Origin of the sequence: Psychrobacter sp. G, assembly GCF_000418305.1 — a bacterium.
In the GTDB taxonomy this organism is placed as follows: Bacteria; Pseudomonadota; Gammaproteobacteria; order Pseudomonadales; family Moraxellaceae; genus Psychrobacter; species Psychrobacter cryohalolentis.
In genome coordinates, this window is sequence record NC_021661.1 from 2,997,643 (window position 1) to 3,055,313 (window position 57,671).

Here is a 57,671-nt window from a genome sequence, read left to right on the forward strand (position 1 = left end):
AGCCGCAGGTTCCCCTACGGCTACCTTGTTACGACTTCACCCCAGTCATCAACCACACCGTGGTGAACGCTCCCCCGAAGGTTAAGCTATCCACTTCTGGTGCAATCAACTCCCATGGTGTGACGGGCGGTGTGTACAAGGCCCGGGAACGTATTCACCGCGGCATTCTGATCCGCGATTACTAGCGATTCCTACTTCATGGAGTCGAGTTGCAGACTCCAATCTGGACTACGATAGGCTTTTTGAGATTCGCATCACATCGCTGTGTAGCTGCCCTCTGTACCTACCATTGTAGCACGTGTGTAGCCCTGGTCGTAAGGGCCATGATGACTTGACGTCGTCCCCGCCTTCCTCCAGTTTGTCACTGGCAGTATCCTTAGAGTTCCCGGCTTAACCCGCTGGTAACTAAGGACAAGGGTTGCGCTCGTTGCGGGACTTAACCCAACATCTCACGACACGAGCTGACGACAGCCATGCAGCACCTGTATTCTAATTCCCGAAGGCACTCCCGCATCTCTGCAGGATTCTAGATATGTCAAGACCAGGTAAGGTTCTTCGCGTTGCATCGAATTAAACCACATGCTCCACCGCTTGTGCGGGCCCCCGTCAATTCATTTGAGTTTTAACCTTGCGGCCGTACTCCCCAGGCGGTCTACTTATTGCGTTAGCTGCGTCACTAAGTCCTCAAGGGACCCAACGACTAGTAGACATCGTTTACGGCGTGGACTACCAGGGTATCTAATCCTGTTTGCTACCCACGCTTTCGAGCCTCAGTGTCAGTATTATGCCAGAAGGCTGCCTTCGCCATCGGTATTCCTCCAGATCTCTACGCATTTCACCGCTACACCTGGAATTCTACCTTCCTCTCACATACTCTAGCTCAACAGTATCAGATGCAGTTCCCAGGTTGAGCCCGGGGATTTCACATCTGACTTATCGAGCCACCTACGCTCCCTTTACGCCCAGTAATTCCGATTAACGCTTGCACCCTCTGTATTACCGCGGCTGCTGGCACAGAGTTAGCCGGTGCTTATTCTGCAGCTAATGTCATCGTCTCCGGGTATTAACCGAAGAGTCTTCTTCACTGCTTAAAGTGCTTTACAACCAAAAGGCCTTCTTCACACACGCGGCATGGCTGGATCAGGGTTTCCCCCATTGTCCAATATTCCCCACTGCTGCCTCCCGTAGGAGTCCGGGCCGTGTCTCAGTCCCGGTGTGGCTGATCATCCTCTCAGACCAGCTACAGATCGTCGCCATGGTAGGCCTTTACCCCACCATCTAGCTAATCCGACTTAGGCTCATCTAATAGCGAGAGCAGTAAACTGCCCCCTTTCTCCCGTAGGTCGTATGCGGTATTAATACGAGTTTCCCCGTGCTATCCCCCACTACTAGGTAGATTCCTAAGTATTACTCACCCGTCCGCCGCTCGACGCCTGATAGCAAGCTATCATCGTTTCCGCTCGACTTGCATGTGTTAAGCCTGCCGCCAGCGTTCAATCTGAGCCATGATCAAACTCTTCAGTTTAATCTTGCTATGAAGTCCTTTAAAGAGACTTCTAAACTTGGCTCATCTAATCTGGCAAAATCGCTAAAAATTATGTTCGTAATGAATTAACTTTGAGTTTTTTTACTGTCTTAAATGATAATTTTTATAGTTAGAATTCTATCGAAAAGATAGTCAACCAACTTTATTTTTTAGCATTCTGAATCAGCAAAAATCCACACAAGTTGTTCTTTAGTTATGCTTTTAAATAATGTCTCTACTGTCGTCCAGTAAGAGTATTCTTACTAAATATGCTAAACCAATCTGGCTTATCCTATTTAGCGAGCTGACCATCATATCATGTTTTAATAGTCTGTCAACTTCTTTTCTTAATTTGTTTCAACTCGGTAATCTAAGTGATAAGTTGGTTAACTTATTGCCTAGCTTCCTTTGCTGTGGGGCGTATTATATAGATTCTGACTGGAGTGTCAACTGCTTTATCAAAGGTTTTTAAACTAATTTAAGTAGGGTTTAAATAGTCGATATTTTTCAATGGGTTAGAGAAAATATTTATTTGGATGACTTTAGCTCTAACTGGTAAAGAACTATATAGATCGTCTATTTAGCTGAAATTGATCCGCTTTAAGACTGTTATGAGCTTGGATAGCACTTTAAATATCATGTCATGAAACTCATTTAACCAGCTAAATAACTCACGAGCTCTAAAAAACGAACTCAAAGAAGTCTCTAAATCTTCAAATCAAATGAGAAATCCTCTTATTTCCAAACCGCACACGAAAGAAAACCCCCTTTGCATAAGCAAAGGGGGTTTATCTAGGAATAGAGAGCTGACGATGACCTACTCTCACATGGGCAAACCACACTACCATTGGCGCGACGATGTTTCACTTCTGAGTTCGGGAAGGGATCAGGTGGTTCCATCGTGCTATTGTCGTCAGCAAAGGGGGTTAGATATGAGTCTGTTATTATTGTTTTGACGTCAAGATATTATCTATTGGTCGACCAACTTGTAACCTAACTGAATCAAGGTTAAAGGTGATATCGAAATTATATATATTCTATAGCCTAGGCTATACAAGATAGATTAATTAGAGCTTTCATACAAACCACTTGGGTGTTGTATGGTCAAGCCAAACGAGCAATTAGTACAGGTTAGCTACATGCATCGCTGCACTTCCACACCCTGCCTATCAACGTCGTAGTCTTCAACGGCTCTTTAGGGAAATCTAATCTTGAGGTGGGCTTCTCGCTTAGATGCTTTCAGCGATTATCCCATCCGAACGTAGCTACCGGGCAATGCCACTGGCGTGACAACCCGAACACCAGAGGTTCGTCCACTCTGGTCCTCTCGTACTAGGAGCAGATCCTCTCAAATTTCCAACGCCCACGGTAGATAGGGACCGAACTGTCTCACGACGTTCTAAACCCAGCTCGCGTACCTCTTTAAATGGCGAACAGCCATACCCTTAGGACCTGCTTCAGCCCTAGGATGAGATGAGCCGACATCGAGGTGCCAAACACCGCCGTCGATATGAACTCTTGGGCGGTATCAGCCTGTTATCCCCAGAGTACCTTTTATCCGTTGAGCGATGGCCCTTCCATACAGAACCACCGGATCACTAAGACCTACTTTCGTACCTGCTCGACTTGTGGGTCTCGCAGTTAAGCGCGCTTTTGCCTTTATACTCTACGACCGATTTCCGACCGGTCTGAGCGCACCTTCGTACTCCTCCGTTACTCTTTAGGAGGAGACCGCCCCAGTCAAACTACCCACCATACATTGTCCTCGGTATTGTTATACCTGAGTTAGAACCCCAACATGACCAGGGTGGTATTTCAAGATTGGCTCCACAAACACTAGCGTGTCTGCTTCAAAGCCTCCCACCTATCCTGCACAAGTCAGGTCAAAGTTCAATGTAAAGCTGTAGTAAAGGTTCACGGGGTCTTTCCGTCTAGCCGCGGGTACACAGCATCTTCACTGCGATTTCGATTTCACTGAGTCTCTGCTGGAGACAGCGCTGCCATCATTATGTCATTCGTGCAGGTCGGAACTTACCCGACAAGGAATTTCGCTACCTTAGGACCGTTATAGTTACGGCCGCCGTTTACTGGGGCTTCGATCAAGAGCTTCGCTTACGCTAACCCCATCAATTAACCTTCCAGCACCGGGCAGACATCACACCCTATACGTCCACTTTCGTGTTTGCAGAGTGCTGTGTTTTTAATAAACAGTTGCAGCAGCCTGGTATCTGCGACTGCCAACAGCTCAAGGAGCAAGTCCTATCACCATCGGCAGCGTACCTTCTCCCGAAGTTACGGTACCATTTTGCCTAGTTCCTTCAGCAGAGTTCTCTCAAGCGCCTTGGTATTCTCTACCTGATCACCTGTGTCGGTTTAGGGTACGATTCGTTTATAACTATTGCTTAGAAGCTTTTCCTGGAAGCATGGTATTTGCCACTTCGCTGTACAAGTACAGCTTGCTATCAGATCTCAGCATAGTGACAGTCCGGATTTGCCTAAACTGTCTGCCTACATCCTTTCACCTGGACAACCAACGCCAGGCTGACATAACCTACTCCGTCCCTCCATCGCATTATAAACAAGTATCGGAATATTAACCGATTTCCCATCGACTACGCCTTTCGGCCTCGCCTTAGGGGTCGACTCACCCAGCCCCGATTAACGTTGGACTGGAACCCTTGATCTTCCGGCGTGCGAGCTTTTCACTCGCATTATCGTTACTCACGTCAGCATTCGCTCTTGTGATACCTCCAGCATGCCTTACGACACACCTTCACAGGCTTACACAACGCTCCCCTACCACTTGAAAACAAATTCAAATCCGCAGCTTCGGCTCCTAGTTTGAGCCCCGTTACATCTTCCGCGCGGGCCGACTCGACTAGTGAGCTATTACGCTTTCTTTAAAGGATGGCTGCTTCTAAGCCAACCTCCTAGCTGTCTATGCCTTCCCACCTCGTTTCCCACTTAACTAGGAATTTGGGGCCTTAGCTGGCGGTCTGGGTTGTTTCCCTCTCCACAATGGACGTTAGCACCCACTGTGTGTCTCCCGGATATCACTCATCGGTATTCGGAGTTTGCATCGGTTTGGTAAGTCGGTATGACCCCCTAGCCGAAACAGTGCTCTACCCCCAATGGTGTTCGTCCGAGGCGCTACCTAAATAGCTTTCGGGGAGAACCAGCTATCACCGAGTTTGATTAGCCTTTCACCCCTATCCACAAGTCATCCCCTAGCTTTTCAACGATAGTGGGTTCGGTCCTCCGGTGCCTGTTACGGCACTTTCAACCTGCTCATGGATAGATCACTCGGTTTCGGGTCTATGCCCTGCAACTAAACGCCCTATTAAGACTCGGTTTCCCTACGGCTCCCCTAAACGGTTAACCTTGCTACAGAACATAAGTCGCTGACCCATTATACAAAAGGTACGCGGTCACCCTAATAAATTAAGGCTCCCACTGCTTGTACGCACACGGTTTCAGGTTCTATTTCACTCCCCTCACAGGGGTTCTTTTCGCCTTTCCCTCACGGTACTGGTTCACTATCGGTCAGTCAGGAGTATTTAGCCTTGGAGGATGGTCCCCCCATCTTCAAACAGGATTTCTCGTGTCCCGCCCTACTTAATATGTTAACGCTAATGTTTCGAATACAGGACTATCACCTACTACGGTCAGCTTTCCCACGCTGTTCTTCTACATTAGCATTAATCGGCTTCTCCCCGTTCGCTCGCCGCTACTTGGGGAATCTCATTTGATGTCTTTTCCTAAGGGTACTGAGATGTTTCACTTCCCCTCGTTTGCCTCTTGTACAAGTACAAGATACCTACCTTATGGTAGGTGGGTTTCCCCATTCAGAAATCTCCGGATCACAGGATATTGCCGCCTCCCCGAAGCTTATCGCAGGCTGTCACGTCTTTCATCGCCTCTGACTGCCAAGGCATCCACCATGTGCGCTTCATTACTTGACCATACAACCCCAAGTAGTCTTTCTCTATAAATAGAGTTAGATTTCTAAGTGCTATATAAGTCTAATTATGATAACGATATCACCTAATTTTATACGCTTGATTCAGTTCTCTTTACTTTTTTAATAACCCACCACTGGGATAACAACTGATGTCGTTAAGTAGTGAGTTATTAAGGTTAGAAACAACGCGTGAACACGTGTTCCTAACCCAGACTCATATCTATGTTTTTAAATAGTCTCTGTGCTCTCGTCGAGTCACAGATTCTGTATAAAACAGAAAGAAGTAATCTTGCCTTTACTAAGGCGAATCACTTGTTTCTATTTGATACCTATTTATTTATTAGCATCTAAAGATTCGTTTATTATGTGGTGGAGCCAAACGGAGTCGAACCGTTGACCTCCTGCGTGCAAGGCAGGCGCTCTACCAACTGAGCTATGGCCCCTAATAATGGTAGGCCTGGGCAGACTTGAACTGCCGACCCCCGCGTTATCAACACGGTGCTCTAACCAGCTGAGCTACAGGCCTGTACGAGGCATATACCTCTAGCTAATAAACTAGCTTAAACTAAAGAACAACTTGTTGTGAATTCTTGCTGACCGAATGCCATCTATAAGGAGGTGATCCAGCCGCAGGTTCCCCTACGGCTACCTTGTTACGACTTCACCCCAGTCATCAACCACACCGTGGTGAACGCTCCCCCGAAGGTTAAGCTATCCACTTCTGGTGCAATCAACTCCCATGGTGTGACGGGCGGTGTGTACAAGGCCCGGGAACGTATTCACCGCGGCATTCTGATCCGCGATTACTAGCGATTCCTACTTCATGGAGTCGAGTTGCAGACTCCAATCTGGACTACGATAGGCTTTTTGAGATTCGCATCACATCGCTGTGTAGCTGCCCTCTGTACCTACCATTGTAGCACGTGTGTAGCCCTGGTCGTAAGGGCCATGATGACTTGACGTCGTCCCCGCCTTCCTCCAGTTTGTCACTGGCAGTATCCTTAGAGTTCCCGGCTTAACCCGCTGGTAACTAAGGACAAGGGTTGCGCTCGTTGCGGGACTTAACCCAACATCTCACGACACGAGCTGACGACAGCCATGCAGCACCTGTATTCTAATTCCCGAAGGCACTCCCGCATCTCTGCAGGATTCTAGATATGTCAAGACCAGGTAAGGTTCTTCGCGTTGCATCGAATTAAACCACATGCTCCACCGCTTGTGCGGGCCCCCGTCAATTCATTTGAGTTTTAACCTTGCGGCCGTACTCCCCAGGCGGTCTACTTATTGCGTTAGCTGCGTCACTAAGTCCTCAAGGGACCCAACGACTAGTAGACATCGTTTACGGCGTGGACTACCAGGGTATCTAATCCTGTTTGCTACCCACGCTTTCGAGCCTCAGTGTCAGTATTATGCCAGAAGGCTGCCTTCGCCATCGGTATTCCTCCAGATCTCTACGCATTTCACCGCTACACCTGGAATTCTACCTTCCTCTCACATACTCTAGCTCAACAGTATCAGATGCAGTTCCCAGGTTGAGCCCGGGGATTTCACATCTGACTTATCGAGCCACCTACGCTCCCTTTACGCCCAGTAATTCCGATTAACGCTTGCACCCTCTGTATTACCGCGGCTGCTGGCACAGAGTTAGCCGGTGCTTATTCTGCAGCTAATGTCATCGTCTCCGGGTATTAACCGAAGAGTCTTCTTCACTGCTTAAAGTGCTTTACAACCAAAAGGCCTTCTTCACACACGCGGCATGGCTGGATCAGGGTTTCCCCCATTGTCCAATATTCCCCACTGCTGCCTCCCGTAGGAGTCCGGGCCGTGTCTCAGTCCCGGTGTGGCTGATCATCCTCTCAGACCAGCTACAGATCGTCGCCATGGTAGGCCTTTACCCCACCATCTAGCTAATCCGACTTAGGCTCATCTAATAGCGAGAGCAGTAAACTGCCCCCTTTCTCCCGTAGGTCGTATGCGGTATTAATACGAGTTTCCCCGTGCTATCCCCCACTACTAGGTAGATTCCTAAGTATTACTCACCCGTCCGCCGCTCGACGCCTGATAGCAAGCTATCATCGTTTCCGCTCGACTTGCATGTGTTAAGCCTGCCGCCAGCGTTCAATCTGAGCCATGATCAAACTCTTCAGTTTAATCTTGCTATGTAACCCTTTAAAGAGGCTACTAAACTTGGCTCATCTAATCTGGCAAAATCGCTAAAAATTATGTTCGTAATGAATTAACTTTGAGTTTTTTTACTGTCTTAAATGATAATTTTTATAGTTAGAATCCTATCGAAAAGATAGTCAACCAACTTTATTTTTTAGCATTCTGAATCAGCAAAAATCCACACAAGTTGTTCTTTAGTTATGCTTTTAAATAATGTCTCTACTGTCGTCCAGTAAGAGTATTCTAACTAAATATGCTAAACCAATCTGGCTTATCCTATTTAGCGAGCTGACCATCATATCATGTTTTAATAGTCTGTCAACTTCTTTTCTTAATTTGTTTCAACTCGGTAATCTAAGTGATAAGTTGGTTAACTTATTGCCTAGCTTCCTTTGCTGTGGGGCGTATTATATAGATTCTGACTGGGGTGTCAACTGCTTTATCAAAGGTTTTTAAACTAATTTAAGTAGGGTTTAAATAGTCGATTGTTTTCAAATACTTAAAGCATTAATTATCTTTACTGTCATTAAATAATCTTGTAAATGCACCTTTAGTCATAAATGACCCTATTTAATTGCATTACCACTGCCTACTATCAATCTATTTTGAGTAGCTGCTTTATCGCTAAAAAGCCTTTTATTTGAGTGTATTGATATTGGTATAGAAAGCACCTATATATGGAAACTTGATATGGAAACTTGTTAACGACCATATAGATGGGTATTCATAACTGCCCTTAGTCCCCATGTATCTAGTGTTAATAGACATTTTTTGCTATAATAGCTGACTTTATAATATTACTTAATGGCGCTTCTTATTATTATAAGACTTAGCTAAGAGGTTGCTAATTTGAGCCTTTGCCTTTAAGTAATATCTATCTCTTACAACATATCATAGTGATTAGATATAATTGACGCAGTCTTACGGTTATATGATTGATGGTTGCAATCATCACTGCCAACGGACGCAAAAAGGTGAATAGATTATGGTAGCGATTACTTTACCCGATGGTAGCGTAAAAAACTTCGAAGGTAATACAACGGTCATGGAAGTGGCGCAAAGTATTGGGACAGGGCTTGCTAAAGCGACTGTCGCTGGACGTGTGGATGGTCAATTGGTAGATGCGCATGACCCTATCGCCCATGATGCGAAAGTTGAAATCGTTACACCAAAAGATGATGACGGTGTCGATATCATTCGCCATTCTTGTGCTCACCTATTAGGCCATGCCGTTAAGCAGTTATATCCTGATGTGAAAATGGTGATTGGTCCCGTTATCGATGATGGTTTTTATTATGACATCTATAGCGAAATGCCTTTTACGCCTGAGCATATGGCAGCCATTGAAAAACGCATGATGGAGCTCATCAAGCAAGATTATGACGTTATCAAAAAAATAACGCCACGTGCTGAAGTCATTAGAATCTTTGAAGAACGTGGTGAAGAATATAAGCTTAAGCTGATTAATGATATGCCAGGCGAAGAAGCCTTTGGTCTATATCATCATCAAGAATATGTCGATATGTGCCGTGGTCCACACGTGCCAAATACCCGCTTCTTAAAAGTCTTTAAACTGACCAAAATGTCAGGTGCTTATTGGCGCGGTGATGCCAAAAATGAACAGCTTCAGCGTATTTATGGTACGGCTTGGGCGGATAAAAAAGATTTAAAAGCCTATATCCAGCGTATTGAAGAAGCCGAAAAACGTGACCATCGTAAAATTGGTAAAGCGTTAAATCTATTCCATATGCAAGAGCAAGCACCAGGTATGGTGTTTTGGCATGCCAATGGTTGGACGATTTATCAAGTACTTGAGCAATATATGCGTAAAGTGCAGCACGATAATGGTTATGAAGAGATTAAAACGCCGCAAATTGTCGATCGTAGCTTGTGGGAGCGTTCTGGACATTGGGGCAACTATGCCACCAATATGTTTACCACTTCGAGCGAAAATCGCGATTATGCGGTAAAACCGATGAATTGTCCTTGTCACGTGCAAGTCTTTAATCAAGGCTTAAAATCTTACCGTGACTTGCCATTACGTATGGCAGAGTTTGGTTCATGCCACCGTAACGAACCATCAGGTTCGCTCCATGGTTTGATGCGGGTTCGCGGTTTTACTCAAGATGATGCTCATATCTTTTGTACACAGTCGCAGATTCAACAAGAGGTCGCTGATTTTATTAAGCTGACCCTTGCTGTTTACGAAGATTTTGGTTTTGATAATATCATTATGAAACTATCGACTCGTCCTGAAAAACGTGTCGGTAGCGATGAATCTTGGGATTTTGCAGAAAAAGCATTAGCCGATGCATTGGATAGTTCCGGTCTTGACTGGGCTTATCTACCAGGTGAAGGCGCGTTTTATGGTCCGAAGATTGAATTTAGTCTGAAAGACTCATTAGGTCGCGTATGGCAGTGCGGTACTATTCAGGTTGACCCGAATATGCCTGAGCGTCTTGATGCCGAATTCGTCAATGAGCAAAACGAGCGCGAAGTACCGATTATGTTGCACCGTGCCATCTTAGGTTCATTTGAGCGCTTTATCGGTATCTTGATTGAGAACTATGCCGGTTGGATGCCAGTATGGCTAGCGCCGCAACAAGTAGTAGTCATGAATATCACAGATAAACAGGCAGATGCGTGTGAAAATGTGGTCAATGAGTTGAAACAAGCAGGCTTACGCGCCATTAGTGACTTGCGTAACGAAAAGATTGGATTTAAGATACGAGAGAAAACATTAGAACGTATTCCCTATATGCTAGTATTAGGGGATAAAGAAGTCGAATCAGGCAGCGTCAACGTTAGGACTCGCGAAGGCGAAAATCTGGGCGTGATGAGTGTCGCTGAATTTATCACATTAGTAGAAGCAGCTGTTGCCGAAAAGGGCCGACAGATCCCAAAAATAGATCAGGAGTAATACCTATTAAACAGTCAAACCGTTTGAACATTAATGAAGATATCAGTGCCAAAGAAGTCCGTCTGGTCAAAGAAGACGGTGAACAAATGGGCGTGGTCGATATCGACACCGCGATGAAAGCGGCACGTGAAGACAGTCTAGATTTAGTAGAGCTGGTTCCCGAAGCCAAACCGCCAGTATGTAAAATCATGGATTATAAACATTTCCTCTATGATCAGAAGCAAAAGGCGAAAGAAGCTAAAAAGAACCAAAAGCAGACTCAGCTAAAAGAGATGAAGCTACGTCCTAGCACTGAAGAAGCCGATTATCAGGTTAAACTGAGAAAAATCGTTAGCTTCTTAGAAGATCAGGATAAAGTTAAAATTAGCATCCGTTTCCGCGGACGTGAAATGGCGCACCAAGAAATTGGTCGCAAGCAACTTGATCGTATCATTGAAGATACGGCTGATATCTCAAACGTCGAACAGTATCCTAAGATGGAAGGTCGTCAAATGGGTATGCTGTTAGGACCTACTAAGAAGAAATAGACTTTTCAATCGTCTATTCTTAGTAGTGGCTGTGTTTATATAGATATTCATGATTTCCCACCACCAATATGCTACGGCATATTGGTGGTTTTTAGTATGTAGGGCTTAATAAGCATATTTATAGTTAATTATGACACTTGTACCTCTTTGACTATCGTTCACCTTAAATATATGAAGCCGACAGTGCTTTACAAAACCCATCTTCTCAACCTTTTCATTACACGGTAATCTAAAGACCTACTCTATCTTTATGAATCATAATTTCAATAAAAACAATTAAACTGATAAAAATAATCCATACCTCGACTACAAATGTCACTGATAAAAAATATAACCTCTTTTAGATATCATAGGAAGCCTTATGCAAGAATTAACCCCACCTGCTAACACCTCTACACCAACGATCACTCTAACCGCGCCAGAACCTGTTAAAGAGATACAAAAAAGTGAAGCAGATCAGATGGTCAAGTTAGATGACAGTGATATTCCAGAGCTTGATGCCAAAGTAGATGCTTTTGTCGATCATGTTATCAATAACTCTGTACACAGCTCTGAATTTCAACAAAACGTCCAATCTATTCATAATTTGGGTAATAAAGAAATCCGTGAATCGGCGCAAGTGTCTAACCGTATGTTAGAGCTACCCGCTAAAAGCCTGAATGACAGCTTATTTGATAACTCCCCTATTGCAAAATCATTGACGGAGCTGCGCGGTATCGTCGAAGATTTGGACCCCAGCAAAAAAGAGCTGACCAGCTCACGTAAGCTATTTGGCTTGATTCCATTTGGTAATAAAGTACAAGACTATTTCCGTCAGTATGAGTCAGCGCAATCTCATATTAATGCGGTAGTAACGAGTCTATATAATGGTAAAGATGAGCTGCTCAAAGACAATGCTATGATTGAGCAAGAAAAAATTAATATGTGGGAGCTGATGCAATCGATTCGCCAATATATCTATGTGGGTAAAAAAATCGATGAGCAGCTCGAGCAAAAAGTCTATGCGATAGAAGCGACTGACCCTGAGAAAGCACGTATTATTAAAGAAGAGATGCTGTTTTATGTTCGCCAAAAAAATACCGACTTTTTGACACAATTGGCGGTAAACGTTCAAGGTTATTTAGCATTGGATACTATCCGTAAAAACAATTTAGAGCTGATTAAAGGGGTAGATCGCGCCACTACTACCACTATCTCAGCCCTACGTACGGCAGTGGTTGTCGCACAAGCCATGACTAACCAAAAACTGGTGCTTGACCAAATTACTGCTTTGAATAAAACGACCAGTAGCTTGATTGAATCAACTTCGGCAATGCTCAAGCGTCAATCACTTGAGATTCATGAGCAAGCGACCAGCAGCACTATTGAGCTTGATAAATTGCAAAATGCCTTCAATAATGTCTATGACACCATGGATATGATTAGCAATTATAAAATTGAAGCGCTTGAGAATATGAAGCAAACGGTCAATACCTTGACCACTGAGGTTGATAAAGCCCAAAAATACCTTGATAAATCTAATCAGACCACGGTATTAGAAGTATCAAAAGAATTGAACATGGAAAAAATAACCAATAAATCAAATACGGTCGATATTGATATTTGATTTAGATAAGCATTCACTTTTAATAAAATTTGACCACTAACGACTACTCGCTATCAAATACAGATAAGACAATTGACCTAAGATATTGGGACGTTGTTCGTGTTAAGATAGTCATTATTAATAATTTAAAAATAGATACGGTAATTTATGAGTTGGAATGATCCAAACGCCTCAAGTGAGGCACAAAAATATGATAACCCGATTCCTAGTCGCGAGCTTATATTAAGCACGATTAATGAACACGGTGAAATCACCCATCAGCAATTGGCAAAAGCCTTTAATATTGCTGATCCTGACCAGTTTGACGCTTTGGGCAACCGCCTAAAAGCGATGACACGCGATGGACAAGTCAATCGTGACGGTCGCCCTTATCGCTATCGTACAGTCACTCAGCACGACATCGTCACCGGTACAGTAACAGCCCATCCAAAGGGCTTTGGCTTTGTATTATTAAGTGATATGCCTGACCTATTCTTGCATGAAAAACAAATGCGTTGGGTCTTTAATGGCGATACAGTAGAAGCCGTTGGCACGTCAACAGACAACCGCGGTCGTACTGAAGGTCGTATCGTTGATGTCGTTGAGCGTCGTCAAAATCATTTTATCGGTACGCTGGCTCATGATGAAGACGGTTACTGCGTTGAGCTTGGTAGCCCAAATAACCATCAGCCGATTACCGTTACAGAAGACAATGTACAGGCTTTCAATGCTAAGCAAGGCTCGCCGGTAAAAGTTGATATTATTGATTGGCCAAATCAGCATGAATTTGCCACGGGCAAAATTACTGAAGTCTTATCTGATGACAATGATCGCGAACTGATCATTGAGACTACGTTACTTAATTATGATATTCCATCAGAGTTCAGTGAAGCGGCGCTCAATCAAGCAAATGATTATAAAGAGCCGACTGAAAAAGATCTAAAAGGTCGTGTCGACTTACGTGAGTTGCCATTAGTGACGATCGATGGTGAAGATGCTCGTGATTTTGATGATGCTGTGTTTGCAGAAAAGCGTTCTGGTGGTAATTATCGCGTCTTGGTAGCGATTGCGGATGTCAGTTATTATGTGACACCGAACTCGCCACTTGATCAAAATGCCTACGAGCGTGGTACGTCAGTATATTTCCCGCATCAAGTGATTCCTATGTTGCCTGAAGTACTGTCTAATGGTCTCTGTTCGCTGAACCCTAATCTTGATCGCCTCTGTATGGTTGCCGATATTAAGATATCACGTGCTGGTAAAATCACCAGTTATGAGTTTTATCCTGGCGTCATGCACTCGCAAGCGCGCTTGACTTATAATCAAGTGAACGCTTATCTTGAGAATCCAAAAGACAGTAGCGTTCCAAAATCGTTGACAGAAAATAAAGAGGTCAAAAAATCTGTCGATACCTTACATCAATTGTATGAGCTACTCCTCAAAAAGCGTGAAGAGCGTCATGCGATGGAGTTTGAGACCGTTGAAACTTATATTAAGTTCAATGAAAAAGGTGGTATCGAAGCCATCTTGCCTCGTACGCGCGGTGATGCGCAAAAGCTTATCGAAGAATGCATGTTACTTGCCAATACCTGTGCAGCAAACTTTGCGCTAAAAAACGAGCTGCCTGTGTTATATCGTAATCATGATAAGCCTGATGGCGAAAAGTCGATGCGTATCCATGAATATGCCAAAAACTTTGGTCTAAGCTTCCCAGAAGAAAATCCTACTCAAGCGGATTATCAACGTATCATTGAAGCGACTAAAGAGCGTCCTGACGCTATCAGTATTCATAGCATGCTGTTACGTTCGATGATGCAAGCGAACTATTCACCTGACAATATCGGTCACTTTGGTTTGGCTTACGACGAGTATAGTCATTTTACCTCGCCGATTCGTCGTTATCCTGACTTAATGTTGCATCGTGCGATCAAGGCGAAAGTGACAAATGCCAAACAGCCTGTGATGGATTTTTCATTGGAAGGTGCTGGCATGCAAACCTCAGATACTGAGCGCCGTGCTGAAAAGGCTTCACGCTACGTAGAATCATGGCTCAAATGTCATTATATGAAAGATCATGTCGGCGAAGAGTTCGATGGTGTCGTAACTACCGTCACAAACTTTGGTTTATTTATTACTCTGACGGATTTGTATATTGATGGTTTGGTGCATATCTCAAACGTTGGTGACGATTTCTTTGTTTATGATGAGCAGCAGCAACAGCTTATCGGTAAAGATAGAGGCACAGTGTTTGGGCTGGGCGATTTGGTTAAAGTGAAAGTAGCTGGTGTTAATATGGATCTGCTACAAATTGACTTTGGTTTACAAGCAAAGCTGCACTCTAGTAAAATGAATCAAACTAAGAAAGATCATTCAAACGCTAGTCAGCCAAACCGCAGCTCCACAAGCAAAGATCAGCCAAAGAAATCACCTGCGAAGAGAAGCGGCAGTCGTGGTGGTAGAGGCAGTAGTAAAAAGAGCTAAACCAGCTTGAATCTATAAGTATTAAAAAAGGCTAACGTTATCGTTAGCCTTTTTTGTGTCTTCAGTTTTCTAATAATAGATCTATCACTACTCCGCAGGACTCATTTGCTCTAAGCGCGCAGCATCTGCTTGCTGTGCCTGATCGATCTTGGTAGTAGCATCATCTAGAATGGCTTTCGGCTGCTGACCTAAGGGCTTGCTTGCGATATCTGATGTATGGCTGTCATTAGCATTTCTCGTATCAGAACCATTATTTTCAGATACAGCTGCCTCACTACTCGCTGCTATAACTTCTCGGTTTTGTTCACGTTGACTGCCATTCATGACATTAAAACCCAATAACACAACCATACCAACGACCGCGAATATAATCAGATGTTTCATTTGCATAAAAATGTCTCGTCTAGTTCGATAAAATGTAGATAAACATTTCGCTGCATTTTCTATGCCGATTTTTATAGTTGGTATTCAACGCTACTCTTGCGGGCTACTATTACTTAATAAATCAGTTTCATCTGAATTTTCGGCAATTTCCTGTTCAACCTTTTCCATTAGCTTTTCGTCAGGGCGCGCATCAAGCACTTGATCGGCATTCCGACCTTGCAAGATATGCTTCGCCCGCGCCTTTGCTTGTTGCTTATCTTTATCTTCAATCGTAGTTTCAGCCGCTTGAGCGTCATTAGCTATTTTAGAATCATTAGAAGGCTTAACGATGATAGGCGTTACTGTTATGTCCTCTTGAGACTTATCACCATTTCGACTGCTTTGGAAATACTCAAACGCTTGTTCTAGTTTATGGTTAAAGCGTAACTGATAAATTGGCTCAGGTAAGCTAAAACCTTCATCTTCTAAAGCATGCTTGGTCTCGCGAATAGCTATACTGCGGGCTTTGGAAAAATCAGCTTCTGATTGATTGACCCATACTTGGAACTGCAAAATAATGTTTGAGTCGCCTACCTCCTTGATAATCGCAGTGACTTTTGGCTTATCTAAGGCAAAACCCAATTGAGCAATCGCATCGATACCCACTTTGATGGCAGCAAGCGGATCGTCATTGGCATCAACGCCTAATTCAAAGGTAAAGCGGCGCTCAGGATTTTTGGTATAATTTAAAATCGTGGCTTTAAATACTTCGGCATTAGGAATACGTAATTGATTGCCATCTAACGTCATTAAAATAGTCGCGCGCGACGTCAGGCGCACCACTATTCCCTCTTGAGCATTAATCAAAATATGATCGCGGGCGCGAAATGGCTGGCGAATACTGAGCATTAAAGAGGCAATATAATTTTCAATAGTATCCTTAACCGCGAAACCAACGGCAATACCGATGACCCCAGCGCCGCCAAGTAGCGTTCCCAAAATCGTCTCCGCGCCGATCAGGCTTAACGCTAATATAAGCCCCAGAATAATAAAGATGACTTTGACGGTCTGCGACAATAATTCTGCGACAAAAGGATTGGGCGTTAAGCGCTGCCACATTTTTTGCCGATTGGACAACCAACTACCAAACCAAGTTACTAAAGCAAATAAAATAATTCCGACCAATAATAACGGCACAGCTTTGATAAGGTTTTTGGCTTGAGCTTTGATGCTTTGATAAACCGTCGTGACATTATCCTGAACATCAAGCGTTCGGTTAATCTTATCTTCGACTGTGACAACATCTGTCAAACGATTGGTGAGATTAATGGCTTGTTGGGCTTTTTTCTCGTTGGGTGTTTCACCGGTTAAAGTAACAACGCCTTGAGTGACACCAACATTAATTGCTTGCAAGCCTTCAATTTCTGAGAATATCCCACTGATACGTTGGCGGATGTCATTATCATGTTGCACAGTTTGAGCGGTTTCAATTTGAGTGTTATTACTGCTCTCGCCATCGATAGAAGGTGCAGGTTCAATTGAAATAGGGGTTAGCGGAGGTGGTACAGCTGGCGCTTGAGCCGGCAAAGTGCCACTTTCAGGAGTATTACTAGGAAGAGGGGTGCTATTAATGTCATTAGCCGCATTAGGTAATGCGTTGCTATCAAGCGCAGGCTTGGCAGTATTACTGTCTAATACAATAGGATTAACAGTTTCACTTTCTTGAGCGGCATAAGCTGGTAAACTTAATAGGATGCTTAATGGCAACAGCCATTGACTCCACATTTTTTGGCACTTGCGTGATGTAATGCAGTCAAAATAAGTGGCCATAAGCATCCTTGATTACGCCTTATCTATTCAAAATCTGATAAGCGTATTTTTCAAATATTATTTACCGTCCAAATAAAGTTGTGCCTCGCCCAAATCTAACGTGCCCTCATAGATAGCACGACCAGTAATGATACCTTCAATGCAATCACCATAAGGTTTTAACAACTCAATATCTTTCATATCGGTGACGCCGCCTGATGCAATCACTGGTAAGCCACCTTCACGTGCTAAATTAACGGTTTGCTCGACATTAACGCCTTGCATCATGCCATCACGGGCGATATCGGTATAGACGATAGAAGACACGCCAACATCAGCAAAACGTTTGGCAAGCTCTGTGGCTTTGGTGTCAGTCACGTTTGCCCAACCATGGGTTGCAACCATGCCATCTTTGGCATCGATACCAACGATAATGTGTCCAGCAAACTCACGGCACGCCTCAGCAACAAAATCTGGATCTTCAACCGCTTTGGTACCGATAATAATATAGGTCAGACCAGCAGTAATATACTGCTCAATAGTTTGCATATTGCGCACACCGCCGCCCAATTGAATTGGCAGTTTAGGAAAAGCTTTTGCAATGTCATGCACCACTTGCTTATGCACTGGAATCCCATCAAATGCGCCATTTAGATCGACCAAATGCAGACGGCGCGCGCCTTCTTTTACCCAACGTGCCGCCATCGCCACAGGGTCATCAGAAAATACCGTATCATCTTCCATACGACCTTGTTTTAAGCGCACACACTTACCATCTTTGAGATCGATAGCAGGGATAATCACAGGGACAGCGCACATATAGGATTCCTTATAAAACGATATTAATAATCAAAACTTGGAGGTAGGTTAGCTTACAAGAGCCATTTAAACACAAACTTAATATAAAATGTCTAGAACTGCCAATTTAAACAGGTCACGGTAAAGTCAATTCACTACCAAAGATGTATAAGCCTGATAGTGATTTAAAAATGATGTAAGTACTCTAGTCATAAAATCAACTAAAGTTTTCTCTCTATTGCAGCAGAAAACAGACAGTCATAACCATAAGTTTTAGCACAAAGGATTACTAGCAACATTGGGTAAATTCGATTACCAACTGGCAATTTTAGGTCAGTTTAGCGTATAATCCTAGGTAAATTTGTATTTGTGCGATAAAGCCAGATCGTCTGCTACCTATAGATGGTTTCGATCATTGCAAGATAGATGATAATGCGGTATTGATACGCTATTAAACGTTTTGCTTAGCAACGGCTGTTACTCAGTCCTAATATTTACCCTATAATCATAGGTTATTCAATAGCGCTTAGATAGCTTCTACTCAGTATCATAAGTCATTTATCTCTCATTTGTATTTAAGCAAATGGGTGGTGGTGCTTAAATCTCACAAATAGTATGGATTTTAAGATTTTAATAAATCGTATGGTAAAACCGTATTTTGTCTAACACCATTTCTTTAAGAGATGAGAATTAGATTGCAGTGTTTTAGTATACACCTTGGTAGCCAGTCGCCACTTTGGTCATTCGAATAAGACATTAACGTGTTGTTAAGGAGTCTAAGGTCAGCGTTAATACTCTTACTAGTAGTCATGAAGTGTCATTATTAAAAACCTTATCGCTGTCTTTTTATAAGATATGATTGGGTTATTTTAGTGATGGCGTTACCATTCATGCTGCCGATATACCACACAGGACGTCTGGTATCGTTTTAGACTATGGACTAAGTTTTCGCTTATGATTACCATCAAGAAAGGTTTGGATTTACCCATCACTGGTGAACCCTCCCGCGAGATATCTGAGCACAGACCCGCCCATGTGGCACTTATTGGCTATGATTACGTTGGTATGAAGCCGACGATGAATGTCAAAGAAGGCGATATCGTAGCAAAAGGTCAACCCGTTTTTGAAGACAAAAAACGGGCTGGCGTTATCTACACTGCGCCTGCTGCTGGTAAAGTCATCGCCATTAAACGCGGTGAACGTCGTGTGTTTGAAAGTCTTGTAATTGCGGTCGACCCAAATGGTGCGGAAGTAGAATTTCAGCGCTACGACTCCCAGCAACTTGCTGACCTAGATTCTGAAGTCGTTGAAACCCAACTGCTTGCCTCTGGTGAATGGACGGCGTTCCGTACGCGCCCCTTTAGCCGTGCTCCTGAAATCGGTGCGCGTCCTCATGCTATCTTCGTCACAGCCATGGATACCAATCCATTGGCATTTGACCCGATGTTGCTGATCAATGAGCAATTGCAGGCGTTCAATGACGGTCTTGCTGTATTATCCACTTTGAGCCCAAAGACCTTTGTCTGCCATCATGGCAATAGTCAGTTGACGCCAGTTGCAAAAACTGCAGCTAATAATGTCACTGAGTATCATAGCTTTGCGGGCAAACATCCTGCTGGTCTTGCAGGCACGCACATTCATTTCTTGCACCCTATCATGCGCGGTACAAGCGTTTGGACGATTGGTTATCAAGATGTGATTGCGATTGGCAAGCTATTTACTAGCGGGCGTTTATATACTCGTCGCCTGTTGAGCTTAGCTGGTCCTGCTGTTAGCAATCCTCATATTATCGCCACCGAACGCGGTGCGGATATTGCTGCCTTGACCAAAGGTAATTTGACAGCTGGCGAGAACCGTGTGATTTCAGGTTCAGTGCTGTCTGGGCGTCAAGTATTTGGCAATATTGCCTATCTTGGTCGCTTTGATAATCAAGTCAGTGTGCTAGCAGAAGGTCGTGAGCGTCCAGCGTTCCACTTCTTTACGCCAGGCGCCAACCGCTTCTCTAAACTGCCTATCTATATTTCGCAGTTTTTTGGTGGCAAAAAATATAACTTCACTACCACAAGCAATGGCTCACCTAGAGCGATGGTGCCAATCGGTGTCTATGAAGAAGTCATGCCACAAGACTATCTGCCAACCCAGCTATTACGTGCTTTGATTGTCGAAGACATTATCACGGCTGTAGATTTGGGTGTACTTGAATTGGACGAAGAAGATTTAGCATTATGCACCTTCGTATCTCCTGGCAAATATGAATTCGGCGATATTTTGCGTGATAACTTAACGCGCATTGAGCTGGAGGGCTAACCACGATGAAATTTTTACACAATATGTTCGATCGTATGGAGCCGTCTTTCACCAAGGGTGGCAAACACACAAAATACTACGCCATCTTTGAGATGTTTGATACGTTTTTGCGTCAACCAAGCTCAACGACATACGCCTCATCACATGTACGCGACGGTATTGACCTTAAGCGTATTATGATTACCGTCTGGTTATGTACCTTCCCAGCCATGTTTTGGGGTATGTACAATATCGGTCATCAAGCATTAACTGCGATTGCAACCCTTGGCTTACAGCCTGAAGGCTGGCGCACCATTATCACCAGTATGGCAGGCTACAACCCAGACAGTATCTGGGCAAGCTTCGTCTACGGTGCTATGCAGTTCTTACCGATTTATCTTGTGACCTTTGGGGTTGGTATTCTCTGTGAGATTATCTTTGCCGTCGTCCGTGGTCATGAAGTCAACGAAGGCTTCTTTGTTACCTCTGTACTGTTTGCACTATGTCTGCCACCCGATATCCCATTATGGCAAGTTGCCTTAGGTATTATCTTTGGTGTGGTCGTGGCAAAAGAAGTATTCGGTGGTACAGGTAAAAACTTCCTTAACCCTGCCCTATCGGGTCGTGCGTTCTTATACTTTGCTTATCCGGCTTATATGTCAGGCGACTCAGTATGGACCGCGGTTGATGGTTTTTCAGGTGCAACGCCACTTGGTCTTGCTGCCCTTGGGGTTGTCCCACAAGACTTCGTTGATGTTTATGGCAATGCCATCACGTGGAGTGATGCATTCTTAGGCAACATGCAAGGCAGTATCGGTGAAGTATCGACGCTAGCTATCTTAATGGGTGCTGCTGTCCTACTTTGGACGCGCATTGCCTCATGGCGCATCATGGCAGGTTGTGTGGTGGGTCTGATTGCCACATCTCTTGTGTTTAATATGATTGGCTCTGAAGACAATATGATGATGAGCTTGCCGTTTTACTGGCACTTAGTGATCGGTGGTTTTGCTTTTGGTGCCGTGTTTATGGCAACTGATCCAGTATCTGCTGCGCATACCAATAAAGGGCGCTGGGCTTACGGTATCTTGATTGGTTTTATGACCGTATTGATTCGTGTCATTAATCCAGCTTTCCCAGAAGGCATCATGCTAGCCATTTTATTTGCTAACTTATTTGCGCCACTGTTTGACTATTTTGTCACTCAAGCAAATATCAAACGCCAAACTGCTCGGAGGGTTCGCTATGTCCAAGCCCAAAAGTAATAACGCAAAAACCATCAGTGTGGCGTTGACGCTATGCTTGGTGTGTTCGGTATTGGTCTCAGCTGCGGCTGTGGGTCTAAAGCCTGCGCAAGTAGAAAACGCGCGCTTAGACCGTAATAAAAACATCTTGGTTGCCGCTGGTATGTTTGACCCTGCGTCTGATACCAATGAAGATGTGGCGGAGCGCTTTAAAGATTTTGAGGTAAAAATCGTTGACCTAAATAAAGGCAACTACCTTGATGATGACGCGCTGACCGCTGCTGGCATCCCTGACCGTAATGCTTATGACGCCAGCCAAGCAACTAAGAATAAAGCACTGAGTGAAGATTTGGGTGGTAATGATCCTGCCGGTATCGGTCGTAAGCCTAAATATGCCAAAGTTTATGTCAAAAATGACGACGCTGGACAACCTGAAATAGTGGTACTACCGATCCAAGGCTACGGTCTTTGGGGTACTATCTATGGTTTCTTGACCCTTGAAAGCGACATGAATACCATCAAAGGTATCAGTTTCTATGACCATAAAGAAACTCCAGGTCTAGGCGCTCGTATCGAAGAGCCAGAATGGCGTGCGATGTGGAGTGGTATTCATTCTTATGATGACAAAGGTGCCGTTGCTACTGGCGTAACCAAAGCTGGTAACCCAAAAGAGAACTGGGTTGACGGTATCAGTGGTGCAACTTTGACCAGTCGCGGCGTCAGTAACATGATTCAGTTTTGGCTTGGCGAGCAAGGCTATAAGCCGTACTTAGATCAGCTGCGTAAAGAGAGTGGTGAAACACTGGTAGACGCTGAAGTAAAAGCAAGTCAAAGCCCTTATAAAAAACTGGGTCAAAACTTACATCAACAGCAGGCGCATTCTGTAACCGAACTGGTAGCAGTGATACCAGCAGCACACGGCAAGGAGGCATAACATGGCTGATACAAAAAGTATTTTAACCTCGCCCATTTTTGATAATAACCCTATTGCTCTACAGATATTAGGTATCTGTTCGGCATTGGCGGTAACGACCAGTGTAGCAAATGCACTAGTGATGAGCGTGGCATTGACCTTGGTCACAGCATTTTCAAGCTTTTTTATCTCTATTATCCGTAAGCAAATCCCATCGAGTATTCGTATTATCGTGCAGATGACGATTATTGCTTCATTGGTTATCTTGGTCGATCAGATACTAAAAGCGGTCGCTTATGATGTCAGTAAAGGCTTGTCGGTATTTGTTGGTTTGATTATCACCAACTGTATCGTCATGGGACGTGCTGAAGCATTTGCCATGAGCAATCCGCCTATTCCAAGTTTCTTGGATGGTATCGGTAACGGTTTGGGTTATTCAGCCGTATTATTATTTGTCGCCAGTATTCGTGAAATCTTGGGTGCAGGCAGCTGGTTTGGTATCACCATTTTACAAACTGCGACCGACGGTGGCTGGTATGTACCAAATGGTTTATTGCTACTACCGCCGTCAGCATTCTTCATTATCGCCCTGTTTATCGTGATTATCCGTACATGGAAACCTGATCAGGTCGAAGATGCTGAATTTGTAATGAAGCCGCAATCTAAAGGCATGGCTCAAGGGGGCGGTCACTAATGGGACATTATGTCAGTTTATTTATAACCTCGGTCTTTATCGAGAATATGGCGCTGGCCTACTTCTTAGGTATGTGTACCTTTTTAGCGGTATCAAAAAAGGTTTCAACCGCCATCGGTCTTGGGGTAGCAGTCGTTGTCGTGATGGCCATTACCGTACCGCTAAATAACCTACTGTTCCAGTTCATCCTAAAAGATGGTGCGCTGGCATGGGCAGGTTTCCCTGATATCGACTTAAGCTTCTTAGGCTTACTCAGTTATATCGGTTTGATTGCTGCCACTGTACAGATTCTAGAGATGTTCTTAGATAAGTTCGTCCCAAGTCTGTATAACGCACTCGGTGTGTTTTTGCCACTTATTACCGTTAACTGTGCCATCTTAGGTGGCGTACTGTTCATGGTAGAACGTGACTATAACTTTGGTGAATCAGTGGTGTACGGTGTCGGCGCAGGCTTTGGTTGGGCACTGGCGATTACCGCATTGGCAGGTATTCGTGAAAAATTGAAATACTCAGACATTCCAGCGCCGCTGCGCGGTCTTGGTATTACCTTTATCACGGTTGGTCTGATGTCACTTGGCTTTATGTCGTTTGGCGGTATGTCAATTTAAACCGCTGAGCTTAAAAGCTTATTTAGCGATTTGACCTATTTAATTCATTTATTCGGTAGGGGTTCAGAGAAAACGCAATGACGTCTTTTCGCTCCCCTACTCCATAGATTAAGGATACCTACCATGGATTACGCTACGGCGATTGGTGGCGTTGCTATGTTTACCTTGATCATCATGGGTCTCGTTGCCATTATTTTGGCAGCGCGCTCACGACTGGTCAGTTCAGGCGATGTTACTATCCATATTAATGATAATCCCGAGAATGACGTTGTAACACCTGCAGGCGGCAAACTGCTACAGACATTGGCAAGCGAAGGTATTTTCTTATCTTCAGCCTGTGGTGGCGGTGGTACTTGTGCCCAGTGTCGTTGCCGCGTGATTGAAGGAGGCGGATCTATTCTGCCTACCGAAGAAGGTTACTTTACCCAAGGTGAGATTCGCAATCATATGCGTCTTGCCTGTCAGGTAGCCGTCAAGCAAGATATGAAAATTGAGATCGATCCTGAATTCTTTGATGTGCAAAAGTGGGAATGTGAAGTTATCTCTAATGATAACGTTGCGACCTTTATTAAAGAATTGGTGCTGAAGATTCCAGATGGTGAAGAAGTGAACTTCCGCGCTGGTGGTTATGTACAGTTAGAAGCGCCACCGCATGAAGTGCATTATAAAGACTTTGATATTGCTGAAGAGTATCAAGACGATTGGAATAACTTTGGCATCTTTAAATACGTCTCAAAAGTTGATGAGCCTGTTATCCGTGCCTATTCAATGGCTAACTATCCGGATGAAAAAGGTTTAATCAAATTTAATATCCGTATTGCCAGTCCGCCGCCGCGCGGTCCTGATGGTATTCCACCGGGAAAAATGTCTTCTTGGACCTTTAGCCTAAAACCTGGCGATAAAGTCACAGTATCTGGTCCTTATGGTGAGTTCTTCGCCAAAAAGACCGAAGCTGAGATGATATTTGTCGGTGGTGGTGCTGGTATGGCACCGATGCGCTCGCACATTTTCGATCAGCTCAAACGCCTCAACTCTGATCGTAAGATTAGTTTCTGGTATGGCGCGCGTTCTATTCGTGAGATGTTCTACGTTGAAGATTATGATCAGCTAGAAGAAGAGTTTGCTAACTTTGAGTGGCATGTGGCATTGTCTGATCCATTACCAGAAGATAACTGGGATGGCTATACAGGCTTTATCCATAATGTCTTGTTAGAGGAATACCTCAAAGACCATCCAAATCCAGAAGATTGTGAATACTATATGTGTGGGCCACCGATGATGAATGCGGCGGTCATCGATATGCTGCACAGCATGGGTGTTGAAGATGAAAATATCATGCTTGATGACTTTGGTGGTTAATTGGGGTAGTTAAGCTTAATCGTTAAGCAACCACAATTAATAGAATAATATATGCTAAATTAAGAGTCTCAATTGAGGCTCTTTTTTTATGGGCGAAACGGAAAGGATTCCTATGAAAACCAACTATAAAGATTTGACCATTTGGATAACAGGCGCGTCAAGCGGTATCGGTGAAGCATTAACCATCGCCTTTGCCAAACGCGGCGCTCGTATTATTCTAAGTGGACGTGATGAAGAAAACCTAGCACTGGTAAAAAGCCGCTGTAAAAATAGTAAAAAACATATCGTTATCCCTTTTGATATAACCGATGTTGAGCAAGCAAAACTAGCATACGCTACCGCTAAAACTCAAGCAGGAAAAATCGATTGGCTGATTAATAATGCAGGTATCAGTCAACGCGCGCTTATCATGGATACCACTGAAGACGTCGAGCGACAAATTATGGACATAGATTACTTTGCGCAGACGCGTCTGAGCAGATTGGTATTGCCAGATATGCTCGAACAAGGTGGCGGCAAAATAGTGATGATATCAAGTGTTGCAGGGTTACTCGGTACACAATATCGCGGTGCTTATGGTGCTGCAAAAGCGGCTATTCATATGTGGGCGAACAGTCTGCGTGCTGAATTGCACGAGCAAGGGATAGAAGTAGCAACGATATTCCCAGGATTTATTCAAACCAATATCTCTATTAATGCCTTGACTGGCGACGGTAGTGCACAAGGGACGATGGATGCGGCAACCAATAAAGGACTAACTGCGACTAGCTTTGCCAAACAAGTCGTCAAAGCCCTTACTAAAGGGGAAGAGTATATTATCGTTGCTGGTCGCAAAGAAAAGCTCGCCACCAAGGTTAATCGCCTATCACCGCCAAAACTTTATAAGCTCATTCGTGAGTCGCAAGTCAAATAAATCTAGCATGTTAATTAACTATAGTTAGTGACATGTGATATCGCTACATCACGTAGGGCTGGTATTAATTTTTCTTGCTTGCTATGCCTACAGAGACCGCAAAAAATTCATACCAGCCCTACCGTAGCTTTTTTAGGTATTTTAGCTATATATATTACATAGCAATCAATATCTGAAAATGTTTTAAGCCGACAATTGGCGTTATGGATGACAAGGGGTGTAAAATAGGCAACGCTTAGCTTACTTAATAGCTAACACCTCATTTATCCCTTCGCTATATCAAGTTGTGATGACTCATATGAAAAACCCAAGCATGCAAAAATCAATACCACTCTCATTTTCTGTCAAATCGATGAATACTGCCCTACTACCTATCATCGTTATAAGCGCCGCACTAGGGATGAGCGCTTGCCAGCAAAAGACCGATTATAATAATCTGAGCGGTGAGACCATGGGCACCAGCTATCATATTAGCTATCAGCTGCCTAAGGGTGCTGATGAAGCGGCTATACAAGCAGCCATCGATAAGCGCCTGCAAGATATCAATGACAGTATGTCCACTTATCAAGCGGATTCTACCATCTCTACATTTAATCAATTAGGCAAAGATGAGCCTATTACCATCGATGAAGATTTTAATCATGTGTTGGTAGCTTCAAGACAAGTTTATGAGCTATCGGGTGGTGCCTTTGATCCTACAGTGATGCCATTAATAGACACTTGGGGCTTTGGTAGCACGATGACCGTTGAGCGTTTGCAAACCCCACCGACGGCGCTTGAGATTGCGCAAGCCAAAGCCTTGGTCGACTTTGAAAGTATCATTCAAAAAGATAAGACTATCTATAAAGCCAAAGATGGCATTGGGCTTGATTTTTCAGCAGTGGCTAAAGGCTATGGTGTCGATGTCATCGCTGATGTGCTAAAAAACAATTATCAAATTCGCAATTATATGGTTGAGATTGGTGGTGAGGTGGCAACCTCTGGTGTCAGTGCGCAACAACAACCTTGGCAAATTGCGATTGATGCACCGATTGAAGGTAGTACCGTCAGCGAGCGTCAAACTATGGCAGTGATTCGCCAACCGATAAATAATGGCAACACGATGCATCTGGCGACCTCTGGCAACTATCGCAATTCAGTCGTCTTTGATGGTAAGCACTACAGTCATACCATTGACCCGACCACAGGTGAGCCGATTGTAGGTGGTGCACCATCGGTAACCGTCGCGGCAGACACCGTCGCGCTGGCTGATGCTTGGGCAACCGCCTTAACTGCTATGCCTTACAAAAAAGCTTTGAGCGTCGCCAAGGAGCAAAACATAGCGGCATTGTTTGTCGTGTTGGCAGATGGTGTGAGCATAGAAGCAGCTGCGGACAGCATTGATGATTGGCAAGTGGTGCAAACACCTGCTATGCAAGCATTACGTGCTGATAAAAAGTCCAGCTAAATCTAAAAACACTAATAGAAGCTAATTCGGTATCTTTCTGAAATTGTCTTACTCAGCTGAGAAGCTCAAACGGACAAGATGAATTTTTGCTATACTATTAAGAGGTTATCACACAGATAACTGTCCTACTTTTAACACGAGGTCTCCTCTATGTTTAGCCAACTGCTTCCCATGCTTGCTATCACCTTTACCGTATTCATGCTGTTTTTTATCTTTATGGGTATCGGTTATATGGTCAATAAAAAGCCGCTTAGAGGGTCTTGTGGCGGTGTTGCCAAATTGATGGGCAATGAGAAATGCTCGTACTGCGGTGATGACCCTAATAAATGCGATTCTCTAATCGCCGAACAACAAGAGAACGCTTTAAAAGCGGCTCAATTGGGCAAATCGGTATAAATAGTCGGTTTGTTACCATACGCTGGTAGTATTTAGCCGTCATTTGTTCTTATAATAGCGCCAGACCTTATAAAAAAAGGGCTGGCGCTATTTTTTATGGTGCAGCGTTATTGTTCTACATCACTACTTATAGATATTCATATTGCCTTACCCGTTAAGGTAGCAAGTTCATATGAATTGCTTTCTGCCAATATTTCGACATTCTATTTTTTCGTCTCACTCATCTTCTTTGTGAGATTTTTTCGGTGTTATTTTGCAAGCGACGACTCTTCGGCGCTGTTTAATGACGTGTCCTTTTTCTTATTCTAATAATAGTCGTGCTGCCATGTCTACCTCTCCTAATGTGCAAAATGATTTGCCTTTACAGTCTCAGACGGATAAGCCTTTGCCGTTTCAGCTGCCCTCTTCGCGCTTTACGTTTTGGCTGGTGTTGTGTGCCATGATTCTATTGGCGACCAATATGCGCTCGCCGATTGTGGCACTAGGTTCTATAGCACCGGTGGTTCAAGGAGCGCTCAATATCTCCGAAACCCAAATTGGCTGGCTTGGCGCGGTGCCGATGCTGACTTTTGCACTTGGGGCTTTTATTTCGCCAGCGATTGGTAAGCGTTTTGGGCTTGAAAATACTTTAATTGCAATGATTAGCCTCCTAACAATAGGGATGATTATTCGCAGCCTTATTCCCACTTGGATGGGGTTTTTGGGCGGCACATTACTGTTGACGTTAGCGATTGGTTTTGCCAATACCCTTGCGGCGCCTGTTATCAAACAACGTACACCCAGTCATATTCCTTTAGTTACTGGATTATTCAGTCTCACTATGACCGTATCGGCAGGGATTGTCGCGGGCGTGGTCTTGCCATTATCTGAGCAAGTAGGCTGGCAATGGGCGCTTGGTGGTTGGTCGATTTTGGGCGCCTTTGCCTTAATAATATGGGTGCTGCTACGACTGCGTTTGGGTTCTTCAAACCATCAGCCCGTAGTACCGCTTGCTGAAGGCGTCCAAGCCCCATCGCCCATCTCTATGTGGCGCACACCCTTTGCTTGGCAAATTGCCATATTTATGGGCTTACAATCGTTGCTTTTTTATACAGCTGCCAGTTTTTTACCGTCGATTTGGCTCAGTAAAGGCTTGTCAGCGGTAAGCGCAGGACAGATGAACTCGGTATTCCAGTTTATGGCACCTGTGGCGATTTTAAGCTTAACGTGGTTGGTCAATCGTGGACGCCCTATTCAGGCACTGGCGGTATTTGCAGCGGTTTTAAATGTGATTGGTATCTTAGGAGTCAGCTATTTATCTGCTGATTTGGCATGGTTGTGGTCGGCGCTAATGGGCATTGGTTGTTCAGCGATTTTTACCTTAAGTATGATGCTGTTTTCGATGCGTACTTATACCGCCAATCAATCAAGTGAGCTGTCGGGTATGGCGCAAGCGGTCGGTTATTTGATTGCGTTTTTTGGTCCATTGGGGACTGGTTGGTTACATGAAGCAACGGATAGCTGGGATTTACCCTTATTGATTATGCTGATATTGATGGTGGTAAACGTAGGATTTGCGTGGCTGGTCAGCCGTCCGGTGATGGTCGATGGGAAGAAGGTTTAGTTTTTATCACTAATCGATTAACTTTTGCACCATATTGCTGTTTATCTGATTCTGCTAGACTGGCTCTATTGCCTATAGGACAGCAGAATTATGATGAACAGACCTTTCCGCTTACCGCAGCGCTTGCTCACGGTTGTAGCATTGACGATAACAATCGCAATCAGTGGTTGCCAAAAAACGCCTGATGCTAATGAAGCTCAGACGGGTACTGGCAGTCAAAACAGCAATAAAAATACCAGTCAAACCTCCGATACCCAACTGTCTCAAACCACATCTACAACGAACCCTGCTGAACAACAAGCGCCTTTGACCATATTGGCATTAGGTGATTCGTTAACAGAAGGGCTTGGGGTGGATAATAATGCCAATTACCCCGCCCAGCTACAAACACGCCTGCAGGAACTGGGTTATAAAGACATTAAAGTCATTAATTCAGGATTGAGTGGCGAAACCAGTACAGGCTTGGTCAATCGATTAGATTGGGTATTACAGACCAAACCTGATGTTACTATTTTGACCATTGGTGCCAATGATGCTATTCGTGGTATTGATGTCGCGACGGTTGAAGCCAATATTCGTACTGCCGTAAAGCGCTTACAGGACAATGATAGCGTGGTCATCCTAGGTGGTATGCAGATCTATGACAACCTTGGCTCTGATTATGTAAAATCCTTTGCAGCAATATATCCAAGAGTGGCGAAAGACCTGAACGTGACGCTTATTCCGTTCTTTTTAGACGGTGTTGGCGGCGACCCTAAGCTCAATCAAGCCGATGCCATTCATCCGACCAAAGAAGGTTATACGCTGATCGTTAATAACAATATTTTGCCGATATTACAGCCTGAGCTTAAAAAAATAAATCCGTCGAATGTGACCAATATGCCTACTGAGACTGCACAATGACATCCGCATTACCTACTTCGCAAGCAGCGCTGCTCACTGCCACTAAGCTAAATAAAACCGTACACGTTGGTGACCAGTCTTTATCTATTATTAAAGACGTCAACATTCACGTTAATGCTGGCGAGTTTGTGGTGATCATGGGTAAATCTGGCTCTGGCAAATCCACCTTGTTGGGTTTGTTAGCGGCATTAGATTATCCTGATAGCGGCGACGTTGAGCTGGCAGGTCAAACCTTAAGCCGATTAAATGAAGATGCCTTGGCGGTTATTCGTCAGCGCGATATGGGTTTTGTCTTTCAGTCTTTTCATCTGCTACCAACGTTAACCGTTGCTGAAAACATCGCTTTTCCATTGGACATCGCCCGTCGTCCAGATGCGGCGCGTGTCGATGAGTTGATTGAGGCGGTTGATTTGGGTCATAGGCGTCATAGCTTGCCAAACCAATTATCCGGTGGCGAGCAGCAGCGTACAGCAGTTGCACGCGCATTGGTATCACGCCCAAAGATTGTCTTTGCTGATGAGCCTACCGGCAACTTAGATGAACAAAATGCCAATCAAGTGATGCAGCTATTACTGGATTTGCGTCAGAAAACTGGCTCAGCGTTGGTGGTGGTCACCCATGATTCAGCACTTGCTGACATGGCAGATCGCGTTATCACCATGCATGATGGGCGGATTATATCTTGATGGATAATAAGAATATAGAAGACACTTTATCGACTGATAATACCGACAGCATGGCTAAAGAGTCAGACGCTAGTGGCGGTATCGTACGCCAGCTATTGACGAGTACCCTTGGTTTACAAAAACTAGGCTTACAAGGATTGGGCGCGCAAGCACTTAGTCGGAGCTGGTGGCAGCGCTGGATATATCCAGTATTATTTTTACTGACTTTGACGCTGTCACTTGCGACCTACCTCACACTTGACTCTATCCAGCAGTCAGTTGACACCTATATCAATGACAATCAGCGCGCTTTGGTCGGTGGCGATTTAATATTAAACAGTAAGCAAGACTGGCCAAGCGAAGTATTAACGCAGATTGATACCATTGCCGATACACAAACGGTTTTTGACTATCAGTTTAGCGCGATGGTCGTCACTGATGAGCAGACTTTGCTTGCCAGCATAAAAGCGGTTTCTCAATCCTATCCATTATATGGTGACGTCGAGCTGGCATCAGGACAGCCCTTATGGCAGCAGCTTACAGCCAATAATGTAGTTGTCGCTCCAGAAATACTCAAAAGCTTAGATGCCGATATTGGTGACCAAATTACTATTGGTGATGCGCAATTTATCATTAGTGATGTGCTGACAAAAGAGCCTGATCGTCCGCTAAGCGCCTTTGGCTTTGGTGGGCGTATTTTGATGCCCCAGCAGGCATTAGAGGCAACCAATCTATTGGGACAGCGTAGCCGTATTAATTACCGTATTGAGCTGGCAGGTAATGCAGAATTGATGGCGACCCAGCGCGATAAACTGACGCAAATACTGACCAATTATCCTGATATCGAGCTCTCTGATGCCGAGTCTGCAGACACCTCAGTGTCGCGTATCTCTGATAATGTCTTGATGTTTTTAAAGCTTTTGGTCATAGCCGTATTGTTATTGTCCGCAGTGGCTATGTATGGCGTCATCACGGCATTTGTGACCAAGCAGCAGTCGAGCAATGCGATACGTTTGGCACTGGGTGAACCGCTTAGCTCCCTTAAACGTAGCTACTATCAGCTCCTTATTATCACTGCCATCATCGCTTGTATCGCAGCGATTTTAGTCAGCTTTGGGTTACTCAAAGTCGGTCAGCCTTATCTTGTGGCTATCTTGCCAGCGGATGTCAGCTTGGCTATTAACCCTATCAGTGCCATCAAAACCACCGTCATAGCCTTGGTGCTCACGCTACTCATCGCCCAACGTGGCTTGAGCACATTGAACACCACAAAACCTGCTACCTTGCTCAATCAAGGTGCAAGCTCAGCTGTACGACACCTGCCTTGGTATCAACGCTTGCCGTTAGCTTGGTATGGGTTGATGCTCGCTGGTCTATATGTGTTTTTTGTTTATGAAGTAGGCGGATGGCTATTTGGCGCGCAGTTATTAATCGGTTTAATTGGCTTTGTGAGTATATTTTGGCTATTGGCACGCGGCTGGCTGTGGTTACTGGCACGTATCGCAAGTAACACTAAAATAGGCTGGATGCAGCGTATTGCGATTCATAACCTTGCGCGTAAGGGCAACCAATCGGCATTATTTTTTGTCACATTAGCATTATCGGTAGCCGTACTTACCCTTATTACAACGCTCAATCACAGTATCAACGCCCAGTTTATTAACGCTTATCCTGAAGATGCACCCAATTTGTTTTTGTTAGATATTCAGAGTAATCAGCATGATGAGATTGATAGCATTATTGGCGCACCAGTGAGCTATTACCCTGTTATACGCGCTCGAGTGGTGACTGCCGATAATATACCGGTACAGGATATCGAGCCTGCTGATGGCTTTGATGATCCTGCGCGGGTCTTTAATCTCAGCTATGCAGATACGGTGATGGACACTGAATTCATTACGGATGCTGTAGCAGACAATCAGCTGTATGCACCCATTAACACTGAGAATAAAGACCCAGCGTCAACCGTTGCGCCCTTATCTATTTTGGATACTGCTGCCAGCTTACTGAATGTCGGTATGGGTGATGAGGTACGTTTTAATATTCAAGGGATTGAAATCGTCGGGCAGATCACCAGTATCCGCTCACGTTACGAGCAAGGACCCAGTCCTTATTTCTACTTTTTATTTGAGCCAGCCGTTCTCTCTGCTGCCCCGCAGATTCAATTTGCCACCGCTCATGTAAACGCTGATGATATTCCAGACCTGCAAGGAAAAATGGTACGACAATTCCCTGCGGTGACGACGATAGACGGGACAGCTATCGCTCAGCAAATCCAAGAGTTGGTGGTGCAAATGAGCCGTTTGGTCTACGTTTTTACGCTACTTGCCTTACTGACTGGTGTGATGGTCTTGATTAGCTCGTTATTATCCACCTCACAAGACCGTCTGCAAGAAAGCGCCTCATTTAGGCTGCTAGGGATGCAAAAACACGACTTATATATGCTAAACATACTAGAGCTTGGGGTATTGGGAATTAGTGCCGCGACATTTGCGATCATTATCGCCAGCGTTGGCGCATGGGCTGCCCTCACCCAATGGTTTAATCTACAATTTAGTGTGCCGTGGACAAGTTTGGCTATCGGCGGTGCGGCGTTAATCGCATTGCTCTTTGCCATTGCCATTATTTATGTGAGATTGGTGATTGGACGCGGGATTATGGCGAGGGTAAGAGCGATGATATAAGAGTTACTTTTGCATATTTAGCAAAGGTTAATGAAGGGTTGGTTGTTGTAGCTGATCCTTCTATCCTCTATTATATATCCATTAAAAAAACATTTAATAAAAATTACTCGAAGCTCTTGCTTAGTATTTATTAAGTACTAATACATTTGATTAAATCAGCCATACGTTATTCTAAAGATTTAACCTACTCTTGTTGATAAGTATCTCTTAGTATATATTAAATTATTAGAATCATTTTCACATAGGTTACTTCATGATTGTACCCCCTAAAGAAGATATCATAGCTTTTGTGCACAGCACATATGGTCAAGATGCCTCTAAAAAGCTCCAAAATATTCATCAAGGTGGTCTCAATAATGAGAAAGGAAGGGATTATGAGAACCAATTTCTTCTTTATAAGACCTTCGAAATAGCTAATAAATATCCACATCAATGCAAGAATCAAGTCATTGCATCGCAAACTATTGGGTTTGTAGATGACCTATGTCATATAGACTATGAAAAAAATACAAAGTACAACTTTCAAGCAAAAAATTCATCAGGTGAGGCTTCGAAATGGACAGAAGATATTTCTGATAGATTTAGAAAACAAAGAGCAATTGATTCTAATATATTTAAAGTTAATTCTACTAAGAACTGCTTATTAGTTTCAGATAAAGCTCGTACTTTAGAAAATGAAGGGAAAATCCCCGATGATTTAAAGTCTAAGGATACTTGTGAATATTTCAAATTTCATTCTAATATCTATGAATTAGTTAATAATACTAACCTGTATCAGTACGTTGCTAACTTAATAGAGAATCCTTCTAGTAATGAGTGCGATTACGCTGTAACCCTAATAAATGGGTCTTTGCAAGCAGGTAAACATAAAACTGTAAGTGATATATTTAAGCAAGCTGAGTCCGATGCAAACCCAAATCCTTTCATAAAATTTCGTGCTTCTACACCTCAGCTGCCTAGTTGGGTACAACAAATATTGACAAGTAATTCACATTGTGTCATGTATAGTTTAAACTATGACAAATTGATCTTAATTATAAATCGAATGTTTGAAGTAACATGCAGTGTAAAATCTTTGAAAGAAACACCTAAATCCATAGTAGACGATATTAAGAATATCCAAGATTTAGTAAGTCTGATGCTCTCAGTTACTGGCGAAGATATTACACAATCTCTAAGCTCCTCTAAAATGGGAGAGGTAAAATGAGTAGAATTTATACACCTATTGCTACACCTGAAGCCCAAAAGCAGCTTAACCGCCTTTTGGAAAGTACAGGTATGCCTGAAGAATATAAATCAGCTATGACAGAGTTAGGTAAGCTCTTGGCCGAAACAGTTTTATCTAATTTTAGTGAAGATATTAACAAACATACTATAGTAGTATCTACTGCTGAAGACGCTGACTTCCTTCAATGCGGTGTATCAACAGCGTTAAAGACCCATAAAATAAATACAAAGTTAGCTGTGTTCTGGAACCATCATTATCATTTACCCAGTAAAGCTAGTGTAGCTCCGATTTTACATAGTTTCATTGAACCAAATTATGAAGATGTGCAAAATGTGATCATTGTTAAATCTGTTATGTCAGGTAGCTGCGTTGTTCGCACTAACCTTATTGCGATGTTAGATAAAATCGAGAATATTGAGAGTATATATATATTGTCTCCTGTCGCCCATAAAGATTCTAAGAAGAAGCTTATAAAAGAGTTTCCAAAAGAAATTTCTAACAAGTTTAAGTTTGTATTTTTTGCTGAAGATGACGTTAAAAATGAGGATGGTGAAGTTATACCAGGTATAGGTGGTCAAATTTACAATCTACTAGGTCTAGAAAACCAACCAGCACTCACAGGATATATGCCTAATGTAGTTAGAGAGCTTACCTTTAATAGTTTAGAGTTTTCTTAATGTTTTCGCTTAACTAATAATAGTCGCCTTGTAGAGCGGTTTAGCCTTGATAGTAGCGGATATACTTATGTGACCGCTGGCTTGTGGGGACTTGGCTAAGAGGGTCATCGGCACAACAGGAACGCTATCAGCCTTTAGTCACCGGGCCAGTGGGAATATAAGATATGAACGGATGGTGAGATTAGATCCAAAACTTAAGCTCCTAAACCTCAAACCAAAACGCCCACTATTAATTTAGTGGGCGATTTTTTATTGTTTTGTTGTATCAGCATATAAACCAATATCAGCCATGCAGTTTACTTATTTATTGGGGGGATTAGCTCGCCCTCATTTGCTATACTAGCCCAACTTTATCGGTTAAATACCAACTTATAACACCCTCTCAAACAGCATGGTAGTCTTATGAAATTCTCAAAATTTGGTCAAAAATTTACCCAGCCCACTGGCATCTCACAATTGATGGACGATCTGGGCGATGCGCTAAAAAGCGATCAGCCTGTCAACATGCTGGGCGGTGGTAATCCTGCCAAAATTGATGCCGTCAATGAGCTGTTTTTGGAGACGTATAAAGCGCTTGGTAATGATAACGATGCAGGTGAGGCCAATAGTAGCGCGATTATTAGTATGGCAAATTACTCCAATCCGCAAGGTGATTCTGCCTTTATCGATGCCTTGGTTGGCTTCTTTAACCGTCATTATGATTGGAATCTGACCTCAGAAAATATCGCTCTGACCAACGGCTCACAGAACGCGTTTTTCTATTTGTTTAATCTATTTGGCGGCGCTTTCGCTGATGAAAATAGCGAATCTATCGACAAATCCATTCTATTGCCATTGACCCCTGAGTATATTGGCTATAGCGACGTGCATGTGGAAGGTCAGCATTTCGCAGCCGTATTACCGCATATCGATGAAGTGACTCATGATGGCGAGGAAGGTTTCTTTAAATATCGCGTCGACTTTGACGCACTAGAAAACTTGCCAGCATTAAAGGAAGGTCGTATCGGTGCGATTTGCTGCTCACGTCCTACCAACCCGACGGGCAATGTCTTAACGGATGAGGAAATGGCACATTTGGCCAAGATTGCCAAACGCTATGACATACCGCTGATTATCGATAACGCCTACGGTATGCCCTTCCCTAACATCATCTACTCTGACGCGCATCTGAATTGGGATAACAATACGATTCTATGCTTTAGCCTGTCTAAAATTGGCCTGCCCGGTATGCGTACGGGGATTATCGTGGCCGATGCGACAGTGATCGAAGCTGTCAGCGCGATGAATGCGGTAGTAAACCTAGCGCCGACACGCTTTGGCGCAGCGATTGCCACGCCACTAGTAGAAAACGACCGTATCAAGCAGTTAGCCGATAATGAGATTAAACCGTTTTATCAAAAGCAGGCCACCCTTGCCGTGAAGCTGTTAAAAGAAGCGTTGGGCGATTATCCGTTAATGATTCATAAGCCTGAAGGCGCGATTTTCTTATGGTTATGGTTTAAAGACTTGCCGATTAGTACCCTTGAGCTGTACGAGCGCCTCAAAGAAAAAGGCACGCTTATTGTGCCAAGTAAGTACTTCTTCCCAGGTGTCGATGTTAGCGATTACCAGCATGCACACGAGTGTATCCGCATGAGTATCGCTGCGGATGAGCGGACACTTATTGATGGTATTAGAGTCATTGGTGAGGTGGTACGCGAGCTGTATGATGAAGCTAAAAATAACAAAGCATCATAACTTCAATGATAAAAATAGTTCAATAGTAAAAAACGGACTTATGAATAGTCCGTTTTTTTCTGTCGTTTGATCATAGGTTTGACTGTATTGATTGACTGAAAAATCTTCGTCCGCATGGTAAGTCCATAAAGCACATACGACAGCATACAAGTATTGATAATATCGTGGATACTTGCCATCAGCTCTGCGCTTTCTATCCCTGCGAGACCTAGCTCGGTAATGGTCTGACGGTTATCCAAATACTCGCCTAATAAAGCAATACAGGTCACCATAATTAAAGCGATAAACGCTCTGATACTGTATTTTTTGAAAATTGGACGCAGCAAAATAACGCTTAATAGATAAACACTGATGCCCACATAGATATGTAGGGCATCTTTTTCTAATCCTGTGGCACTCACGACGCCGTTTTTAAAGAGATAAAAGTCCACTATTTATTCCACATATAAGAGAGTAGGAAGTCATTAAGCTTAAAATAAGAATAAAAAAGAGTTTGCGACCATGCAAACTCCTTTGCGCGAGAGCAAAGCAGTACTGTGCTCCTTCCTCGCTCAGATTGTGCCTTTGCCAACCTGACTGCGCAACCAAATATGTCATACTTATTTTTAAATATCCCAGTCTACAAAATTCTTTAATAACTGCAAACCTGCGGTATGGCTTTTTTCTGGATGGAACTGGGTGGCAAATAAATTATCTTGCAAGATACTGGCACAAAACGGCTGACCATAATCACAAATAGCAGCCACTTGCGAGCTATCTGCTGGCTCACAGTAATAACTGTGCACAAAATAAAAGTGCGCCTTATCTTCGATACCGTTCCATAATGGATGAGTAAAATCCATACCACTAATAGTATTCCAGCCCATATGCGGTACTTTTATCTGTGCGCCTTTTTCATCTTTCCATGCCGGATCAAAAGCGGGTACTGTGCCATCTAAGATACTCAGACAGGGCGTGCCACCATTTTCAGCAGATTGCTCAAATAACGCCTGCATGCCAACACAGATAGCCATAACAGGCTTATTAAATATCGCCTGACGTATGACGTCATCAATACCTGCCTCATGCATGCCAGCGATACAATCACGCATAGCACCAACACCGGGGAAGAAAATCTTATCTGCTGCTGCAACGACTTTTGGGTCACTGGTGATAGAGACTTCTGCCCCTACTGCTGACAATGCTTTGCTGGCTGAGTGCAAGTTACCCATACCATAATCTAATAGTGCAATTTTTGTGGCACGACTCATCTAAAAAGCCTCTTTGGTCGATGGCAAGGTATTTAGCGCACGTTCATCGTATTCACACGCCATACGTAGCGCACGAGCAAAGGCTTTAAAGGTAGATTCGATTTGATGATGGCTATTTTTGCCTTTTAGATTATCTAAATGCACGGTCATCCACGAATGATTCACAAAACCATAGAAGAATTCGCTAAATAAATCGACATCAAAAGTGCCGACATGCGAGCGCGTAAAGGGAATATCCATATGCAGACCTGGACGACCGGATAAATCAACCACTGCACGCGTCAATGCTTCGTCTAGTGGCGCATAAAAATGCCCATAACGACGGATGCCTTTTTTATCACCTAATGCTTTGTTAAATGCTTGACCAAGCGTAATGCCTGTATCTTCAACACTGTGGTGATCATCAATAAAGGTATCACCGGTACATTTGATGTCTAAGTCAAACAAACCATGACGCTTGATTTGGTCAATCATATGATCCAAAAACGGGACGCCAGTGTCCACAGTACCTTGCCCTGTACCATCAAGATTGACCGTACAGGTCACTTGGGTCTCAGCAGTAATACGCTCAACAGTCGCGATACGTTCAGGGCGACCATGTAAATTTAGTTTTTGCGTAGGATCTTGCTCAGCTGTATTGGGTATATTGGCTGTCGTCATTAAATTGGCGGTCATGGCTACTCTCTATAAATGAAAAGCTGTCAATAAAATAGGGCGAAAAACGCCCAATATATTCTTACTAGTGTCTAAAATAGATAATAAAACAATCAGGCTAAAAATAAGTTCAATGCTTATTCAAAAAGCCTGTTCAACAAGCCAAAATATGAGGCTTGATGCACACAGAACCTTGTCTATCTTCATCATAGCAAACCCTACCATTTACTGCCATGACCAAGCAGTAAACCACGCACAAAATTCTCGTATTCTGCTAAAATAATAGCTTCAGTTTTATCAATCGTCACCTTTGCTGATTCTATTATGCCTTGCTGTATTAAATTATAGGAATTAAACATGCCTTTAGAAGCCATTGCCATCAATAGTTTGGATACGCCACTCATCAAAAAGCCTGCTCGTGAAAACGAATTAGCCGAGCGCTTAGAGGCGCTCTATGACACCGATGATAGCCAGCCTGATGGTGCTGACGTATTGGCTATTATTGAGCAAGGTTTTAAACGTGGTCAAACGCTGTATGTCGGTATGTTTAATGACAAGCCTATCGCCGCAGTTGCTTGCTTTGATGATGGGCAGACCGATGCTAAACGCTTGCAGTATCTCACCGTACATCTGCAAAATCGCGGTCGTGCGATTGATGCTAAGTTTATCAAACTGGTTTATGATGCTGAAGTCAAAAAAGGCGTGCGTGCATTTGTTCCGGTTGATGCCGACATTCATCGTATTATGACTGAATACGAGCTACTACGCGTCAAGGATTAATTTTAGCCTAAATAGGCTTATTTCGATGACTCGTTCATTATTTTTGCCCTTTTATTACATATAATGCAAAAACCTCTTGACAGTAAGCGCTATATTTAGTTTAATAGCGCCTCAACGAAGACGGCTCGATAGCTCAGTCGGTAGAGCAACGGATTGAAAATCCGTGTGTCGGCAGTTCGAACCTGCCTCGAGCCACCATTCGTTTAAAGCATTCTAAAAAGCCTCAAACATCACTGTTTGAGGCTTTTTTTATGTCTCATTAATAACTCACTTCTATTAATACTCACTTTCACCGATCTATAACATATCTATGCTACATTTAAATCGTCTCAGCTCTTTATACTAAGGCTATCTATGGATAGCCGATAGGTAAGATAATGAGAGAATTTGATTATGACTTGGATTATAAGAATCTAGATTTGCGTAAGCAGCCTGAGCTGTACCGTGTCGGTCGCGGTGAACAAGGTGTATTATTGGTAGAGCCTTATAAATCTGAGATACTGCCGCACTGGCGCTTTGCTACTCCAGAGATTGCGATTGAGAGTAGCGATACCATTTATCAGATGTTTTTGGATTATCTGGCAGCAGATGACTTTGTCGGCGCTGATATGGCACGCAAATTTATCCAGATGGGTTTTACCCGTGCCCGCCGCTATGCCAATCATAAAGGCGGTAAAAAATATAAAGGGGCGGTCCCTGATGATAAAAAAGGTCAAAGCGGTGCTCATGGACGTGAAGAGCTGCCTCGGCAAATCGAAGACCCTATCAAAGCAGAGTCAGCACGTATTTTTAAAGAAAAATGGGATTTATGCCGTGAAAATAAAGATTATTTAGCGATGAAAGCTGAGCACCGTGAGCGCTATAAAGATATTGAATAGGATAGCAAAATTAAGGCTTACTGTTTTCTTATGCTATGGTAATCACCACCAAACAAGTATGAATAAAAAATGCAGCACTTTTAACGGGTAGAAATAATGGATAAGCAACTTTTAATTTTTGATTTTGATGGCACCCTTATTGATAGCGTGCCAGATTTGGCGGATGCGACCAATGCGATGCTGACTACCCTTGGCAAAACGCCCTATCCTCTCAATAGTATTCGTAACTGGGTCGGTAATGGCTCAAGAATGCTTGTTGAGCGCGCCTTGGTTGGTAAGATAGAGGTGTTAGAGGGTGAATTAACTAAAGAAAGCGTCGACCATGCTGAGCAAGTGTTTTTTGACGCTTATAAAAATATCAGTGGCAGCAAAACTGTCGCTTATCCCGATGTTGATAGTGGGCTCAGAAAGCTACAAGCAGCAGGATATAAACTGGCATTGGTCACCAATAAGCCGATTCGTTTTGTACCAAAAATACTGCAATCCTTTGGCTGGCAAGACATCTTTAGCGAAGTGCTTGGCGGTGATAGCTTGCCTAGCAAAAAACCAGACCCTGCGCCACTGCTACATGTCTGTGAGGCGTTGAATGTTACTCCAAAACAAGCGGTCATGATTGGTGATTCAAGAAATGATATCTTAGCGGGACAAAATGCCAATATGGACACGCTCGCATTGTCTTATGGTTATAACTATGGGCAAGATATTCGTGAGCTTAATCCTACGGCAGCCTTCGATGATTTTAGCGCTTTGGTTGACTATTTATTAAAGATTTAGCCTGCAAATAATTAGAACCCAAAGCTATCATTTACTACGATAACTGAGCGCTTCTGATACATGGGCGCTCGTGATATCCGCGCTGTCCGCCAAATCAGCAATCGTTCGTGCAACGCGTAGTACCCGATGGTAGCCACGAGCAGATAAATTAAGGCGCTGCTGAGCAAGCTGTAATAGCTGCTGCTCGCCCGCACCTAGCTGAATATATTTATCAATCTCACTAGGACTCAGCTCATTGTTGACCTTGTTCTGTCGTATTAATTGGCGATTATGTGCTGCCGATACTCGAGTACGTACTTGCTCAGAGGTTTCTCCCGCTTGAGCATTTTGCAGATCCACAATCGGTAATGCCGGTACGGTGATATGCAAATCAATACGATCAAGTAGCGGACCTGATAGCTTATCTTGATAGCGCTTAATCTGCTCAGCTCTGCAACGACAACGCCCTGAGCCATCACCATCATAGCCACACGGGCACGGGTTCATCGCTGCCACCAGTTGAAAATTTGCTGGAAAGGTCATCTGTGAGTTGGCACGGCTAATAGTGATTTGTTTTGCCTCTAGTGGTTGGCGCAGTACCTCTAACACCGTACGATCAAACTCGGGTAATTCATCAAGGAATAATACGCCCTTATTGGCAAGGGTAATCTCACCCGGTTTGGGACGTGAACCGCCACCGACCAATGCCACTGCTGATATGGTGTGATGAACTTGTCTAAAAGGTCGTGTGCCATAATCATAATCACTATCGGCAACCGAATACGTACTGGCAACCTCTAGCGCATCTTCTGTACTCAAATCTGGCAAAATAGTTGGCAGGCGTGACGCCATCAAGGTTTTGCCTGAACCCGGTGGTCCTGTAAGTAACAATGAATGACCACCTGCTGCTGCAATCTCTAAGGCACGCCGTGCATGATGCTGTCCTTTTACGTCTGCCAAATCTACTTGATAGCCTATATGCTTCTGGATTTGATTCGGTTCTACTTCGGTTAAGCGTTCATCCAAAAAACTGCTATCGGTAAGTGATTGCAAATGATTACATACAGCCTTTAAATTTGGCGCTGCCAATACGGTTATTCCTTCCACACGGCTAGCCTCTGCCCCATTGATGGTTGGGACAATGAGTTGCCGTGTTGACGACATCATCTTCTCATCACCTTTTAACAGTTGCGTCGCCAATACTTCAGCTTTCATTGCTCGTGCAACCGCCAAACTACCGCTTATTTGCCGCAGCTCACCATTGAGCGCCAACTCCCCAATAAACTCAAACCCTGACAATACCGTTGGATCCAACTGATCACTGGCTGCCAAAATACCGATAGCAATCGGTAAATCAAGGCGAGCACCATCCTTTGGTAAATCGGCGGGTGCTAAATTAATCGTCAAACGTCTATTAGGAAACTGAAATCCAGAATTGAGTATCGCTGAGCGCACTCTATCCTTGCTCTCACGTACCGCCGCTTCAGGCAAACCAACAATGGTCAATGCTGGCAGTCCTTGCGACAAATGCACTTCAATGATGACCTCAGGTGCGTGCAGCCCGACTACCGAGCGGGTATAGACTTGAGCAAACGACATAAGCCTTTCCTATAGAGAGATTTATCGATCATAGAGGATTATTAATAAGTGCGCAAATGTTGCGTATTTATTTGTTTGGTTTATTCACTAGCGTAGACGTTTGAAATTGTTATATGATTGAGAAATGCTTTTTATTTATCTTATTCATCAAATTTCTATAGGTTTTAAGTACATTTTGATGTTTTAACTGACATCACGATTAACCATTGAAAAGCCTGACGGTTAATAAACCTAAACAATAAAAAAGCATGAGCAATAAAAGGAATTTATTGATCGTTTAAAGCATGTTGAATGATTTTCTGCTACAGCTTTAAATAACACCAATTAACCATGGATGGGTAAGCTTATGAGCATCAAAGTGCTTAATCGGCGTGTGTACACACTTACGCTATTAACGGCGGCAGTTTCGTTGGGATTGTCTGGTTGTTCGGATAGTGACAATCTTAGTAGCAATGGAAATACTAATGACACCTATGCAGTGGATATCCAGCGCACTGAGTTTGGTATCCCGCATATCACCGCTAAAGACTATAAGGGCTTGGGCTATGGTGTAGGTTATGCCTTTGCCGAAGATAATTTTTGTTCGCTAGCGCGTGAAGTTGTCGTTGCTAGAGGTGAAAGCCTGCTTTATTTAGGTGCTCAAGGTAACGAAGGAAGCGACGTTTTTTACACCTGGTATAACACTCCCGCTAGGCGTGCTGAATTTTTAGCAGCGCAAGACCCTGAAACTATCGATGCGGTCACAGGCTATGCTGCAGGCTTTAGCCGTTATCTACGTGATACAGGTGTGGCTAACATTGATCCTGCTTGTGCCAATGCCGAATGGGTACGTGAAATCACGCTAGATGATTTGTTGACGGTTTATGGCAAAGCCAACTTACGTGGCGGACTCTCTAACTTCGTCAGACAAATCGTAGACACAGCTCCCCCAGTGTCAGGTATCGTCATGGGTAGCTCTAGAATGAGTAGCCCTGAACCTACAGCAGAGTCGGATGAAAAATTCGATATGACGACTATCAATGTATTAGACGGCGGTAGTAACGCCTATGCTTTTGGTAGTGAAGTAACAGGTACTGATAGTGGCGTGATGTATGGCAATCCGCATGAACCATGGGAAGGCGTACAGCGTTTTTATGAGTTTCATACCACAATACCAGGTGAGCTTGACGTGATGGGTTCAGCTCAGCAAGGGCAACCTTTTATCAATATCGGCTTTAATAAAGACGTGGCTTGGAGCCATACGGTATCGACTGCTAAGCGCTTTACGCTTTATCAGCTTAGTCTAGTCAAGGGTAATCCTTTTAAATACAACTATGTCAACAGCGCAGGCATGGTTGAACAACGTGACATTGAAACGGTTCCAGTCACTATTAAGATGCCAAACAATCAAACAATGACTCGAAACATATATGTTTCACAATATGGACCAATATTAAACGCTAAACTACTTAATCCTAATTTACCAGCATGGGGTGATGCTAATAACGTCGTTTATACTATCCGTGACGCAGCTTCTGAAAATCCAAGAGCACTTAATCAGTGGCGTAGTATGAATATGGCCACTAGCGTTGAGGATCTCGTCGATAGAATGCAAAACATTCTAGGCCTAGGGTTTGTCAATACCATTGCTACTGATCGTAACGGTAAAGCGCTTTATGCTGATATTTCAACCGTACCTAATGTCACTAGAGAAAAGCTAGCAGCCTGTAGTGCTAACGCTGGAGCTGCTCTTCCTCTGCTGATTGCCTCAGACTTACCTGCACTTAATGGTAGTACTGCTGCCTGTGAATGGGGTAATGATGCTGACTCTCCGCAAGCAGGGATTTTTGGTGGTTCAAACTTACCATTCATAATACGTGATGATTATGCCCTTAATTCTAACGACAGTTATTGGCTCAGTAATGCAAAACAACCATTAACTGGATTCTCACCACTACTACAACGTAATTTAGTGTCTTTCGCTGGAGTATCAACTCCTGAAGCCACTCCATTGTCATTGCGGACTCGCATGGCGTTTACGCAAATCTTGGATCGATTAGATAATAAAGATGGTTTAGGTGGTACTACTTTTAACATAAAAAATATGGAAGAAGTTGTCTATGGTAATCGTAGTTATGCGGCTGAACTGGTACTCAATGATGTAATAGCTAATTGTAAAGAATTTCCTATATTACCTCTGACTGGCGGTAGTACTATCGATGCCACTCAAGCATGTAATGTCTTAACTACTTGGGATCGTCGTAATAATCTTGATAGCAAAGGCGCTCATATCTTTAGAAAATTTTGGACCAACCTTCGTGTTAGTGGACTTACTAATGCAGGATTCAGAACTCCTTTTAACGAAGCCGATCCAGTGAATACACCACGTGATCTAATCATTAATGAGAACACGCGTAGAGCATTAGGTGACTCAATTGCTTACTTTAACAGTAAAAATATCGCGCTTGATGCCCCATTAGGCAGCTTGCAATTCGTTATTGCTGCAGGCAAAAACGGTGAGAAAATTCCTATGCATGGTGGCTTTGGTCCTGAAGGCGTCTTCAACGTCGCAAGCTCAAGTCAAAACAGTGATGGCACTTATGGTCCAGTGACCAATGGTCCAACTTATATGCAATCAGTAACGTTTGATAGTAAAGGCCCTGTCGTTGAAGCGCTGTTAGCCTTCTCGCAAGCTGGTGATACGACTCGTCCTTTCCATCGTGATCAGACCCGTCGTTATTCTGCTAAAGACTGGATTCGTCTGCCTTTTAGCGCTGGTGAAATATCTAAGCAAGCCATTGGCAATAAGATTCAATTAAGAGAATAAAATTAGCGTAATATTTGATAGTAATAGAAAAGACTTTAGGACAATCCTAGAGTCTTTTTTTCATCACCTAACTATACAACTTTATAGCTATGTGATTAGCGTCGCTGTATAACTAACCTCGCTGTCCATGCCACTATAAGCTATGATTTGTTATACTAGTCATTACTTATTTCAATCGTTTTTTATTAGCTTTCGTAAGAAATACAGCTATTAGCAAAGCCATAAATGTCTTATTCAAAATAGCGATCGATACAGTCAAACGAGGAATCTCGCATGTCAGAACAACTTGATATCAATAGCACACCTGAACACGCCATCAATGCGAGCGATCAGCCCACTACAGTGCGTCCTGTTATGCAACCGGACAATCCATATGCCAGTACTCGTGGCAGCATCACCAGCAAACAGCTGCCAGCATTCGATCAAAATATCATTAATAAGTATAATCGTTCGGGACCACGCTATACCTCTTACCCAACTGCTTTAGAGTTTTCATCGATACCAGAAGGGCTTGAGACAAAAATTCTGCAAGCGCGCGAAGCTCATGCACCGCTATCACTTTATTTCCATATCCCGTTTTGTCGCCATCTTTGCTATTACTGTGCTTGCAATAAAATTATCACTAAAAAGAATAGCGATGCAGGCGATTATTTAGAGTATCTAATTGCTGAAATTAAATACAAACGTAGCTTATTAATGCCACCAGAAGACGGTAAAAAACCACTGGTTAAACAGCTGCATTTCGGTGGTGGTACGCCAACGTTTTTACAAGACAATGAGTTGATACAACTGTGGGAGTTTTTGCAGACCCAGTTTGAGTTTTTACCAGAAGATCAAGGTGATTACTCTATCGAAATTGACCCGCGCGAGCTCAGTAGCGAGACCTTAAAAGTATTGCGTACTCTTGGTTTTAACCGCGTCAGCTTAGGCGTACAGGATTTAGACGAGACCGTACAAATTGCGGTCAATCGTGTGCATTCAGCAGAGCTTATTGAAAATGTATTAAATGAGGCGCGCGAATTAGGCTTTCATTCTATCAATGTCGATTTGATTTATGGCTTACCACATCAAACGCCTGAAACCTTTGATAAAACCATACGCCGTATTATCGAGATGTCGCCAGATCGCTTGTCGGTATTTAATTATGCTCATTTGCCTGAACGCTTTAAGGCGCAGCGTCAAGTCAAAGAGGACGATTTACCTACTCCATCTGATAAGTTCACGATGCTCGGTAATACCATCAATACTTTAACTGAAGCCGGTTATCAATATATTGGCATTGACCATTTTGCCAAACCTGATGATGAGCTTGCCGTCGCCCAGCGTGAGGGCAAGTTGCATCGTAATTTTCAGGGCTATACCATCATGGGCGATTGTGATTTACTGGGCTTTGGCGTGTCTTCAATCAGTCAAATTTCCAATGCCAATAGCAGTTATATCCTACAAAACCATACTGATTTGCAAGTATATAAAGACAGTATCGATGCAGCACGTAATAACCCTACCATCATGCCAGCGGTTAACGTGATTAAAACCTCTATCAAAGATCGCTTACGTGAATACGTGATTATGAATTTACTATGTCACGATTATATGGATTTTAGAGACATCAATCAGAAATTTGGCATCGATGCTATTACCTACTTTATTAATGAGATTCAACAGCTTGGTGAAATGCAAGAAGACCGCTTGATTGATATGGATGCTGCTGGCATTCGCGTATTACCAAGAGGTCGCTTATTGGGTCGTAATGTAGCCATGGTATTCGATGAATATCTGGATAAAAAACATAAAGACCGCTTCTCAAAAGTTATTTAACCAAAAACAGACCTCGATTGAGGTCTGTTTTTGATTAGCGATAAATATTATAACTTATAAATAATTATCCATATTCATTCACTCGGCATCACAAGATATAATCGATTGGCATCCTCTATGGTTTTTTCTTTATCTAGGTATTTTTGCTCGACGGTGCTTGTTGCATGAACTATCTCTGTATCTGTCAGCGCAAAATCATCATCATTGAGTAAACCTAATGAGCCGTCTTGCCTTAACCATAAGCCTTCAAGCTTATCATGCGGATAATCTAGAGTAGCAAGCACATCGACGACCAAAGTTTTTTTAACAGGCTTGATAGTTAGCTTTTCGAGTAGTTGCCAGCTTGCTTCGTTTTCTGCTATCAATTGCTCGAGCGTTTGACCGTCAATAGTCAAACCTAACATCTCATCTTGTTTGATACTTTCAGCAGTTATCACTTCTTCAATATCTGTTGCCTGAGAGATATCAACTTTATAAATAAGTTTTTTTGCCGATTTATCTTGTAAAGGAAACTTGCGGTCATGTTCAATGAGATAAAATTCATGTTCATTGATAGCGACTATCCCTGACGCTACATGCTCTGCAATATCAAGACGATATAAATATTGTGCTATCTGACCTGAGATTAGGTTAATAGCAACGATACGAACCAAACTAGAGCCACGACCCGATTTATCAGGATTGTCCATAGAGGACTCCATGATACCTACAAGCGTAGTCTGGTCTGGTGTAATGGTTAATGCTTCCATACCACGATTGGCGCGGCGCTTGGTAAACTCCGTCGGTAATAATACCTGCTTACCATCAATAATCACATTATTGCGTTCGTCATGCGCAAAAGGATTGATACGGGCAATTTCCACCCCATTCGCGTCATAGTGGACGAGATGTGGACCATATTCATCGCTGATCCAAAAACTGCCATCTTTGAGCGCGGCAAGTCCTTCGGGATCTAAGCCATTGATATCACTTTTAATAGGGTTGGTCACTTCATCAAACGGTAAATCTGGATTCACCGTCATCGGCTGACCATTGATATCGTAAGGTACTTCATTGGTACCGCCAAAGGCTTTTGGATTCGGTAGTCCAGAGATAGGATTGCCATTGCTATCTTTAAGCACAATGTCTTTTATCTTGATGATTTTGCCATCAGCTTGTAACTCAAACAATCCAATAGACGGCGTATAATTGGGCACTAAAAACTGCTTACCTTTACCAGCAATACCATCAAAGTCGGCATTGGGACCTCGATCGGTAAGTACATAGAATTGATTGGCATTGCTTGGATGTGCCGCCGCATCTGAACCATAACCGCCACCGCGTATTTCTAAATTTTTCTCAGGATAGGCAGCATTAGTATGCGTTGCGTCAAGCACGCTATAAGGTAATGGACTGCCTTGCGGAAAATCCACAATTGAGATTATTTCTATATTTACCTTCTGCTCAGTCATTATCGTTTTCCTTATCTCAATATTCTTAGTATTCAAAAACGGTATTTCATAAAAAATGATAGATAAATTAAAGGCAAAAAAATAACCAGTGCTTAGCATACTCACTGGCTATTTTTATACGTTGTGCTTATAGCATGTGGTCAAAGCACAGCTGCTTAAACCTTAAGCTTATCACCGACCATGCCTTTTACAGTACTTAGAATGTCAGCAGGTAACACCACCATTTTTGAGTTGTCAGACTCAGCCAGCTGACGAATCGCTTTAATATACTGCTCGCCAAGTAAGTAGACAATCGGCATCTCTTCAGTACCCATTGCCGCAGTGATTAGACGGATAGACTCCTCTGAGCCTTTCGCCAGTACCACCTGCGCCTCAGCGTCACGGCGTGAGGCCTCTAAACGCCCATCTGCTTCTAAGATAGCCGCTTGCTTTTGACCATCAGCACGGGTTACTGTCGCTCGGCGTAGACGCTCTGCCGCTGCCTGCTCTTCCATTGAAGCCTGCATGGTTTGCGATGGATTAATATCTTGAATCTCTACTGTCTTTAACGTGATACCCCAATCTGCAATATCTTCTGAGATGGCATGCTTTAGCTTCATTTTTATTTCATCACGGCTAGATAAGGCACTATCAAGATCCATCTCACCGATGATTGAACGTAAAGACGTTTGTACCAGATTACGGATACCATACTCATAATCTTCGATGCCATAGACCGCTTTATCAGGGCGAATAATATTAATGTAAGCCACAGCATTAGCGATAATCACTACGTTATCGCGGGTAATCACTTCTTGTGACGGAATATCAAGGACGATATCTTTGGTCGTTACTTTGTAAGAAACATCATCGACATAAGGGATAATAAGGTTTAGACCTGGCTCTAACGTTTGGCTATATTTCCCTAAGCGCTGTACCACCCATTTATACCCTTGTGGTACGATTCGCACACCTTTAAACACGGTAAAGACTACCAGTGCAACCAAAACCACCATAACAATGTTAAAGCTTTCCATAATTTATCCTTATTATTATACGTGCATATTTTGGTTCACAGCTGCCTTCGATATCATGCTACTCACAATCAGCTCGTTACCAACGATATCTGTTACCACTACTCGATCACCGACTGCCACTTGCTCACCTCGGGTACGGCACATCCACTCAGTAGCACCCACAATAGGCACATTAAAACGCACCATACCAGCTCTATCTGGCTGCGGCTGCACAATAATCATGCCTGTTTCACCGACAATCACACTGCCGCCAAGTCCTGCTTTTGTACGATCAACCGCTAAAGGTTTGATAAACTTAAACCATGCCAGCAAAAAGATAGCGGAGAGGAGTAACCAGATAATGATTTGTACGGATACCGAAACAGGCAGAAGCCATGCAAGCGCAGCCACTATGATAGCAGCAGCACCAAACCAAAGACTGGCAAAGGTTGGCACAAACATCTCGACAATCAGCAGCGAAAAGCCTAATACCAGCCAATGCCAAGGTTCAATCATCCAAAGAGTCTCCATCATTGCTTTATTCCCTATCTTTGTTATCCTAGCTTTCAATGTAGCACATTTCCTCATCCAAGGACGTTTTAAAAGCGCTATAAAAACAATGTCTTAATCCTGTTAACCTTTCTTAGTATTAAAGCGCATCCATATTTGCCTTAAACTAAGACTAGTTATATTATGCTTAAAAAAAGCAAAAAAAACGACCGCCGAAGCGATCGTTTTTTATTTTGGGCGTTCTTATTAATACTTTAATATAAAGAGATTAAGTATCAAGAAATTAGAACTTTAGCTGTGCACCGACAGTCATAAGATCTGCGTCACTACCTAGCTTGTCATATTCAGCTTCAACACTGAAGTTAGGGTTCACTGAGTAGCCAAGACCTACACCACCAGCTAAGCTAGTATCTTTGTTTGAACCGTTATAAAAACCTGCTGGAGAAGTACCAGTCGCTTCTATTTCAGTTCTTGCAACACCTAGCTTACCTTTAGCATATAAACCGGTATTTGGAAAAGCATAACGGTAGGTACCATAAGCGCCATAAGTTTTTGCGTCGATGTCACCGCCTCTGTAATCTGCGTCATCTGAGCCTACAAATTCAGCTTCCATACCAAAGTTAGGATCGAAATTATAGCCTGCATATACGCCATATGCGGTTGGATCATCAGCGCCATCAACGTCTAAATCAAACTGACCGACTTTAGCACCAACGTATGGTTGACCAGTGTAGCCGTTGCCATAAGAAACGGCAGCTTGTGCACCCATGCTTAGTAATGAACCGGCTGCTAATGCAATTAGAGTTTTCTGTAGAGTTTTCATGTGTATCTCCTTAAAATCACTGTGGACAAACAAGTTATTTATTTATGTGTACTTTTTAGTCATATCGCCTTGTTTGCTAACGATGTATACATAGTAACAAACCATGTCAGAAACTCTGTCAGTGTTTAATGGTAAGAAAGTTAAGTTTTGCAAGTGTTTATCAGTGTTCAAGTTACAAAGGCCGATATATGAAATCTTTTGTTACAACCACTTAGTTTGTGCAATAATCCCTACTTATTCTTGAGACGATTTATTCAGAAACTGATTTTAATAAGTAAAAACGATCAAATAAAAGCGATTAAATAAAAAAAGGGACCTCAATGACTGCTCTTATTATCAATCGTCTGCAAGAATCGCTTAACGCGCTAAAAGCAGCGAATCAATACCGTCAGATACCTAACTTACAACACCACGAGCAATATGTGATTAGCGAAGGCAAGCGATTACTCAATATCGCTAGCAACGATTATCTTGGCTTGGGCAGTAATAAGCAACTCCAGAGCGATTTCCTTAATCAACTCAATCAATTTCCAGTCGATAGTATGCCTAGGATGAGTGCCACCTCCTCTAGGCTCTTGACAGGTAACGATGAACATCTGCAAGCATTGGAGTCTGAACTACAAGACTGGTATCAAAACGCTGTAGACAAGAAAAACCTATCCTCATCAAAATCGGTACTGGTATTCAACAGCGGCTACCATGCCAATATAGGTATTTTGCCTGCACTGACGACATTGCCAATCAAAACGCTCATTTTGGCAGATAAACTGGTGCATGCTAGTATTATCGATGGCATACGCCTCAGCCAAAGTAAGCTGGTTAGCTATCGTCGTTACCGTCACAACGACTATGAGCATTTAGCCAAATTTATTGAGCAAGCAGATTCAAGTGTTGAGCGCATTATTATTGTCACGGAGAGTATTTTTAGTATGGATGGTGACCGCGCTGACTTGGCGCGATTGGTACAACTAAAATCAAAAGATGCTCGTATTGAGCTGTATATCGATGAAGCCCATGCTATCGGTATATTAGGTGATTCAGGTTTAGGATTGGCAGAAGAAACCCAAACACTGGCTGATATTAATTATCTGGTGGGAACGTTTGGTAAAGCGTTTGCCTCTATTGGCGCTTATATCATGTGTGATGATGTCGTCAAACACTGGCTAATTAATCAGATGCGCCCCCTCATTTTTAGCACCGCATTACCACCCATTAACCACGCATGGACACGTTTTATTTTAGCAAAAATGCCAAGCTTAACGGAGCAGCGCCTTCATTTGGCACGGTTATCCGCCACGCTTAGTGACGCTATTCCCGAACGATATCGCGTGTCGTTAATTCATCAAGATGCAGGCTATGCCTCCCCTATCGTGCCTTATATACTAGGCGATAATGCACTCACTGTCGAAAAAGCAAAGCAGCTACAAGCAGCAGGATTTTATGCCTTACCTGTCAGACCACCTACCGTTCCTGCCAATACTGCTCGTATTCGCTTAGTGATGAATACAGCGCTTAGCCATGAGGACTGTCAGCGGCTGATAGCGCATTTATAATGCGATTATTTTTTAGTAACTACTTTCTTTTGGCGTTAAGCGAATTATTTGGATGCAACAAACAACATGAAACCTCCTGCTACACCTGACATCCTCAGCACAAGAAAACAAACCATCGCGCGTCATTTTGCCACTGCTAGCGATTATGACCAGCATGCCCATATTCAAGCGCAAATCTGTCAGCATCTCCTTGCCCTTATCGCTTGTACTAAGCAAGATAGCGTATTTGAAATCGGTGCAGGCACAGGTCAAATGACACGTTTGTTGTCAGAGAGCGTTCAAAGTCAGCACTGGTTTATCAATGAGCTGTGTTCTGAAAGGGCAGCGATATTGCAATCGATAGTACCAACAGCCAACATAATAATTGGCGATGCTGAAACCATTGAATTATCCAAAGTCTCTAACTCAATAAACCCTAGTTTGATAGAGCACAGCCTAATAGTCAGTGCAAATGCGGTACAGTGGTTTGATAACCCATTGAGCTTTATAAAACAATCTGCCCAGCGTTTGCGAGCAGGAGGGCAATTAGTCTTTAATACTTTTACGCCAGATAACTTTTTGCAAATTAAGCAACTAACAGGTCAAGGGCTGCATTATCCAGCTATCAGTGAGTGGCAATCAGCATTAGAAGTCGCAGGTTTTGAGAATATCAAACTATTAACTCAGCGCTTTGATGTACCTTTTGCCAATCCCTACGCTGTTCTTAAACATATGAAGCTAACAGGGGTTTCGACTAATCGAACGCAAGATCAGTCAAGTAGTGGTCAGCCATTTACATGGACCAAGTCCCGTCTAAAACAATTTGAGCAAGATTATTGGCAACAGTTTTCTGAATTAAATAAAGATGGTCAACCTCATGTGAATTTGACTTATGATGTACTGATGATAAGCGCTTTTAAAGCGTGACATGTGAATTGCAATCTTATTAATGAAATAAAAAAACGCACCCCGAAGGATGCGTTTTTTATTTAACTACTTATTAGCCGTATAATTATTTTTTGTCGTCTTCTACTTCAGTGAACTCAGCATCGACCACATCGTCGTCTGCTTGGTTGCTCTCGCCAGCATTATCCGCACCTTGTTGGAACTGGTTTGGATCCATACCTTCGGTGCTAGCGCCTGCATCAGCATAAATCTTCTGGCTAACTGGTAAGAAGGCATTGTCTAATGCTTCAAGCTTGGCTTTGATCTCTTCATGGTCATCTTCTTTCGCCACTGCTTCAAGCTCAGAGATAGCCGCTTCTACTGATGATTTTTCATCGTCAGATACTTTATCAGCCGCATCTTTTAGCGCTTTTTGTACCGCATGGATACGACCGTCCGCTTCGTTACGCACTTGCGCAAGATTGGCGAATTTCTCGTCTTCAGCAGCATTGGCTTCAGCATCACGAATCATTTGTTCAACTTCTTCGTCCGATAAACCAGAGTCCGCTTTGATTTGGATACTTTGTGCTTTACCAGTACCTTTATCAGTCGCTGAAATATTCATGATACCGTCAGCGTTGATGTCAAAGCTTACTTCGATTTGTGGCAAACCACGTGGTGCTGGTGGAATATCAGTTAAGTCAAAACGACCAAGCTGTTTATTTTGGTTCGCAATTTTACGCTCGCCTTGATAAACCTGAATGCTAACCGCTGGCTGGTTGTCTTCAGCCGTTGAGAATACCTGTGATTTCTTAGTCGGAATCATGGTATTTTTCTCAATGATTGGCGTCAAGATGCCACCCATGGTTTCGATACCAAGCGTCAATGGTGTCACATCAAGTAGCAATACGTCGGTTTTTTCACCAGACAATACCGCACCTTGAATAGCTGCACCAGCTGCTACTGCTTCATCAGGGTTCACGTCTTTACGTGGCTCTTGACCGAAGAATTCTTGCACTTTTTGCTGTACCAAAGGCATACGAGTCTGACCACCAACCAAGATGACATCATCAATATCGCCGATTTTTATACCTGCATCTTCCAAGGCAATCTTACAAGGACCCATGGTACGTTGTACTAATTCTTCAGTTAAGCTCTCAAGTTTTGAGCGACTGATAGTCACAACCAAATGCTTAGGACCACTGCTATCAGCAGTGATATACGGCAAGTTTACTTCAGTACTTTGGGCACTTGATAGCTCAATTTTTGCTTTTTCTGCCGCTTCTTTGAGACGCTGCATCGCAAGAGAGTCACCTTTTAGGTTGACGTCTTGGTCTTTTTTGAATTCAGCGACTAAGAAGTCAATCAATGCTGAGTCAAAATCTTCACCACCAAGGAAAGTGTCACCATTGGTCGCTAATACTTCAAACTGCTGCTCGCCATCAACATCAGCGATTTCGATGATTGATACGTCAAAGGTACCACCACCTAAGTCATAAACGGCAACAGTGCTATCGCCTTGCTTTTTGTCCATGCCATAAGCAAGAGCAGCAGCAGTTGGTTCGTTGATGATACGTTTTACATCAAGACCCGCAATTTTACCAGCATCTTTAGTTGCTTGGCGCTGTGAATCATTAAAGTAAGCAGGTACAGTAACGACTGCTTCCGTAACGGCTTCACCAAGATAATCTTCGGCTGTTTTTTTCATTTTTTTCAAGATTTCCGCAGAAACCTGTGGTGGTGCTAGTTTTTTGCCGTTGATTTCAACCCATGCATCACCGTTATCGGCTTTGGCGATTTTGTAAGGCACCATACCAATGTCTTTTTGCACGACTTTGTCATCAAAACGACGACCAATCAAACGCTTGATAGCAAAAAGCGTGTTGTTTGGGTTGGTAACCGCTTGACGCTTGGCTGACTGACCAACAAGGATCTCGTCATCTTTATAAGCGACAATCGATGGGGTGGTACGAGTACCTTCAGCATTTTCGATGATTTTAACTTTATCACCTTCCATTACTGCGACACATGAGTTGGTTGTACCTAAATCAATACCAATGACTTTACCCATAATGAATTGCTCCTAATTTATTTTTAAATAAAATTTTATTTCATCAGACCGTCGATCACTAGATCGTAGTCGATCACTAGATCGTAGTCGATCACTAGATCGTAGTCGATCACTAGATCGTAGTCGGTCACTTGTTGCTTTATATCGGTTTGCTTATGTATTTTTTCAAGTCGATAGCCATGCAAATAATGCCTTTTGTGTGATTTTTTGTGAAAACCCTCACTAATAATAAGGTTTAGCACAGTTAAAGACTGAATATCTTTTGCCTATATACTCTATAAGCATCTAGGACTACATTGGCGACGTTATATGCTTAGCATACTACCGCTTTAGCGCCTGTCCTACTTACTACTGACCGACACGTACCATCGCCGGACGTAATAAACGGCCATTTAAACTATAGCCTTTTTGCAAGACTGTACCAACAGTATCGGCTGGCGCATCAGCGTCGATACCGACCGCTTCATGAAAATCAGCGTTGAATTTTTCGCCTTGTGGCTCGACCACTTCGACGCCATTTTTGTTCAGCACATCTAGCAATGCTTTATGTGTCAGTCTCACGCCTTCAGTAACAGGATCGTCTGCATTGGCGTTTTCAATCGCACGCTCCAAGTTATCCACCACTTCCAAAAGCTCTTTGGCAAATTTCTGTAGTGCAAAACGTTTGCTCTTATCCGCCTCTTGCTCCATACGCTTTTGCGCATTGTAAGTTTCGGCATTGGCACGAGCGGTACTTTCTTTAGCTTGTTTAACTTCGCCTTCTAGCTCAGCGATACGGGCTTTAAAAGTATCAAGATCAATATCATTTTCGATGACACTTTCTTCACTAGCATTATTTTGTGGGTCAAATTCTTTTAAAGTCTCTTCTAAGATGCTCTCATCGTGTGCCACGTTGTCATGTGAGACATTGTCATGTGAAACATTTTGATCGATCGATTCGTGGTGGTTATTTTGCTCGCTCATGATAACTCCTTGATAGTGTCATAATTTAATAGCGTCATAATTCAATAGTGTCATTATTTAATAGTGTCGTAATAATGATGCAATGTAGCACACAAAAAATTGGCGCAGCGCTCGCCACTTTGTGGTTATTACTAATGCATTTACTCATAATTCATAGGCTTATACTGCCTACTTAACCTTTATTACTGGTTCTTTATATAACTATATGTAATCACCTTTCAATAGCTGCTTGATAAAGGTTGTAGAGGCAAATTTCAAGCCCAATGCAAGGAATTTTTCTCACCAATAAAAAACCCTATGCAAATAAAGAAAAAACAGTCGGATATCTATCAATTTCGCATACACATTGCTGATCTTTATTAACCATAAATATGTAGTTACGCCAACAAAAGGTACAAAAAGTCGTCATTTATT

The 57,671-nt window shown here is 43.2% G+C and carries 41 protein-coding genes, 3 tRNA genes and 4 rRNA genes (1 of these 48 running past the window's edge); 28 read left to right on the forward strand and 20 right to left on the reverse strand.

Annotated features, from left to right (window positions below):
• From PSYCG_RS12570 to PSYCG_RS12595, 6 genes are all read right to left on the reverse strand, one after another.
• Positions 1-1,525, reverse strand: a 16S ribosomal RNA gene (locus PSYCG_RS12570); it reaches 14 nt to the left of the window's first position.
• Positions 1,526-2,329: 804 nt separating this feature from the next.
• A 5S ribosomal RNA gene (gene rrf / locus PSYCG_RS12575) occupies positions 2,330-2,443 on the reverse strand.
• Between the two features lie 182 nt (positions 2,444-2,625).
• Positions 2,626-5,487, reverse strand: a 23S ribosomal RNA gene (locus PSYCG_RS12580).
• A gap of 366 nt (positions 5,488-5,853) precedes the next feature.
• Positions 5,854-5,929 (reverse strand) — tRNA-Ala (locus PSYCG_RS12585).
• Positions 5,930-5,935: 6 nt separating this feature from the next.
• Positions 5,936-6,012: transfer RNA gene (locus PSYCG_RS12590), tRNA-Ile, on the reverse strand.
• Between the two features lie 85 nt (positions 6,013-6,097).
• Positions 6,098-7,636: ribosomal RNA gene (locus tag PSYCG_RS12595) — 16S ribosomal RNA — on the reverse strand.
• Together the 16S, 23S and 5S rRNA genes with 2 tRNA genes alongside form the textbook arrangement of a ribosomal RNA operon.
• Positions 7,637-8,637: 1,001 nt before the next feature.
• Here PSYCG_RS12595 and thrS point away from each other — a divergent pair.
• From thrS to rnr, 4 genes are all read left to right on the forward strand, one after another.
• On the forward strand, positions 8,638-10,572 hold the full coding sequence (thrS, locus tag PSYCG_RS12600; protein ID WP_020444510.1) for a threonine--tRNA ligase: 1,935 nt from the start codon (positions 8,638-8,640) through the stop codon (positions 10,570-10,572).
• A 23-nt stretch (positions 10,573-10,595) separates the two neighbouring features.
• Complete coding sequence (infC, locus tag PSYCG_RS12605) at positions 10,596-11,099, forward strand: translation initiation factor IF-3 (protein WP_011281352.1); 504 nt, start codon at positions 10,596-10,598, stop codon at positions 11,097-11,099.
• 361 nt (positions 11,100-11,460) lie between these two features.
• Positions 11,461-12,705 (forward strand): toxic anion resistance protein, encoded by a 1,245-nt coding sequence (locus PSYCG_RS12610; protein WP_020444511.1) that lies wholly within the window; start codon positions 11,461-11,463, stop codon positions 12,703-12,705.
• 147 nt (positions 12,706-12,852) lie between these two features.
• Complete coding sequence (rnr, locus tag PSYCG_RS12615; protein WP_020444512.1) at positions 12,853-15,165, forward strand: ribonuclease R; 2,313 nt, start codon at positions 12,853-12,855, stop codon at positions 15,163-15,165.
• A gap of 87 nt (positions 15,166-15,252) precedes the next feature.
• On the opposite strand, the gene PSYCG_RS12620 is transcribed toward rnr, so the two are convergent.
• The 3 genes from PSYCG_RS12620 to hisA form a co-directional block, all read right to left on the reverse strand.
• Complete coding sequence (locus tag PSYCG_RS12620; protein ID WP_020444513.1) at positions 15,253-15,555, reverse strand: hypothetical protein; 303 nt, start codon at positions 15,553-15,555, stop codon at positions 15,253-15,255.
• Between the two features lie 84 nt (positions 15,556-15,639).
• Positions 15,640-17,358, reverse strand: coding sequence for a mechanosensitive ion channel family protein (locus PSYCG_RS12625; RefSeq protein WP_020444514.1), 1,719 nt, complete (start codon positions 17,356-17,358; stop codon positions 15,640-15,642).
• Positions 17,359-17,415: 57 nt separating this feature from the next.
• On the reverse strand, positions 17,416-18,156 hold the full coding sequence (hisA, locus tag PSYCG_RS12630; protein ID WP_011514724.1) for a 1-(5-phosphoribosyl)-5-[(5-phosphoribosylamino)methylideneamino]imidazole-4-carboxamide isomerase: 741 nt from the start codon (positions 18,154-18,156) through the stop codon (positions 17,416-17,418).
• A 933-nt stretch (positions 18,157-19,089) separates the two neighbouring features.
• On the opposite strand from hisA, the gene PSYCG_RS12635 reads away from it, so the two are divergent.
• From PSYCG_RS12635 to PSYCG_RS12710, 16 genes are all read left to right on the forward strand, one after another.
• Entirely contained in the window at positions 19,090-20,442 is a 1,353-nt protein-coding gene (locus PSYCG_RS12635; protein ID WP_011514725.1) for a Na(+)-translocating NADH-quinone reductase subunit A, read from the forward strand.
• A gap of 5 nt (positions 20,443-20,447) precedes the next feature.
• On the forward strand, positions 20,448-21,683 hold the full coding sequence (locus tag PSYCG_RS12640; protein ID WP_011514726.1) for an NADH:ubiquinone reductase (Na(+)-transporting) subunit B: 1,236 nt from the start codon (positions 20,448-20,450) through the stop codon (positions 21,681-21,683).
• Positions 21,664-22,596, forward strand: coding sequence for a Na(+)-translocating NADH-quinone reductase subunit C (locus tag PSYCG_RS12645; protein ID WP_011514727.1), 933 nt, complete (start codon positions 21,664-21,666; stop codon positions 22,594-22,596). Before PSYCG_RS12640 ends, PSYCG_RS12645 begins: the two co-directional genes overlap by 20 nt.
• A 1-nt stretch (position 22,597) precedes the next feature.
• On the forward strand, positions 22,598-23,269 hold the full coding sequence (locus PSYCG_RS12650) for an NADH:ubiquinone reductase (Na(+)-transporting) subunit D (RefSeq protein WP_011514728.1): 672 nt from the start codon (positions 22,598-22,600) through the stop codon (positions 23,267-23,269).
• Complete coding sequence (gene nqrE, locus PSYCG_RS12655; RefSeq protein WP_011281361.1) at positions 23,269-23,877, forward strand: NADH:ubiquinone reductase (Na(+)-transporting) subunit E; 609 nt, start codon at positions 23,269-23,271, stop codon at positions 23,875-23,877. The genes PSYCG_RS12650 and nqrE overlap by 1 nt, the downstream gene beginning before the upstream one ends.
• Before the next feature lie 123 nt (positions 23,878-24,000).
• Positions 24,001-25,236, forward strand: coding sequence for an NADH:ubiquinone reductase (Na(+)-transporting) subunit F (gene nqrF, locus PSYCG_RS12660; RefSeq protein ID WP_011514729.1), 1,236 nt, complete (start codon positions 24,001-24,003; stop codon positions 25,234-25,236).
• A gap of 112 nt (positions 25,237-25,348) precedes the next feature.
• A complete protein-coding gene (locus tag PSYCG_RS12665) occupies positions 25,349-26,149 on the forward strand; it encodes an SDR family NAD(P)-dependent oxidoreductase (RefSeq protein WP_020444515.1) in 801 nt (266 codons plus the stop codon).
• A gap of 298 nt (positions 26,150-26,447) precedes the next feature.
• Positions 26,448-27,596 carry an FAD:protein FMN transferase gene (locus tag PSYCG_RS12670; protein WP_041772341.1) on the forward strand — a complete coding sequence of 383 codons (1,149 nt, stop codon included), beginning with the start codon at positions 26,448-26,450 and terminating at the stop codon, positions 27,594-27,596.
• Positions 27,597-27,746: 150 nt separating this feature from the next.
• A complete protein-coding gene (gene nqrM / locus PSYCG_RS12675) occupies positions 27,747-27,992 on the forward strand; it encodes a (Na+)-NQR maturation NqrM (RefSeq protein ID WP_020444517.1) in 246 nt (81 codons plus the stop codon).
• Positions 27,993-28,275: 283 nt separating this feature from the next.
• Positions 28,276-29,595, forward strand: coding sequence for a CynX/NimT family MFS transporter (locus PSYCG_RS12680; RefSeq protein ID WP_020444518.1), 1,320 nt, complete (start codon positions 28,276-28,278; stop codon positions 29,593-29,595).
• A gap of 90 nt (positions 29,596-29,685) precedes the next feature.
• Positions 29,686-30,498: an arylesterase gene (locus PSYCG_RS12685; RefSeq protein WP_020444519.1), complete on the forward strand. Its 813-nt coding sequence runs from the start codon at positions 29,686-29,688 to the stop codon at positions 30,496-30,498.
• Positions 30,495-31,184: an ABC transporter ATP-binding protein gene (locus tag PSYCG_RS12690; RefSeq protein WP_020444520.1), complete on the forward strand. Its 690-nt coding sequence runs from the start codon at positions 30,495-30,497 to the stop codon at positions 31,182-31,184. Before PSYCG_RS12685 ends, PSYCG_RS12690 begins: the two co-directional genes overlap by 4 nt.
• The gene (locus PSYCG_RS12695; RefSeq protein ID WP_020444521.1) at positions 31,184-33,847 is read left to right on the forward strand and encodes an ABC transporter permease; all 2,664 of its coding nucleotides are present in this window, start codon (positions 31,184-31,186) and stop codon (positions 33,845-33,847) included. Before PSYCG_RS12690 ends, PSYCG_RS12695 begins: the two co-directional genes overlap by 1 nt.
• Before the next feature lie 253 nt (positions 33,848-34,100).
• Positions 34,101-35,054 carry a hypothetical protein gene (locus tag PSYCG_RS12700; protein ID WP_020444522.1) on the forward strand — a complete coding sequence of 318 codons (954 nt, stop codon included), beginning with the start codon at positions 34,101-34,103 and terminating at the stop codon, positions 35,052-35,054.
• Entirely contained in the window at positions 35,051-35,752 is a 702-nt protein-coding gene (locus PSYCG_RS12705; RefSeq protein ID WP_020444523.1) for a hypothetical protein, read from the forward strand. Before PSYCG_RS12700 ends, PSYCG_RS12705 begins: the two co-directional genes overlap by 4 nt.
• Positions 35,753-36,154: 402 nt before the next feature.
• Positions 36,155-37,489 carry a valine--pyruvate transaminase gene (locus PSYCG_RS12710; RefSeq protein WP_020444524.1) on the forward strand — a complete coding sequence of 445 codons (1,335 nt, stop codon included), beginning with the start codon at positions 36,155-36,157 and terminating at the stop codon, positions 37,487-37,489.
• A 38-nt stretch (positions 37,490-37,527) separates the two neighbouring features.
• Here PSYCG_RS12710 and PSYCG_RS12715 read toward each other — a convergent pair whose 3' ends face one another.
• The 4 genes from PSYCG_RS12715 to PSYCG_RS13470 all read right to left on the reverse strand — a co-directional run bounded on the left by PSYCG_RS12715 (position 37,528) and on the right by PSYCG_RS13470 (position 39,752).
• Entirely contained in the window at positions 37,528-37,920 is a 393-nt protein-coding gene (locus PSYCG_RS12715; protein ID WP_020444525.1) for a hypothetical protein, read from the reverse strand.
• A gap of 174 nt (positions 37,921-38,094) precedes the next feature.
• Complete coding sequence (gene hisH, locus PSYCG_RS12720; protein WP_020444526.1) at positions 38,095-38,739, reverse strand: imidazole glycerol phosphate synthase subunit HisH; 645 nt, start codon at positions 38,737-38,739, stop codon at positions 38,095-38,097.
• A complete protein-coding gene (gene hisB / locus PSYCG_RS12725; protein ID WP_020444527.1) occupies positions 38,740-39,414 on the reverse strand; it encodes an imidazoleglycerol-phosphate dehydratase HisB in 675 nt (224 codons plus the stop codon).
• A 197-nt stretch (positions 39,415-39,611) separates the two neighbouring features.
• On the reverse strand, positions 39,612-39,752 hold the full coding sequence (locus tag PSYCG_RS13470) for a hypothetical protein (protein WP_020444528.1): 141 nt from the start codon (positions 39,750-39,752) through the stop codon (positions 39,612-39,614).
• Here PSYCG_RS13470 and PSYCG_RS12730 point away from each other — a divergent pair.
• The 4 genes from PSYCG_RS12730 (at position 39,751) to PSYCG_RS12745 (ending at position 41,825) form a co-directional block, all read left to right on the forward strand.
• Positions 39,751-40,173 carry a hypothetical protein gene (locus PSYCG_RS12730; protein ID WP_020444529.1) on the forward strand — a complete coding sequence of 141 codons (423 nt, stop codon included), beginning with the start codon at positions 39,751-39,753 and terminating at the stop codon, positions 40,171-40,173. The genes PSYCG_RS13470 and PSYCG_RS12730 overlap by 2 nt on opposite strands.
• Positions 40,174-40,295: 122 nt before the next feature.
• Positions 40,296-40,371: transfer RNA gene (locus PSYCG_RS12735), tRNA-Phe, on the forward strand.
• A 179-nt stretch (positions 40,372-40,550) separates the two neighbouring features.
• A complete protein-coding gene (locus tag PSYCG_RS12740) occupies positions 40,551-41,051 on the forward strand; it encodes a DUF4385 domain-containing protein (protein ID WP_020444530.1) in 501 nt (166 codons plus the stop codon).
• A 96-nt stretch (positions 41,052-41,147) separates the two neighbouring features.
• Complete coding sequence (locus tag PSYCG_RS12745) at positions 41,148-41,825, forward strand: phosphoglycolate phosphatase (RefSeq protein ID WP_020444531.1); 678 nt, start codon at positions 41,148-41,150, stop codon at positions 41,823-41,825.
• Between the two features lie 27 nt (positions 41,826-41,852).
• On the opposite strand, the gene PSYCG_RS12750 is transcribed toward PSYCG_RS12745, so the two are convergent.
• Complete coding sequence (locus tag PSYCG_RS12750) at positions 41,853-43,403, reverse strand: YifB family Mg chelatase-like AAA ATPase (protein ID WP_020444532.1); 1,551 nt, start codon at positions 43,401-43,403, stop codon at positions 41,853-41,855.
• Positions 43,404-43,749: 346 nt separating this feature from the next.
• Here PSYCG_RS12750 and PSYCG_RS12755 point away from each other — a divergent pair, with 346 nt between their 5' ends.
• Both PSYCG_RS12755 and hemN read left to right on the forward strand, forming a co-directional pair.
• Positions 43,750-46,209, forward strand: coding sequence for a penicillin acylase family protein (locus PSYCG_RS12755; protein WP_020444533.1), 2,460 nt, complete (start codon positions 43,750-43,752; stop codon positions 46,207-46,209).
• Between the two features lie 354 nt (positions 46,210-46,563).
• The gene (gene hemN, locus PSYCG_RS12760) at positions 46,564-48,027 is read left to right on the forward strand and encodes an oxygen-independent coproporphyrinogen III oxidase (protein WP_413771536.1); all 1,464 of its coding nucleotides are present in this window, start codon (positions 46,564-46,566) and stop codon (positions 48,025-48,027) included.
• Between the two features lie 74 nt (positions 48,028-48,101).
• On the opposite strand, the gene PSYCG_RS12765 is transcribed toward hemN, so the two are convergent.
• The 4 genes from PSYCG_RS12765 to PSYCG_RS12780 form a co-directional block, all read right to left on the reverse strand.
• Complete coding sequence (locus PSYCG_RS12765; protein WP_020444535.1) at positions 48,102-49,478, reverse strand: esterase-like activity of phytase family protein; 1,377 nt, start codon at positions 49,476-49,478, stop codon at positions 48,102-48,104.
• Between the two features lie 155 nt (positions 49,479-49,633).
• Complete coding sequence (locus tag PSYCG_RS12770) at positions 49,634-50,494, reverse strand: SPFH domain-containing protein (protein ID WP_020444536.1); 861 nt, start codon at positions 50,492-50,494, stop codon at positions 49,634-49,636.
• A gap of 15 nt (positions 50,495-50,509) precedes the next feature.
• Positions 50,510-51,007, reverse strand: a complete 498-nt coding sequence (locus PSYCG_RS12775; protein ID WP_051130951.1) for an NfeD family protein — start codon at positions 51,005-51,007, stop codon at positions 50,510-50,512.
• Positions 51,008-51,266: 259 nt separating this feature from the next.
• Complete coding sequence (locus PSYCG_RS12780) at positions 51,267-51,806, reverse strand: porin family protein (RefSeq protein WP_011514751.1); 540 nt, start codon at positions 51,804-51,806, stop codon at positions 51,267-51,269.
• A 320-nt stretch (positions 51,807-52,126) separates the two neighbouring features.
• Between PSYCG_RS12780 and PSYCG_RS12785 the strand changes: the two genes are divergently transcribed.
• Entirely contained in the window at positions 52,127-53,359 is a 1,233-nt protein-coding gene (locus tag PSYCG_RS12785; protein ID WP_020444538.1) for an 8-amino-7-oxononanoate synthase, read from the forward strand.
• A 66-nt stretch (positions 53,360-53,425) separates the two neighbouring features.
• Positions 53,426-54,265: a methyltransferase domain-containing protein gene (locus tag PSYCG_RS12790; protein ID WP_020444539.1), complete on the forward strand. Its 840-nt coding sequence runs from the start codon at positions 53,426-53,428 to the stop codon at positions 54,263-54,265.
• An 85-nt stretch (positions 54,266-54,350) separates the two neighbouring features.
• Here PSYCG_RS12790 and dnaK read toward each other — a convergent pair whose 3' ends face one another.
• Together dnaK and grpE are read right to left on the reverse strand one after the other, a co-directional pair.
• Complete coding sequence (gene dnaK / locus PSYCG_RS12795) at positions 54,351-56,294, reverse strand: molecular chaperone DnaK (RefSeq protein WP_020444540.1); 1,944 nt, start codon at positions 56,292-56,294, stop codon at positions 54,351-54,353.
• A gap of 348 nt (positions 56,295-56,642) precedes the next feature.
• Complete coding sequence (gene grpE, locus PSYCG_RS12805; RefSeq protein ID WP_020444542.1) at positions 56,643-57,257, reverse strand: nucleotide exchange factor GrpE; 615 nt, start codon at positions 57,255-57,257, stop codon at positions 56,643-56,645.
• Between the last annotated feature and the right edge of the window lie 414 nt (positions 57,258-57,671).

Coding starts and splice junctions, on each gene's coding strand:
- PSYCG_RS12650 (WP_011514728.1), top strand. CDS start 22,598: ATGGCTGATACAAAAAGTATTTTAACCTCGCCCATTTTTGATAATAAC.
- PSYCG_RS12785 (WP_020444538.1), top strand. CDS start 52,127: ATGACTGCTCTTATTATCAATCGTCTGCAAGAATCGCTTAACGCGCTA.
- PSYCG_RS12620 (WP_020444513.1), bottom strand. CDS start 15,555: ATGCAAATGAAACATCTGATTATATTCGCGGTCGTTGGTATGGTTGTG.
- PSYCG_RS12690 (WP_020444520.1), top strand. CDS start 30,495: ATGACATCCGCATTACCTACTTCGCAAGCAGCGCTGCTCACTGCCACT.
- nqrM (WP_020444517.1), top strand. CDS start 27,747: ATGTTTAGCCAACTGCTTCCCATGCTTGCTATCACCTTTACCGTATTC.
- PSYCG_RS12640 (WP_011514726.1), top strand. CDS start 20,448: ATGAAATTTTTACACAATATGTTCGATCGTATGGAGCCGTCTTTCACC.
- hemN (WP_413771536.1), top strand. CDS start 46,564: ATGCAACCGGACAATCCATATGCCAGTACTCGTGGCAGCATCACCAGC.
- thrS (WP_020444510.1), top strand. CDS start 8,638: ATGGTAGCGATTACTTTACCCGATGGTAGCGTAAAAAACTTCGAAGGT.
- PSYCG_RS12610 (WP_020444511.1), top strand. CDS start 11,461: ATGCAAGAATTAACCCCACCTGCTAACACCTCTACACCAACGATCACT.
- PSYCG_RS12685 (WP_020444519.1), top strand. CDS start 29,686: ATGATGAACAGACCTTTCCGCTTACCGCAGCGCTTGCTCACGGTTGTA.
- rnr (WP_020444512.1), top strand. CDS start 12,853: ATGAGTTGGAATGATCCAAACGCCTCAAGTGAGGCACAAAAATATGAT.
- PSYCG_RS12670 (WP_041772341.1), top strand. CDS start 26,448: ATGAAAAACCCAAGCATGCAAAAATCAATACCACTCTCATTTTCTGTC.
- PSYCG_RS12755 (WP_020444533.1), top strand. CDS start 43,750: ATGAGCATCAAAGTGCTTAATCGGCGTGTGTACACACTTACGCTATTA.
- hisH (WP_020444526.1), bottom strand. CDS start 38,739: ATGAGTCGTGCCACAAAAATTGCACTATTAGATTATGGTATGGGTAAC.
- PSYCG_RS12680 (WP_020444518.1), top strand. CDS start 28,276: ATGACGTGTCCTTTTTCTTATTCTAATAATAGTCGTGCTGCCATGTCT.
- PSYCG_RS12740 (WP_020444530.1), top strand. CDS start 40,551: ATGAGAGAATTTGATTATGACTTGGATTATAAGAATCTAGATTTGCGT.
- PSYCG_RS12750 (WP_020444532.1), bottom strand. CDS start 43,403: ATGTCGTTTGCTCAAGTCTATACCCGCTCGGTAGTCGGGCTGCACGCA.
- PSYCG_RS12695 (WP_020444521.1), top strand. CDS start 31,184: ATGGATAATAAGAATATAGAAGACACTTTATCGACTGATAATACCGAC.
- PSYCG_RS12745 (WP_020444531.1), top strand. CDS start 41,148: ATGGATAAGCAACTTTTAATTTTTGATTTTGATGGCACCCTTATTGAT.
- PSYCG_RS12700 (WP_020444522.1), top strand. CDS start 34,101: ATGATTGTACCCCCTAAAGAAGATATCATAGCTTTTGTGCACAGCACA.
- hisA (WP_011514724.1), bottom strand. CDS start 18,156: ATGTGCGCTGTCCCTGTGATTATCCCTGCTATCGATCTCAAAGATGGT.
- dnaK (WP_020444540.1), bottom strand. CDS start 56,294: ATGGGTAAAGTCATTGGTATTGATTTAGGTACAACCAACTCATGTGTC.
- PSYCG_RS12665 (WP_020444515.1), top strand. CDS start 25,349: ATGAAAACCAACTATAAAGATTTGACCATTTGGATAACAGGCGCGTCA.
- PSYCG_RS12765 (WP_020444535.1), bottom strand. CDS start 49,478: ATGACTGAGCAGAAGGTAAATATAGAAATAATCTCAATTGTGGATTTT.
- hisB (WP_020444527.1), bottom strand. CDS start 39,414: ATGACCGCCAATTTAATGACGACAGCCAATATACCCAATACAGCTGAG.
- PSYCG_RS12775 (WP_051130951.1), bottom strand. CDS start 51,007: ATGATGGAGACTCTTTGGATGATTGAACCTTGGCATTGGCTGGTATTA.
- PSYCG_RS13470 (WP_020444528.1), bottom strand. CDS start 39,752: ATGTTTAATTCCTATAATTTAATACAGCAAGGCATAATAGAATCAGCA.
- PSYCG_RS12635 (WP_011514725.1), top strand. CDS start 19,090: ATGATTACCATCAAGAAAGGTTTGGATTTACCCATCACTGGTGAACCC.
- PSYCG_RS12770 (WP_020444536.1), bottom strand. CDS start 50,494: ATGGAAAGCTTTAACATTGTTATGGTGGTTTTGGTTGCACTGGTAGTC.
- PSYCG_RS12645 (WP_011514727.1), top strand. CDS start 21,664: ATGTCCAAGCCCAAAAGTAATAACGCAAAAACCATCAGTGTGGCGTTG.
- PSYCG_RS12780 (WP_011514751.1), bottom strand. CDS start 51,806: ATGAAAACTCTACAGAAAACTCTAATTGCATTAGCAGCCGGTTCATTA.
- nqrE (WP_011281361.1), top strand. CDS start 23,269: ATGGGACATTATGTCAGTTTATTTATAACCTCGGTCTTTATCGAGAAT.
- grpE (WP_020444542.1), bottom strand. CDS start 57,257: ATGAGCGAGCAAAATAACCACCACGAATCGATCGATCAAAATGTTTCA.
- PSYCG_RS12625 (WP_020444514.1), bottom strand. CDS start 17,358: ATGGCCACTTATTTTGACTGCATTACATCACGCAAGTGCCAAAAAATG.
- PSYCG_RS12730 (WP_020444529.1), top strand. CDS start 39,751: ATGCCTTTAGAAGCCATTGCCATCAATAGTTTGGATACGCCACTCATC.
- nqrF (WP_011514729.1), top strand. CDS start 24,001: ATGGATTACGCTACGGCGATTGGTGGCGTTGCTATGTTTACCTTGATC.
- PSYCG_RS12710 (WP_020444524.1), top strand. CDS start 36,155: ATGAAATTCTCAAAATTTGGTCAAAAATTTACCCAGCCCACTGGCATC.
- PSYCG_RS12790 (WP_020444539.1), top strand. CDS start 53,426: ATGAAACCTCCTGCTACACCTGACATCCTCAGCACAAGAAAACAAACC.
- PSYCG_RS12705 (WP_020444523.1), top strand. CDS start 35,051: ATGAGTAGAATTTATACACCTATTGCTACACCTGAAGCCCAAAAGCAG.